The organism is Actinomadura napierensis (genome assembly GCF_039529375.1).
Classification (GTDB): domain Bacteria; phylum Actinomycetota; class Actinomycetes; order Streptosporangiales; family Streptosporangiaceae; genus Spirillospora; species Spirillospora napierensis.
In genome coordinates this window covers 55559-112475 of sequence record NZ_BAAAMR010000003.1, presented here as the reverse complement: position 1 = coordinate 112475, position 56917 = coordinate 55559, and the positions used below count along the sequence as shown (strand labels likewise).

Here is a 56917-nt window from a genome sequence, read left to right as displayed (position 1 = left end):
CCGGTGATCTCGCTGCGGAAGAATCCCGGCGCCACCGTGTTCACCCGGATCGAATGCCGGGCCCACTGCACCGCCAGCTCGGCGGTAAGGCCCGACAGGGCGGCCTTGCTCGCGGCATAGGACGCTTGCGGGATCCCCGGGATGCCGACCCGGCCGCTGATGGACGAGACGTTGACGATCGAGCCCCGTCCGACGGCGCGCATGTGCGGGAAGACGGCCTGCGCAAGCAGGAACGGTGCCACCAGGTTGAGGTCCAGGGTCCGGCGGACGGCGTCGAGCGGTTCGGACTCGGCGCGCTCTTCGGTGAACATGCCTCCGGCGGCGTTGACGAGGATCTCCGGCGGCCCGAAGCCGTCGGCCACCGCGGGCACGACCGACCCGGCCATGCCGGCATCGGACAGATCACAGGCGACGGCGAGGCCGCCGATCTCCTTGGCGAGGCCGTCGAGCCTGTCCCGGCGGCGGGCCACCACGGCCACCCGGGCACCGAGCTCCGCCAAGGCCCCGGCGACCGCGGCGCCGAGCCCGGAGGACGCCCCGGTCACGATCGCCACCCGGCCGTCGAGGCCGAACATCCTCCGTGCGGCCGCGTCGCTGTCCGGCGCCACGCGGACCTCCCTTCCTCACAGAACGTCGGCCGTCACAGGACTTCAGTCGCGGGACAGCGCGTGCCGGGCGACGAGCACAGCCAGCCCGGCGCGTTGCACCTTCCCCATGGCGTTCACCGGCAGCGCGTCGACCTGCGACCAGATCTCCGGAACCTTGTAGGAGGCGAGCTCGCGCCGGCACGCCTCGGTGAGCGCCCCGGCGTCGAGCCGCGCACCGGAGCTCTGCACCACGGCGGCCACCCGCTGCCCGAGGCGCTCGTCGGGCACCCCGCACACCGCCACGCGGACGACGTCAGGGTGCGTCATGATCACTCGTTCCACTTCGAGCGGGTAGACGTTCGCCCCGCCCCGGACGATGACCAGCTTCTTGCGGTCCAGCACGGTCAGCCATCCGTCGCCGTCGACCGTCCCGACGTCCCCGGTCGGCACGGGACCCGGCTCCGGGGGACGGACGCGGCCCCGCTCCCAGTACCCGAGCAGCGGCGTCCACGCACCGGCCCATGGCCCGCCGGCGGCACCGCTCAACCGCAGTTCACCGAGCTCGCCCGCGGGGAGGCGGCGGCCCTCGTCGTCGTAGGCGGCGACGTCGAGGTGGGGCAGCACCCGGCCGCTCGCGCCGGGCCGCCACTCCTCCCCCTGCGGGTCGATCGACACGACGGTCGGCGCCTCGGTCAGTCCGTATGTTGAGCGGGGCACCGGCCCATGCGTTTCGGCGAACGCCCGGCGCAGCGTGTCGGGTGTGTCGCCGCCGCCGCTCCACACCTCCCGCAGCGAACCGAGGTCGAGTTCAGGACGCGCGGCGAGGTCGTAGAGCTGAGCGGGGGCGGCGTTCCACACCGTGACGCGCCGCGCGGAGATCCAGTCGGCGACGCCCTCGGCGTCACGCCGGTCCATTACGACCGCGCACCCGCCAGCCTGCGCGGTGAGCAGGGTGGACAGGACCATGAGGTTGAGGATCGTCAGCGGGAAGCTGTCGCCCTTGCGCAGTTCCGGCCCCCACCCACGGGCGGCGACGAGGACCGCACCCGGCAGGAGCAGGTTGCGCTGGCTGTGCACGACCGCCTTGGGACGTCCGGATGTCCCGCTGGTGAACGCGATCCCGGCCGGGGCGTCGAGGTCCGGCTCGACCCGCGGGGCCGCCTCGTCCCCGGCCATGAGCTCCGCCCACCGGTCGGGGTCGACACGGTCCGGGACGTCCAAGCGGCAGCGCGGTCCGGCCAGGACGACCGCCGGGTCGCAGATGCCGTGCAGCTCCTCCTGCTCGCCCGCCGCGAGGGCTTCCCCGATCCCCGCCCAGACGGCGCCGATCCGCTGGGCCCCGTGGAAGGCCGCGACGATGTCCAGGTCGTTGGGCAGGCATGCGGCGACCCGGTCGCCAGGACGCACGCCGAGCGACCACAGCGCGCCGGCCGCACGCCGGGCCTGGTCGTCCAACTCCGCATATGACCAGGCACCGGACGCCGCCTCGACCGCCGTCGCCTGCGGGCGCGCAGCGAGCGGGGCGTCGAGCACCGCGGCGATGGAACGGGGGAGGTCGGCTCCGGTCTCCCTGCTGCTCATGACCCTTTGATATCACTATCCTTGCAAGGATTGATAGCATCGCGATGAGCGAGGCGCGACGATCCGGTGGGAGTGGCCGATGCCAGACGAGCGTGAACGCCATCCGGGACCGCTGTCGGGGGTCCGGGTAGTCGACCTCACGGCGATGGTCATGGGCGCGTACTGCACCCAGATCATGGCCGACATGGGCGCGGACGTGATCAAGGTCGAGCCTCCCGCCGGCGACAACACCCGCTACATCTCCGTCGGGCCGGAACCGGGAATGGGCGGCGTCTTCGCCAACGTGAACCGGGGCAAGCGCAGCGCGGTGCTGGATCTGCGTTCCGGCGAAGGCAAGGACGCCCTGCACGGGCTCATCGAGCAGGGCGACGTGTTCATCCATTCGATGCGCGCGAAGGCGATCGCCGACCTGGGATTCGGTTATGACGACGTGGCGGCCGTCAATCCGTCGATCGTCTACACCAACTGCTACGGGTACGGCCGCCGCGGCCCCGACGCCGACCGCACCGCTTACGACGACACGATCCAGGCGGAATGCGGGCTGCCGTTCGTCCAGGAGCAACTGACCGGGCAGTCCGGCTATGTCGGGACCATCATGGCCGACAAGGTGGCCGGGATGACGGCGCTGTACGCCACCATGATGGCGCTTTTCCACCGCGAGCGGACCGGCGAGGGCCAGGAGGTCGAGGTCGCCATGTTCGAGACCATGGCGTCCTTCATGCTGGTCGAGCACGCCAACGGCGCGATGTTCACCCCTCCCCTGGGCCCCGCGGTGTACCCGCGCGCCATTTCACGCAACAGGAAGCCCTACCGCACCAAAGACGGCCACATCTCCGCGCTGGTCTACAACGACAAGCAGTGGTCGGCGTTCGTGGCCGCCGTCAGGCCGGAATGGGCGGACGAGCGGTTCACCACCCTCGAACAGCGGGCACGGCAGATCGACACCGTCTATGCCCTGCTGGCGGAGACCTTCACCCGGCGAACGACCCGGGAATGGCTGGACCTGCTCTGGTCGCTGGACATCCCCGCCGCGCCGGTCCGCACGCTCGACGACCTCTTCGACGATCCGCACCTGAACGCCGTGGGCTTCTTCGAGACCGTGGACACCCCGAACGGGCCGATGCGCTTTCCCGGCACGCCGGCCTGGTTCTCGCGGACGCCGGGCCGGATCGCCGGTCCCGCGCCCCGGCTCGGCGCCCACACGGCGGAGGTAGTGGACGGAACCCGGCGGCTCGGCGGACTCGTCAACGGCGAGAAGAACTGAGATGAGAACCGAAATGACCGGCACCGCGGAAGCCTTCGGCGCACGCTCCTGGCTGTTCGCCCCGGGCGACAGCGAAAGAAAGACGGAAAAGGCGGCGGCCTCCCCCGCGGACATCGTCCTCCTCGATCTGGAGGACGCGGTGACGGAGGAGCGCAAGCCCACGGCCCGGACGATGGTCGCCGAATTCCTGCGAAGCCGCCCCGAGGACGGCAAGGACCGGCTGTGGGTGCGCATCAACCCCCTGGACGGCCCGCACGCACTGGCAGACCTGGCCGCGGTGATGCCCGCCCGTCCCGGTGGCGTCATGCTCCCCAAGTCACGCGGCCGCCAGGACGTCGAGCGGCTCGACCACTACCTGTCCGCGCTGGAGGTCTCCGCGGGCACCGCGCAGGGCTCCACCAAGGTCATCGCGCTGGTGACGGAGACGGCCGAGGCCATGTTCACCACCGGCACCTACAAGGGGGCTCCGCGGCTGGTCGCCATGACCTGGGGCGCCGAAGACCTCGCCGACGCCGTGGGCGCCGTCGAGAACCGCACCGCCGACGGCGAGTACGGCTTCACCTACGAACTGGCCAGGAGCCTGTGCCTCCTCGGCGCCTCCGCCGCCGGGGTGGCGCCCGTCGACACCATCCATGGCGACTTCCGCGATCCGGAGGGGCTGCGCAAGCGGGCCGAGAGGGTGCGCCGCGACGGATACCGCGGCATGCTCGCCATCCACCCCGCCCAGGTCGACGTGATCAACGCGGCCTTCACCCCCACGGAGGAGGAGCTGGCCGCCGCGCGGGAGATCGTCGATCTGTTCGCCGCCCACCCTGGCGCGGGCGCCCTCGGCCACCGGGGCGCCATGCTCGACCGCCCGCATCTCGCCCGCGCACGAGCCCTGCTGGCCTCGGCCGGACGCGCATGACGGTCGGCACCGATGCCGCAGGCCTGGACCTGAGCCGGTTCCTGCGTCCCGGCGACCACATCGTCATGGGCCAGGCGTGCGGCGAGCCGACCGCACTGGTCGAGGCCCTGATCGAACAGGGCCGCGGCATCGGCGGGCTGTCGGTCTTCATCGCCACGAGCTTCTCCGGCCTCTTCACCCCGGACGCGGTGGACGGTCTCGCCGTGTCCAGCATGGGGGCGATCGGCGCGCTGCGCGCGCTGACCAAGGAGCACCGGCTCAGCGTGATCCCCTGCCATGTCGGCCAGGTCGGCCCGATGATCGAGGCGGGGCTCATCCCGTGCGACGTCGCGTTCGTGCAGGTCAGCCCGGCGGATGCGGGCGGAGATCACAGCCTCGGCCTCATCGGCGACCACGTCCTGGCCGCCGTCCGCAAGGCACGCGTCGTCATCGCGGAGGTGAACGAGCAGGTGCCCTTCACCCACGGTGAAGTGCTCCCCGCGGCACGGATCGACTGCGCCGTGCACGTCTCACGTCCGCCGGTCGAGGTCCCCCCGGCGAAGATCGGCGAAACGGACCAGGCCATCGCCGAGCACGCCGCCGCCTACATCGAGGACGGCTCGGTCATCCAGACCGGGGTCGGCGCCGTCCCCGGCGCCCTGCTCCGCCTGCTCGGCGACCGCAGGGATCTCGGCGTCCATTCCGGAATGCTGGGCGACGGCCTCGTCGACCTCGTAGAGGCAGGGGTCGTCACCAACGCGCGCAAGCCCATCGACCGCGGGGTCTCGATCAACGGCGCCCTGATCGGGACCCGGCGCCTCTACGAGTTCGCTCACCGCAACCCGCGGATCCGCATGTGCGCCACGGACTACACCCATGATCCGGCGGTGCTCGCGCGGCTGGAGAGGTTGGTGACCCTCAACTCGGCGATGGAGGTCGACCTGACCGGGCAGGTGAACGCCGAGCAGAGCGGCCCGGCCTATCTGGGCGGCACCGGCGGGCAGGCGGACTTCGTGCGGGCGGGCGCGCGCTCGCCCGGCGGGCACGCGATCATCGCGCTGCCCGCCACGGCCAGGCGCGGCACGGTCAGCAGGATCACCGCCGCGCTGTCGGGCCCGGTCACCACGGCCCGCAGCGACGTGGACGTCATCGTCACCGAGTTCGGCGCGGCCGAGCTCAAGGGGCGGTCGCTCGCCGAGCGCGCCCGCCGCCTCGTCGCCATCGCCCACCCGGACTTCCAGGAGGACCTGGCGCGGGAGGCGCACGCCATCCAGCGCCGAGGATTCTGATGCGGTCCGTCATGGGGCGGCCTCGTCGGGGGCGTAGCCGAGGAGGCCCTTGGTCTCCAGGTAGTCGTGGAAGCCGAACTCGCCCCATTCGCGGCCGTTGCCGCTCTTGTTGTAGCCGCCGAAGGGGCAGCCGAAGTCGAAGCCGTCGTTGATGGAGACCCAGCCCGCCCGGATGCGGCGCGCGACGGCGCGGGCCTGGTCGAGGTCGGCGCCCGCCACGTTGCCGGCGAGGCCGTACTCGGTGTCGTTGGCGATCTCGACGGCGTGGTCCACGCCGTCGTAGCCGAGGATCGTCAAGACCGGGCCGAAGATCTCCTCGCGGGCGATGGTCATGTCGTTGGTGACGTCGGCGAAGACGGTGGGCCTGACGAAGTAGCCCTTCTCCAGCCCGTCCGGACGCCCGGTTCCGCCGGCGACCAGCGTGGCGCCCTCGTCGATGCCCTTCTGGATGAGCGACTGGACCTTCTCGAACTGGGCGCGCGAGACCACCGGGCCCATCGCGACGTCGCCGTTGGGGTCGCCCACCGTGACCCCGGCCGCGGCCTCGCGGGCGATGCCGATGGCCTCGTCCATGCGCGACCCGGGCACGAGCATGCGCGACAGCGCGCTGCAGGTCTGCCCGGAGTTGCCCATCATGTTCGCGACGCCCGCAGCGACGCTCTCGGCGAAGGCCGCATCGTCCAGGACGATGTTCGGGCTCTTGCCGCCCAGTTCCTGGGTCACCCGCTTGACTCCGGGCGCGGCGTTCCTGGCGACCTCGACGCCCGCGCGCACCGAGCCGGTGAAGGAGACCATGTCGACGCCGGGGTGGGAGGAGAGCGGCACGCCCACGCCGGGGCCGTCGCCCTGGAGGAGGTTGAACACCCCGGCGGGAACGCCCGCGGCGTCCAGGATCTCGGCGAAGATCTGTCCGGCGGACGGCGCGTTCTCCGACGGCTTGAGCACCATTGTGCAGCCGGTCGCCAGCGCGGGGAACACCTTCACCGCGATCTGGTTCAGGGGCCAGTTCCACGGCGTGATCATGGCGCAGACGCCGATCGGCTCCTTGACGATCAGGGTGGCGCCGCGCCGCTCCTCGAAGGGGAAGTCCTCGAGGACCTCGATCGCCTTGGTCAGATGGCCGGCGCCGAGCCCGACCTGGAAGCCGTTGGCCAGCGAGGCGGGGGCGCCCATCTCCTCGGTCAGCGCCGCGGCGAGGTCGCCGGACCGCTTCTGATAGGCGTCGAGGATGTTCCGCAGCACCTCGATCCGGTGCGGGACGCTGGTCTGTGACCAGGCGGGGAAGGCGCCGCGCGCGGCGGCGACCGCCCGGTCCACGTCGGTGGCGGAGGCGACCGCCACCGTGCCGCAGACCTGTTCGGTCGCGGGGTTCACCACCTCCAGCGTCCGCGATCGCGCCGGATCGGCCGGATCGGTCCACCGGCCGTCGATGTAGAACTTCACGCTCTCGCGCATGGCCGTCACTGCATCCCTTCCGCGTACCAGGTCCGGAACTCGGCGTAGCTCGGCATCTCCTCCGAGTTCGCCTTCGGGTCGACCGCCACGTGGACGACCGCGGGCCTCCCCGCGGCGAACGCGCGCTTGACGGCGGGGGCGATGTCCTCGTCGCGCTCGACGTACTCGCCGTGGCAGCCGAAGCCCTCGGCGACCTTGTCCAGGCGGGTGTCGGTGCTCCAGTGCACGCCCGTCTCCGACGAGCCCTGCCCGAAGGTGCGCTTGTAGACGCCCACCTCCAGGCCCCAGGCGTAGTCGACGGCCACGACGCAGACGAGCGGCAGGTTCAGCCGCGCGGCGGTCTCCAGTTCCGCGATCTGGAACAGGAAGGAGGAGTCGCCGGTGACCAGCATCACCGGGCGGTTCCCGCCGTCGGCGACCGAGGCGCCGACGGCGTAGGGCAGGCCGGTGCCGAGGTGGCCGAAGTTCTGGTTCCACATCACGTCGTGCGGCTTGGCCTGCGAGTACGTCCACTGGAAGATGGTCGTGGCGCCGCCGTCGCGCACCATGATCCCGTCGGCCGGGAACACCTTGGTCGCCTCGACGACCAGCCGCGCGGGATGCACCGGCGACATGCCGGTCGGAGCGGTCTCCGCCAGTTCGGCGAGGCGGGCGGCGTCGTCGGCGATCCAGCCCTCCAGCTCCTTCGACGGCTTGCGCGGCGCGTCCTTCAGGGCGTCGACCAGTTGCGGAACGATCGCGCGCAGGTCGCCGACCAGCGGGACGTCGATGGGGCGGTTCACGCCGATCGCGGCCGCGTCCTGCTCCACGAGGATCCACTTGCGGTTGGCCTCGTTGCCGAGCCAGTGCCGTCCGCGCCCGTAGTGGACGGGCTCGCCGAGCTCGGTGCCGATGGCGAGGCACAGGTCCGACTTCACGACGGCGTCGACGGCCGACGGGGAGAAGCCGTAGGGGAAGGTGCGGTCCTCCAGGCCCCTGATGTAGGAGGTCCCGCCGGACGTCTGGACGACGGGGCAGGCCATCGCGTCGGCGAGCGCCTTGACCGGCTCCGCGGCGCGGGCGGTGTGGACGCCGTGCCCGACCAGCAGGATCGGCTGCTCGGCGGCGCCGATCAGCCGGACGGCCTCGGCGACCGCGTCGGCGCCGGCCGTCTGGCCGACCAGCCGGTACCGCTCGGGCGGCAGCGGCGGCGGAACGTCGAGCTCCTCCTGGATCACGTGCGACGGGTACTCGATGTAGACGGGGCCGGGCGTCCCGCTGAGCGCCCTGCGCAGGCCCTCGCGGACGATCTCGTCGGTCTGGTCGGCGTACTCGATGCTGGCGGAGTACTTCACCGAGTTCTCGAACAGGCCGGCCTGCTGGACGAACTGGATCCGCCCGCGCCGGACGCGCTGCTCGGTGATGCGGGCGCGCTGCCCGCCGAGGAAGACGACCGGCGAGTTCTCGACCTTGGCGCACATGATCGCCCCGGCGAGGTTGGCCATGCCCGGCCCGAGCGTGCCGACGCACACCGCGGCCTTCCCCGTCATCCGCGACACCGCCTCCGCCATGAACCCGGCGGACTCCTCGTGGTGCGGCGCGACGACCTTCCACCCGCGCTCCTCGGCGAGGTGGAACATGTGCACGAAGTTCGGGTCGGGAATGCCGAAGATCGTGTCGATGCCCTCGGCCTCGAAGAGCTGCAGGATGCGTTCGTAGACCTTCACCGTCATGGCGTGCCGCCTTTCGTGGCCATCGCGAAGCTGTCGCGGATGTGGTCGGCGTGGGCCGACGGGACGACCGGCAGGATCCAGGGGTCGGCCGTGTCCCTGATGGCGGCCATGTGCTCGCCGACCTGCTCGATCGTCCAGGACGGCCGGTACACGCCCGGGGTCTCGCCGACGAAGGCCCGCGCCACGCGTCCGGCGATCGCCACCAGCATCTCCCCGGTGATCGAGCAGGACTCGTGCGCGAGCCAGCCGACGGCGGGCGCCGCCAGCTCAGGCTCCATCGGCGGGTAGGCCGAGGTGTCGATGCCGCCGGCCATCCGCGTCACCGCGGCGGGGATGATGACGTTGCACTTCACGCCGTGTTCCGCGCCTTCGAGCGCGACCACGTTGGACAGCCCGATCGCGCCCGCCTTGGCCATGGCGTAGTTGGCGACCTGCTGGTTGCCGTACAGGCCGCCGATGGACGAGGTCAGCACGACCCGGCCGTACCCCGCCTCGCGCATGAGGGGGAACGCGGCCCGGACGACGTGGAAGGCGCCCCGCAGGTGGACGTCCAGGACGGCGTCGAGGTCTTCGGGCGTCATCTCCGTCAGCGGCGCCGGACGGTGGTTCCCGGCGTTGTGGACGAGCACGTCGATCCGGCCGAAGTGGCCGAGCGCCGTCTCGACGATCGCCCGCCCGCCCGCGGCCGTCGCGACGGACGCGTGGCTGGCGACGGCCTCGCCTCCGGCCGCCTCGATCTCCCGGACGACCTCCTCCGCGGGGCCGGGGTCGGTACCGGCGCCGTTCATCGCGCCGCCCGGGTCGTTCACGACGACCTTGGCGCCCTTCGCGGCGAGCAGCAGGGCATAGGCCCGTCCCAGCCCCCGGCCGGCGCCGGTGATCACGGCCGCCCGGCCGTCGAACCGGAGGTCAGCCATGGACCATGCCCTCCATGTCGCCCGCATCGCGCCACGCCCGCAGCAGGTCCTCCATCGCGTAGAAGCCCGGCCAGTAGGGCTCCCCCAGGTGCGACCGGATCCTCTTCTCGCCTTCGCCGTTGTAGTAACCGGGCGTGCACTCCCGCTCGAAGTTGCTGTTGTCGATCGCGGTCTCCTTGACCGTCCGGCACCAGCCGGCCTGCGCGTCGGCGGCCGGTTCCACGGTCGCGGCGCCGCGCCCGAGCGTCCCGCCGACCAGGTAGGCGATGTGCCTGGCCTGCTGCTCGAACATCGCCGTGGTGCTCGCGGTGACGCCGCCCTGCAGGAACCCCGTGAAGAACAGGTTGGGGAAGCCGTGGGTGGTGATGCCGTGCAGGGTGCGGTAGCCGTCGGCCCACCGGTCGTACAGCGACACGCCGTCGCGGCCGGCGAACGGCCGGATGCCGAAGCGGCGGTCGAGGTCGGTGGTGATCTCGAAGCCGCTGGCGAAGACGACGCAGTCGACCTCGTGCTCGGCGCCCTGGGCGACGACGCCCTTGGCGGTCATGCGCTCGACGCCCTTGGTGGCCGACACGTCGACCAGGGTGACGTTGGGGCGGTTGAAGGTCGGCAGGTACTGGTCGTTGAAGCACGGCCGCTTGCACAGGAAGCGGTAGTAGGGCTTCAGGGCCTCGGCCGTCGTCCCGTCCTCGACGAGGGCGTCGACGCGCTGCCGCAACCGCTCCATCACCCGGTAGTCCACGAGCTCGCGCAGTTCCATGAACTTCGCTGGGTCGGCGATTGCGGCCCAGCCACCGGTCCGGTCCAGGTGCGCGGCCAGGTTGCGGCTGATCTCCGTCCAGCCGTCGCAGACCAGGTCCGGCTGGCCGGGGCCGAAGGCCTCGAACGCCGCGGTGTGGAAGTTGCGGCGCCGTTCCTCCTGCCAGCCGGGGCCCAGCGTCTTCGCCCACGCGGGGTCGGTCGGCACGTCGCCGCGCTCGTCGATGGTCGACGCCGTCCGCTGGAAGACGTACAGGTGCTCGGCGGCACGGGCGATGTGCGGGATCACCTGGACGCCGCTCGCCCCGGTGCCGATGACGGCGACCTTCTTGCCGGCGAGTCCGTGCAGCCCGCCGCTCATGTCGCCGCCGGTGTACGCGTAGTCCCAGCGCGCGGTATGGAAGGTGTGCCCCTGGAACTCGGTGATGCCGGGGATCCCGGGAAGCTTCGGACGGTTGAACGGCCCCTGGCACATGACGACGAAGCGGGCCCTGATGTCGTCCCCGCGGTTGGTGCCGATCCGCCAGCGTTTGCTCGTCCCGTCCCACTCCAGCGACTTGACCAGGGTGTGGAAGAGCGCGTTGTCGTAGAGGCCGAAGTGCTTGCCGATGCGCTGGCAGTGCTCGTAGACCTCGCTTCCGAAGGCGTACTTCTGCTTGGGCATGTAGCCGACTTCTTCGAGCAGCGGCAGGTAGCAGTAGCTGTCGGTGTCGCACTGGATGCCCGGGTAGCGGTTCCAGTACCAGGCGCCGCCGAAGTCGCCGGCCCACTCGACGACCCGCAGATCGGTGATGCCGGCCCGCTTGATCTCGGCCGCGGCGACGAGGCCCGCGAAGCCGCCGCCGAGGACCACCACGTCGATGTCCTCGGACATCGGCTCCCTGGGCTGGACCGGCAGGTACGGGTCGGACTCGTAGAACTCCGCGAACTCGCCCTCGGTCACCAGGTACTGGCCGCGCCCCTTGGGGTGCAGGCGCTTGTCGCGCTCGTACAGGTACTTGTCTCTCAGGGCGTCGCGGTCGACTTCAGGAGTCTGCGTCGGCGCGCACTCTTGCAGCATCCAAGGATTCCTCGGTTCGGGGGCGGTGACTCCGGGTCGTCCGCCGTCACGTCGATGGGGGGCCGTGTTCAGGCGAGGCCGCGCGGTGCGCCGGTGCCCATGTACTCGGCCAGGTTGTGGTGGAGGTTCACCACACTGCGTTCGCGGTACGGGTTGGGCTTGGGCCCGGAGAAGCCGCGCGACTTCATGCCCTGCTGGACCGCCGCCATGTTGGAGAAGTCCTGCGGCAGGACGGTGCGCCAGCCCGGGTCGTCCTGCGGCGTATGGATCCACTCGGTCTCCGGCTCCTCGCCGGGCGGGAACAGCTCGTAGACGGCGGCCTCGAAGACGCACTTGTCGGGGTCGTGCCCGTACGGACGGAACCGGTAGCAGAGCATGTTGTTCGGCGCGTGCCCGATCTGGAAGTTGGGGAAGATCTGCCACGCGGTCCCGGACCTCGCGGTGATCTCCGGCGGGACGGTCGGCCAGACCACGCCGCGCTCGGCGTCCCTCTTCCGCGCGGTGGCCAGCCAGTGCGCGAGCACCTCGTGGGCCGGGGTCTCCGCGGGCAGGTCCTTCACCAGCTCCTGCGCCGCCTCGACCAGCGTCCAGGTGGTGTTGGTGTTGGCGTTCTCCCAGGTGAAGTCCTGCAGCTCGGCCGTCGACACGCGAGGGTCGTCGCCGGTGCCGAGCCGCAGCTTGGCCTGGTTCTCGTCCATGTTCTTGGGGGCGTCGTAGCCGATGTTGCTGTGCCTGCCGTGCGACCTCGCCCAGCCGAGGAACCCGCCGAACTTCATGAACTCGGGGTGGGTGTAGGGGACGTGATAGGTCTCCATGAACGCCTCGAAGGCGACCTTCCAGTTGCAGTCGAAGACCAGCCAGCGCCGCCACCGGTAGCGCATGTCCTCCAGGTGGAAGGGGTCGAGCAGGGACGCCGCGGGTTCGAGGTAGTCACCCAGGGGCTCGCAGTCCGGATCCATGTTGATCCAGATCCAGCCGCCCCAGGTGTCGACCTCGACCCGCTTCAGGGCGATCCGCTCGTCGGTCAGCCCGCACGGCCAGTCCTCGCGCTCGGGGACGTGGGTGCAGTCGCCGTCGATGCCGTACCGCCAGCCGTGGAAGCCGCAGACGAACTGGCGGCCGTGGCCGCGGGCGTCGTGCGCGCCGGGCGGGGTGTCGACGAGCCGCCGGCCGCGGTGCGAGCAGACGTTGTGGTAGGCGCGGAACCGGTCCCGGGCGGTGCGCACCACGATGATCGAGTCGTCGGCGATGTCGTAGGTGAGCCAGTCGCCGACCTCGGGCAGCTCCTCGACCCGGGCGGCCTGCTGCCACACCCTGCTCCACAACCGGTCCCCCTCGGCGCGGGCGTACTCCTCGGAGACGTACGCCTCCACGCCGATCGTCATGGGCTCCGACAGGGGCTCGGCCGGGGCGGTTTCCGGGACGTTGTCGAGGGTCTCGCTCATGACTTTCTCCAACCCGCGTCGGGTATGCGTCGGGGAGATCGGGCAGGTGGCCGAGGCGAACGGCGTGCGGTCGGTGCGTGATAGCGGTCGGTGCGTGAAGGCGGCTAGTGCGTGATGGCGGCGCGGAAGCCTTCGTCCTTGAGGAAGAGGGACGTGTTGTCGGCGCCCAGATGGGTCCATTTGAGGTTGAGGCCGCCGTCGACCAGCAGCGTCTGCCCCGTGATGTAAGACGACAGGTCCGACAGCAGGAACAGGATCGCCCCCGCCTGCTCCTGCGGACGGCCGCGACGCCCCATGGCGATGGCGCGGCGGTCGCGCTCCTCGTCCTGGTCGACGTAGGTGCCCGAGGCCGGGGTCTCGGTCACGCCGGGCGCGACGGCGTTCACCCGGATGCCGTCCAGGGCGAGTTCGACGGCCATCGTGCGGGTCGCCGCCACCAGCGCGGCCTTGGCCGTGCCGTAGGCGATGTGGAACGGCGCGGTGTTCATGCCGCTGATCGACGACAGCGACACGATCGAGCCCGGACGGCCCTGCCCCTTCAGTTCGGCGGCGACCGCCTGGCTCATGAAGAACATCGTCTCCAGGTTCTGGTGGAAAAGGGCCCGCCAGTCGTCCCTGGTGACGCGCGTCGCCGGCATCCAGGTCGCGGGCGCGGCGCCACCGGCGATGTTGACCAGGCCGTGCAGGTCGCCGCCGGCCTTGGCGGCCTGCTCCATCACGGCCGCGACGCCGTCGTCGGCGGACACGTCGGCCGCGACCGGCACGACGGGCAGACCCTCCGCCAGCAGGGGCCCGATGTGCTCGTCGAGGTTCTCCTGCCGCCTGCTCACCGCGATCACGGTCGCCCCGGCGCGGGCCACCATGGCCGCCACCGCGGTGCCGATGCCGCCGCCGCCCGCGCCGGCGACGATGACGACGCGTCCGTCCAACCCGAGGAGATCGTGCTGCATGGCGGGGCTCACCCTTCCCTGTCGAGCTTGCGCAGTGCCAGGACGCTGCCGTCGGCATCGGCGGAGACGTAGAGGGTGCCGTCCGGCCCGGCGGTGAGGCCCGCGAACAGGCCCTGGGGTCCGCTGAACGGCGGCAGGCCCTTCAGCGGTTTGGGATCGACTCCCGGCGGCGGGCCGACCGGCAGGTCGCGCGCGATCGTGATCGGGGTCCTGCTGTGGAGGTCGACACTGATCAGCGCCTTCGCGCCCGCGTCGAGGATGAAGAGGGTCCCGCCGCGGACCGCGATGCCCTGCGGCGTGTCCAGCCCGTCCACCACGGTCTCGACGCCGGAGCCGGCAGCCGAGACCACGCGTCCGGCGCCGGACTCGGAGACCAGGCAGGTACCGTCGGGGCCGAACGCCACACCCATGGGCCGGTCCAGCCCCGCGGCCAGGGTCGTCACCTCGCCGCCCCGCACCGACACCACGCGGCCGGTGCCCAACTCGGCGGCCACCACGTCGCCGCCGGGCGCGACCGCCACACCGTAGAGCCGGTCGAACGGCTCGGTCTCCCCGGCCAGCACCCGGTGCTCGCCCCTCGCGGGCGTCCACCGCGCGATCTGGCCGTTGGAGGTGGTGACGACGAACGCGCCACCTCCGACGGCGGTCACCCCGCGGATGTAACCCGGCCAGCCCGGACTGAAGAGCATTCCCAGCACTTGGAGGCCGCTGCCGGGCGAGTACCTGTGGAAGTAGGTCCCGTCGGCGACGTACAGGACTCCGTCGCCATCGACGGTGAGGTCCAGCGGCCAGGTCAGCCCCTCCGGCAGCACCGCGCGGGTCCGGCCGCCGCCGAGGATCTCCGTGATCTGCCCGGTGAAGCCGGAGACGAACAGGCGGTCCCCCACGAAGGTCAGGTTGTCCAGGCCGGGTGCGATGGTGGCCAGGACGGTGCGCTCGCCGCTGCGGGGATCGATCCGGAGGACCTCCCCGCTGCCCACCTGGGTCGAGACGATGCGGCCCTGGGAGTCGAACTTCACCGCGTCCGGAACGCCCAGGTCCCCCGCCACACGCTCGGGTTCGCCGCCGTCCGGGTCGATCCGCCAGATGTCGTTGCCGCCCAGCGTCGGGTAGTACAGCTTGCCGTCCGGCCCGACCTCCATGGCGTTGGGCATGGGCAGGTTCTCCAGCAGCACCCGCGGCGCGCCGCCGTCCAGGTCGAGTTCCATCAGGCGCCCGCCGATCCGGCACTCGTTCACGAACAGCCGGCCCTGGTGGAAGGTGATGCCGTTCGCGCCCGGCAGGTCGTCCCGCACGACCCGCGTGGTGCCGTCGGCGCCCCGTGCGCTCACGCGCCCGTCGTAGTACTCGGTGATGTAGAGGTCGCCCAGCGGGCCGAAGTCGACGTCGTCGGGCGCGACGACGTCGCCGCCCTGGGCGCTGACGGTCTCCAGCTCGCCGGTGTCGACGTCGAGCGCGCTGATCTGGCTGCCGGCCACCTGCGCCACGTACACGCGGCCGTCCGGGCCGGTGCGCAGGCCGTTGGCGCCGAACAGGCGGCTCGGCGGCGTGAGCCTGTCCAGGCTCCACCCCTGGGCGAGGCCGACCGGGGCCGCGCCGGTGTACCGCGCCTCTGAACCCACCATGCTGACCCGACCTCCAGCAGCCGCGACGCGAGGATCACGCCTTATCGCAGTACGAGAACCGGACTCTCGTGTGTGGCGAATCTAACGACGAAGAAGGGTGAACGCAATAGTCTTGCAATCCTTGTAATGATGACGAGGTGATGCCTACGATGCGGGCCGGGCCGGTCCGTGGCAGGCGCGGCCATTCCCGCTGCGGCGCCCTCGGAGCCGGCGGGACGAGGAAGGGCGGGTCACCAGTGTTTTCGGCGATTCTCATCGAGAAGGGCGAGGCGGGCCATGCGGCCGCGCTCACCACCCTGGACGAGGCCGGGCTACCCGACGGCGACGTCACCGTCGAGGTCGCCTACTCGACGCTGAACTACAAGGACGCCCTGGCGATCACCGGCCGGTCGCCCGTGGTGCGCAGGTTCCCGATGGTCCCCGGCATCGATCTGGCGGGGGTCGTCACCGAGAGCGCCCATGGCGACTGGAAGGCTGGCGACCCCGTGGTCCTCAACGGCTGGGGTGTGGGCGAGAACCATTGGGGCGGCCTGGCCCAGCGCGCCCGCCTCAACGGGGACTGGCTCGTCCCGCTGCCCGCGAACTTCACGCCCCGGCAGGCCATGGCCATCGGTACGGCGGGCTACACGGCGAGCCTGTGCGTGAACGCCCTCGTGGACCATGGCGTGCGCCCCGACCAGGGCGAGGTCCTCGTCACCGGAGCGACCGGCGGCGTCGGCAGCGTCGCGATCGCCCTGCTGAGCAAGGCCGGCTTCGGCGTCGCCGCCGCGACCGGGACGGCGTCGGAAAGCGGCTACCTCCAGCGGCTCGGCGCCACCGGCGTTCTGGACCGCGCCGACCTGGCCGAAGCAGGCAAGCCGCTGCAGAAGGAGCGCTGGGCCGGCGTCATCGACTCCGTCGGCAGCCGCACGCTGGCGAACGCGTGCGCGCAGACCCGTTACGGCGGCACGGTCGTCGCCTGCGGCCTGGCCCAGGGCATGGACTTTCCCGCCACGGTCGCGCCGTTCATCCTGCGCGGCGTGTCGCTCATCGGCGTCGACAGCGTCATGGCGCCGGCCGCACCGCGCGCGGCCGCCTGGGAGCGCCTCTCCCGCGACCTGGACCCGGGAGCGATCGACGCGATCGCCCAAGAGATCGCTCTGGCGGACGCGATCACCGCGTCCGATCGGCTCCTCGAAGGACGGGTCCGCGGCCGCCTCGTCGTGGACGTCAACCGCTGACACTGCCATCCCCGATTCACCGACCCCGGCCTACCCCTCGGGAGCACCAGTGAGCACAGAGCCCGGCACGCCGGCACTCGACCTGTCCGACGTCGACCACCGCGTAGGCCTTCCGGTGGGCGGGGGCCAGCTGTGGGACCCGTGCAGTTCCTCCGACATCCGCCGCTGGGTGATGGCGATGGACTACCCCAACCCCCTGCACTGGGACGAGGAGTTCGCCCGCGCGTCCGCGTTCGGCGGCATCGTCGCTCCGCAGTCCATTGCGGTGGCCCTGGACTACGGGCACGGCGCGGCCCCCGCGTGCGTGGGGCACATCCCGGACAGCCACCTCATCTTCGGCGGCGAGGAATGGTGGTTCTACGGCTGCCGGGTCCGCCCCGGCGACAAGCTATTCCAGGAACGGCGCTTCCACGACTACAAGGTGACCGAGACCACGTTCGCCGGGCCCACGATGTTCTCGCGGGGGGACACCGTCCACACCAACCAGGACGGCACCCTCGTGGCGCGCGAACGGTCGACCGCGATCCGCTACCTCTACGAGGAGGCGCGCAAACGCGGCATGTACGAGAACCAGCTCGGCGAGATCAAGCGGTGGACGGCCGACGAACTCGCCCAGATCGACAAGGTGCGCCGAGCCTGGCTCGAATCGAACCGGATGGGCGTCTCACCCCGCTTCGAGGAGGTCGAGGTCGGCGACCGGCTGCCGCGCCGCGTCATCGGCCCGCACAGCATCGCGTCCTTCACCACCGAGTACCGGGCCTTCCTCTTCAACATCTGGGGCACCTTCCACTGGGTCGCGCCTCCCGGCGTCGAGGACCCCTGGGTCTACCAGGACCCGGGCTGGAGCGAGGACTTCCGCTTCGACGAGGAGGACGCCAAGATCGACCCGCGCAAGCGGGACGGGCTGTACATGGGCCCGTCGCGCGGCCATATCGACGCCGATCGGGCGAGCGAGGTCGGCATGGCGCGCGCCTACGGCTACGGCGCCACGATGGGCGCATGGTGCACCGACTATCTCGCCTACTGGGCCGGCAATGACGGCATGGTCCGCCATTCCAAGGCGGATTTCCGCGGGCCCGCGTTCGAAGGCGACGTCACGTATTTCGACGCCGAGGTCGTCGGCAAGCGGACCGAGTCGGAATGGGGCGTGCCGCTCGTCCAGGTGAAGCTGCGCCTCACCAATCAGGACGGCGGTGTGCTGGTCAGCTGCACGGCCGAACTCGAGCTGCCGTTCTAGCGCGGCCCGGAAGGCAGGCGATGAACGCCACGGCGAACACCGAATCCGCGCGATCCCTCTCGATCGCGGCGGGCCCGCCGCTGAGCGAGGAACCGGGGCTCGGCCCGCTCACCCTCCCCGGCTTCCTGCGTGAGGTGACGGAGCGGTACGGCGCGCGCGAGGCGCTCGTCCTGCGCGCGCCCGGCGGCGAAGCCACGCGCTGGACCTATGCCGACCTCTGGGAACGCGCGATGGAGGTCGCCCGCGCGCTGCGCGCGTGCGGCCTGGGCAAGGACGGGCGCGTCGGCGTCCTGATGACGAACCGCCCCGAATGGGTCGCGGCCGTCTTCGGCGTATCGCTCGCCGGCGGGGTCGCCGTCACGCTCAGCACCTTCTCCACGCCTCCCGAACTCGATCACCTGCTCCAGGTCTCGTGCGTCTCGGTGCTGCTCTTCGAGCGCACCGTGCTGAAGACCGACTTCGCCGCCGTCCTCACCGAACTCGAACCGGAGATCGGCAAGGCGGAGCCGGGCACGCTGCGGTCGACGCGCTACCCGTACCTGCGCCACCTGGCCATGGTCGGCGACGCCGCGCCGGACGAGACGATCGACACCTGGGACGCGTTCCTGGCCTGCGGCCTGCGGGAGCCGCGCGAACCCGTCGAAGCCGGCGCCGGAACGACACGTCCCAGCGACACCGCGGTGCTGTTCTTCTCGTCGGGCTCCACGAGCAAGCCGAAGGGCATCCTGAGCGCGCACCGCGGCGTCTGCATCCAGATGTGGCGCTTCCGGCGCATGTACCGGTTCGAGCCGGAGGACGACATCCGCGGCTGGACCGCCAACGGCTACTTCTGGTCCGGCAACTTCGCCATGGCGCTGGGCACGACCCTCGCCGCCGGCGGCGCGCTCGTCCTGCAGCCCACCTTCTCCCCCGCCGAGGCCCTCGACCTCATGGAGGCGGAGCGGGTGAACTTCCCGTTCGCCTGGCCCCACCAATGGGCGCAACTGGAAGCGGCCCCCAACTGGGCCGACGTGGATCTGAGAAGTATGCGTTTCGCGGACGCGGCCACCCCGATCGCACGGCACCCCACCGTCACCGCTCCCAAGTGGCACGAACCCGGCCGCGCCTACGGCAACACCGAGACCTTCACCATCAGCACCGGCTACCAGGCCGACACCCCACCGGAGGTGCACGCCGGCAGCAGCGGCAAGCCGCTGCCCGGCGTGACGTTGAAGATCGTGGATCCGCTCACCGGCACCGTCGTGCCGCGCGGCGAGCGCGGCGAGATCTGCGTCAAGGGCCCCACCCTGATGCTCGGCTACCTCGGCGCCCCGCTGGACGAGACCCTCGACGCCGAGGGGTTCTTCCACACCGGCGACGGCGGCTACCTGGACGGCACCGACCGCCTCTTCTGGGAGGGCCGGCTCACCGACATCATCAAGACCGGCGGCGCGAACGTCTCACCGCGCGAGGTGGACGAGGCCGCGGCCGCCCATCCCGCCGTCAAGCTGGCGCAGACCGTCGGCGTACCGCACGAGACCCTCGGCGAGATCGTGGTCACCTGCATCGTGCCCCATGACGGTACTTCCCTGACGGCCGAGGAGATCCGCGCATTTCTCCGGGAACGGCTCGCGAGCTACAAGGTCCCGCGCCATATCCTTTTCTTCCATCAGGATGAAATCGCCCTCACCGGCAGCGCCAAGATCAAGTCCAGCGATCTCCGCGCAATGGCCGCCGAACGAGTAGGAGGTTGACCCTTGAAGTTCGGCATCCTGTTCCGTCCGCAGGACCCGCCCGACGCGGCGAACATCGTCGGACGCTGGCAGGAGGTCCTCGCCGCCGCCAGGGTCGCTGAAGAGGCGGGCTTCGACGGGCTCTTCATTCCTGAGCACCACATGATGCCCGACGGGTATCCGCCCTCCCCGTGGGCGGCGCTGGGAGCGCTGGCGGCGATCACCGAGCGCGTCGAGATCGGCACGACGATCCATCTGCTGCCGTTCGAGCATCCGGTCCACGTCGCCGAGCACGCGGCGATGACCGACGTCATCGCCAACGGACGGCTCCGGCTGGGCTGCGGGCTCGGCAATTTCCCCTCCGAGTTCGAGCTGTACGGGATCGACCCGCGCTTCCAGGTGTCGCGCTTCGAGGAATGCATCGAGATCGTGCAGCGCCTGTGGGCCGGCGAGGAACTCGACTTCCACGGCAAGCACTTCGACGTCCAGGGCCGCATCACGCCTCTGCCGGTGGGGGCGCAATTGTGGCTCGGCGCGATGTCGGAGCCCGGCGTGCGCCGGGCGGCGCGCTTCGGCTGCCCGTGGCCGACCGATCCCCTGCACAACATCGGCGTCATGAAGGACTGGGCCGATACGTACCGCGCCGCCGGGCGGGAGTACGGCACGTCCGACAAGCTCGGCGTCCACCTCCTGCGCGACGGCTGGGTGGCCGATTCGCTGGACGAGGTCGAGCGCACCTGGTGGCCGCACATCCGCGCCGATCACTGGTTCTATTTCGAAAAGGTCCCCCGCTGGGTGGCCGAACGCGAACCCTTCCTCCAGGACGTCGCCGGCGAAGCGGACTTCCATTTCGACCGCCACCGGATCGATCGCCTGATCGTCGGCAACCCCGACGACTGCGTCGCCTCCATCCGCGCCTTCCAGGAGGCGATCGATCCCGAGTACCTGATCATGTCCTTCCGGATGGCTTCGGGACCGGGCCACGAGCAGGAACTGGACTGCATCCGCCGCTTCGGCCGCGAGGTCATCCCCGCCTTCCGGAGCACGTAGACGCGCATCTGACGGGCTCGCCGTCGCAGACGGGGCCGTGTCGCCGCGAGGTGACGCCCCGGCTCGCATGGAGGCGTGCCGGGGCGCGCTGGGTCGTTCGGGCCTGCGACGGGTTCAGACGTCCCGGGTCGTCAGGAGGCGCTTGATGAGCGGGACGGAGCCCGCGATGCGGACGGCGGCGATCGGAAGGGCCAGGGCGCCGACGCCGGTGACCATGGCCACGGGGAACATGCCGCCCACGCCGATGGCGATCGCGGCCCATCCGGACACGGCGCCGGAGCGCCACAGCGCGACGGCGAGGAGGATCGCGCCGGCGAAGTACAGCGGGAACAGGGCCAGCGGTGCCAGCGGCGGGCTGTCGAGCCGGGTGGCGAGCCGGTCGAGCCCGCCCTGGTCGGCGATGCCGTTCATCAGGACCAGCGGCATGCTCAGCATCGCGTTGGCGAGCATGGCCGTGAGGCCGAGGAACGAGCAGGCCAGCCCCGTCCCGGCGAGGCGCCGGGAGCGGCGGGCCGCGACGGCGAGCGCCGCGGCCGAGCCGAACATGAACGGGAACGACGCGGCGGCCAGGTTGAACGACAGCATCGCCTGGCCGTGCCGGGTGTCGATGACGTGGTGGTCGGGCAGGGCGCCGTTCCAGAGGTCGGGCAGGGTGGCCAGGGCCAGCGCGATGAGGGCGGGGCCGAGGACGAGGCTGATGGCGGCGAGCAGCGATCCCATCGGGCGTCCGGTGCGGGGTGCGGTGCCGGCGGTGGTGGCCGAGAGAGTGTTCATGCCTCGACGATGCGGTGCGCCGGGACGGCGGGTCATGGGTGGCCGCCCTCGTTCCCGCTCCGGGTTTTCCCTGACGGGACGGCAGGGTCCGCCCTCTTGCCCGGCCCTCGGGCGGAAGGGACCATCCAGGGGTGGCCACAGAGGACGGTCTCGCGGCGCCGGAGGGCTCGGCGGGCCGTGACGCGCTGCGCGCGGCCGGCTGGGTGATCGGGACGCTCGGGGCGCTGTCGGGACTGCTCGGGCCCGTGCTCGCCCGATCCTGGGATCCGACGTCGCTTGTAGGGATCTTTAGCGGGTCCGGCGCGTGCGCGCTCGGGGCGGTGATCCTCGACCGCCGTCCGGCGAACCGCTGCGCCTGGGGCTTCCTCGCGGGCGGGGTGCTGCTGGTGGCCTTCAGCCTCTGCTACAGCTGGGCGGCCGGGCAGGTGCGGGCCGGAGTCACCACGCCGCGGGTCGGCACGGCGGCCGCCGTCGCCGAGATCATCGGGACGCTGGCGGGCGGGTCGCTGCCGCTGTTCCAGTTCCTGTTCCCCGACGGCCGGCTGCCGTCGCCGCGGTGGCGTCCGGTGTTCGCGTGCTACCTGGCTGGCTGGCTCGCCGGTGCGGTGGCGGTCGCGGTCGCGCTGTGGCCGCACCGGCTGCCCGGCATCGTCGCCGACAACGGCCCGGTGCCCATCGCCGTCCCCGCCGAACTCGACGGCGCGCTGCGGGTGATCGGCGTCAGCGAGGCGTTCGCCGCGGTGTCCATGCTGCTGGGGGTGGTGGCGGTCGCGGTTCGGCTGCGCCGCGCCAGAGGCGCCGAACGCGCCCAGATCCTGCTCGGCCTGTGGGGCCTGGCGATGACGGCCCTGCTGATCGCCGCGACGGCGCTGCTGGCCGGGCTCGGGGCGGACGGCGCCGAGAACGCCACCTCTCTGGTGGCGCCCGTCCCGCTGCTGGCCGCCGTGACGGTCGCGATGCGCCGCCACCGGCTGTTCGACGTGGAACGCCTGGTCCGCCAGACCATCACCTACACCACGATCACCGTGCTGCTGGTCGGCCTGTACGCCGGGACCGCGATCGGACTGGGCACGCTGGCCGGGGCGCTGGGCCTCGGCACCGGGGCGGCGGTGGCCGCGGCGACCCTCGCGGTCGCCGGCGCGTTCCGTCCGTTGCTGCGGCTCGTCCGCGGCGTGGTCGACCGGCGTTTCGACCGCCGTACCTGGCTGGCGGTGCGGGCCGTGGAGGACTTCACCCGGCGGCTGCGGTCGAGCGAGGCGTCGCCCGACGATCTCGTGGCCGCCCTCCGCGACGCTCTCGACGACCCCACCGCCACCGTGGTCTACCTCGACGGTTCCCAGACGATCGACCTCGACGGCTCCCCCGCCGAGCCGGGACCGCCACGGGAAGCGCGGCTGCGCCGCGAGGTCCGAGCCGGCGGCGCCCCCGTCGCCGTCGTCGACCTCGACGGCCGCCTGGCCGATGAACCCCGCCTCGTGGAGGCCGCGCTGTCGGCCGCCGCCCTTCCGCTGGAGAACGCCGCGCTGCACGCCCGCGCCGCCGTCCGGCTGGCCGAGGTCGCCGCCTCGCGCACCCGGATCATCGAGGCCGACGACGTCAACCGGCGCCGCATCGAACGCGACCTGCACGACGGCGCGCAGCAGCGGCTGGTCGCGCTGGCGCTGCGGCTGCGGATGGCGGAGCGCGACCTCGGCGACCGCCGGGCCGCCGCGGTCCTGTCCGGCGCGGTCGCGGAACTGCGCGCGACCGTCGACGAGCTCCGCGAGCTCACCCGCGGCATCCTGCCGCCCGTCCTGACCGACGAGGGCCTGGCCGTCGCGCTGCGCGCCGCCGCCGCCCGCATGCCGGTGCCCGTCGCCCTGGACGTCACCTCCGACCGGCTGCCGCCGACCGTCGAGGCCACCGCCTGGTTCTTCGCCTGCGAGGGCATGACCAACGCGGCCAAGCACGCCGACGGCGCGGCGTTGGCGGTCCGCGTCCGACGCGCCGCGGCGACCGTCCGGATCGAGGTCAGCGACGCGGGCGGCGGCGGTGCGCGCCTCACCCCCGGCGGCGGCCTGCAAGGGGACCTGGACCCGGTCGCCGCCGTCGGCGTCCGCTTCGTCATGGACAGCCCGCCCGGCGGCGGCACCCGGCTGTGCGCGGAGCTGCCATGCGCATCGTGATCGCCGACGACAGCGTCCTGCTCCGCGAGGGGATCGCCCAGCTGCTCCGGCGCGAGGGCCTCACCGTCACGGCCGGCGTGGGCACCGCCGATGCCCTCCTGGCCGAGGTGGACCGCCACGACCCCGACGTGGCCGTCATCGACATCCGCATGCCGCCCACCCACACCGACGAGGGCCTCCAGGCCGCCGCGCGGCTGCGCCGGACCCACCCCTCCCTCGGGATCCTGCTGCTGTCCCAATGGGTGCACGCCGGACGCGCCCTCGACCTGTTCCGCGCCGGCGGCGCCGGACTCGGCTACCTGCTCAAGGACCGCGTCACCGAGGTCGACGACTTCCTGGACGCGATCCGGCGCATCTCCCGCGGCGGCTCCGTCCTCGACCCGGACGTCGTCGCCGCCCTCATCGCCGCCCCGGCCGAGACGACCCCGCTCCACCGCCTCACCGACCGGGAGCGCCAGGTCCTGTCCCTCATGGCAGAGGGCCGCTCCAACTCCGCCATCGCCGGCGGCCTCTACCTCGGCCGCAAGACCGTCGAAACCCACGTCAACGCCATCTTCACCAAACTGGGCCTGGAGCCCGCGCCCGACGACAACCGGCGGGTCCTGGCCGTCCTCACCTGGCTCCAGGCGCAATGACCTGTTCCCCACCCGGGGACGCCGTCGCCGCCGGTCCGGCCGCCCAGCTGGACAGCAGCTGGAGCGCGACCTCGCTCGCGCCGTCCGGAACCGGGGTCAGCGTGACCATGCGGCAGCGCGGATCACCGAGCATCTCGAAGTTCTCGTAGCTGAACGTGAGGACGCCGAGCGCCGGGTGGCGGAGGTCCTTCACACCGGACGTCCGCAACTCCACGTCACCGGCCGCCCAGAGTCCCTGGAACTCGGCGCTGCCCTCGCGGAGCTCGCCGATCAGGCCGGCCAGGTCGCGGTCGCCCGGATGGCGCGCCGACACGAGCCTCAGCTGAGCCGCCGTGACCGCGGCGATCTCGTCCCAGGCGACGTAGAAGTCGCGGGCGGCGGGATCGAGGAAGAGGTAGCGGGCGAGGTTGCGCCCTCCCCCGGAGGCGCGGCCGGCCAGCACGTCGCCGAACAGGCGGACGGCGAGCAGGTTGGCGGCCAGCACGTCGAAGCGGTCGTTGATGACCATGGCCGGGACGCGGTCCATCAGCGCGAGGAGCCGTTCCAGTTCGGGTCGCACCCCGTTCCCGGCCGGTTCCGCGGTGGTGCCGCGCCCGGGAGAACCGTTGAGGGGCGGGTTGGCGAGGGTCTCCATATGTGCCCGTTCGACTTCGTCGAGCGAGAGCGCCCGCGCGAGCGCGTTGAGCACTTCCGGCGACGGCCGATGCGAGCGGCCCTGCTCCAGGCGCTGGTAGTACTCCACGCTTATCCCGGCGAGCTGGGCCAGTTCCTCGCGCCGCAACCCCGGTACGCGGCGGCGCGTGCCGCCGGGCAGCCCAACGCTCTCCGGTGCCACGCGCGCCCGCCGTGACTTCAGGAAGCCTCCGAGTCCATCGCCCATGCCGTCAAGTATCCCGGCACAGCGGACGGTGAGGGTGGCCCTGCCGTTACCGGGATACGGTTTTCGATCCGGGTATTGACCGATCGATCGATCGATGTCCGGGATGGCGCATCGAGGAGGCCGGGATGAGCGGGAGCGCCGACGGGCCGCGGACGACGCACCCGCCAACGTCCGGCTGTCACAGGCGGCGCTGGAGAACGCCTGCGCCATCGTCGACCGTCCGGAGGAACAGCTCGCCGCCCTCATCGGCGTCCACATCATCATCCCGTCAAGCATCCGCAGATGGGCCAGTTGCTGCAGCAGGAACTGCATGCGCGCGACTGGTCCGACCATCCGGCGATCAGCGGCCAGCGCGTGCACACGAACCGGCTGTGGACCGGCGTCCTGACCCGCGGGGAGGCGGAGGGCGTCTTCACCTTCGGGTCGGTGTCACTGGCGCGGATCGCGCTGATGCGCTCGACCACGCTGGTGACCCAGTGGTACAAGGCCGGCGGCGTGCTCGGCCTCGACACGGTCACCGCCCAGTTCGCCGACCTGGCCCTCGGTACCGTCCGCGCCCACCGCGACGGCCGGCCGCTGCGCTTCGACGATCTCGAAGTCCCGTCGGTCGACCGGCTCGTCGAGGTGGTCGAGGAAGCTTCAGCCGCCCAGTTCTACCGCACGGCGTACGTCGCCCGCGTAAGCCTCGGGCTGTTCCCAGGCTGCGAAGTGGCCACCGGCGCGGTGTTCCACATAATCGCGAATGTTCAGGAACGCCTCGGCGTAGCTTCGCGGCTCCGGTTTGATGTCGCGCGGAAAGACGGAGAGCACGGTGGGCGTGTCGATCCGGTCGGGGAGGGCGACCGGTTCGGCATAGGTGGCGAAGGAGGTGCCGATCGTACCGGTGGCCCAGTAGGCGTTGACCCAGGTGAGAAGTTCGTCCGTAGTGAAGGCCGACTCGTCGGACCAGGACTCCAGCTTCTCGACGATCCACGCCGCGAGGCCGGCGGGCGAGTCGCCGAGGGCGACGGCGAGCGTGTTGGGACGCGTCGACTGCTCCGCGATGTACCCGCCCTCGGCCCGGAACCACTGCGCCGTCCGGCCGAGGTAGGCCGCCGCGTCCGGCGCGAGCTTCGCCGGGTCCGCCGCGAGCGCACGCTGCGGGGCCACGTTCGTAAGGTGCAGGGAGGCCACCCGCTCCGGGTGTTCGGCCGCGAGGAGTTCCGCGACGGTGCCGCCCACGTCGCCGCCGGACACCGTGTACCGCGAGTAACCGAGCCCATGCAGGGCTTCCGCGACAATCCCGGCGATCCGGTTGGCCGACATACCGGGCGTGGTGAGCGGGGCCGCGAAGGGGAAGCCGGGCAGCGCGGGAACCACCACGTGCATGTCCGCGAGCAAGGGCAGGACGCGCTCGAACCGCAGCACCGAGTCCGGCCAGCCGTGCAGCAGCACGACGACCGGGGCGCCGGGGTCCGCGGACCGCTGGTGGATCATGCGCAGGTTCGTGTCACCTGCCTGCACAGTCACCCAAGGGAACTCGCCGATACGGCGCTCGTGCACGCCCCAGTCGTACCCGTCCGCCCAGCGTTCTAGCAGTTCGTCGAGGCGGGCGGCGCCGATGCCGCGCGTCCCGTCGTCACTCCACGGGGTCGTGACGCGCCGCGTCCGCCGGAGCCGTTCCCGCATCTCGTCATCCATGTGCATCAGCGTACACATAATGTGTATGCTCGTACACATGACGTCGCGCAACGCGGCCGCCACCCGGCGGCGGATCCTGGAGCACGCGAAACGCCAGTTCGCCCAGCACGGGTACACGGCGATCACGGTCAAAGGCGTCGCCGACGCGGCGGGGGTGTCGCCCAACCTCATCACGCGCTACTTCGGCGGCAAGGACGGTCTCTTCCTGGCGGCGACCCGCGTGGAGATCCCGGTCTCCGACTCCTTCGACGGCGACCGCTCCGCGTTGGGCTCGCGCCTCGCGGCGAGCATCGTCCGACGCTGGTTCGGTGCCCCCGGAGAGGACCCGCTGCTCGTGCTGCAACGCGCGTCCGGCGAACGCCCGGAGGCGGCGGAGGCGCTGGCCGCCTTCCTCGACACGAACTCGCTGGAGCCGCTGCACCACTACCTGCGCGACAGCGGCCTGGACGACTCGGAGGCCCGCAGCCGGGCCGCGGCGATCGACGCCTTCGTGCTCGGCGTCTCGACCCGCCGCCGGGTCCTGCGCTCCGAACTCGGCGACCCCGCCGATCTCCAGGCCTGGCTGAGCACCACCATCCAACGCCTCGCCGACGGCTGATGCCCGGACCGTCCTCGCGCCGACCGAGCTCGGTGCCGTCAAGCCCGACCCCGCCGCCTTCATCGCCATCGCCAACGGCGGACGAGACGGTGCTCCGCATCGAAAAGCTCACCGGCCTCCCCGATAAGGTGACCACGAGTCACCCGGACCGAGGACGGCGTGGGGGCCTGAGTGGTGGACGGCGGTCGTGAGCCGCGCTTCGAGATCCGTTTCTGCGCCGCCGAGGGCGGGGTGCGGATCGCGTACGGCACGGTCGGCAACGGGCCCCTGCTGATCGTTCCTCCGGGCTGGATCAGCCATTTGGAATTGTTGTGGCAGGACCCGGCCGTCCGCGCGTTCTTGCTTCCCCTCGCCGCGCACCGAACGGTCGTGCTGTACGACAAGCCCGGCTGCGGACTGTCCGATGCGTGGCCATGCCGCCAGACGGTGGACACCAACGTGCAAGTGCTGCAGACGGTCGCCGACCATCTGCGGCAGGAGCGTTTCGACCTGCTGGGCATCTCGACGGCCGCGGCGGCGTCGCTGGCCTTCGCCGCACGGTATCCCGAGCGCGTCGGACGCCTGATCGTCTACGGCGGCTACGCCGACGGCCGTCAGGTCGCCTCCCCGCAGGTCCGGGAGGCCGTGCTCGGCCTGGTGCGCGCGCACTGGGGGCTCGGCTCGGACGTGCTGGCCGACATCTTCATGGCCGACGCCGCCGCCGACGCCAAGGCGCATTTCGCCCGGTTGCAGCAGGGCACGGCCACCGCGGAGTTCGCCTGCGAGCTGCTGGAGCAGTGCTACGAGGCGTGCGTGGAGGACCAGCTGGACAGGGTCGTGACACCGACGCTGGTGCTGCACCGACGCGGCGACCGGGCGATCCCGTACCGGCTCGGGCGTGACCTGGCCGCGCGGATCCCCGGCGCGCAACTGGTCACGCTCCCCGGCCGCAGCCACTTCGCCTGGGCCGGCGACTCCGCTTCGGTGGTCCGCGCCGTCCTGGAGTACCTGGGCGAGAACGCGGGCCCGCCGGAGCGGCACGGCCCGCCGTCCACGGACGATGTGCTCACTCCCCGGCAGCTCCAAGTCGCGGCCCTGGTCGCGGACGGGCTGAGCAACCGCCAGATCGGCCGGCGCCTGGGCATCAAGGAACGCTCCGCCGAAGGCCACGTCGAACGGATCCGCCAACGGCTCGACGTCCGCTCCCGCACCCAGATCGCCGCCTGGTGGGCCCGGCGCGACCGTTGAGGTAGCGGACACAGGTAGAGCCTGGCGTAATTCCCCGCCTGACAGGACGCCGTGCGCCGCCGGATCCTTCAGAGACCACAACCCATCGCCAGTACGGTCGACCTTCCTATTGGCGGCATCCTTAACGAGGAGCGGCACATGTCCGACACCACTACGTTGCCGGCACCGAGCCCCAACCCGGTACGCGGGCGCCTGAACTCGGTGTTCTTCGCGCTCATGGCCGGTTACATCAACCAGCGGCTCGCCGGCCACAAGCGGGAGATCTTTCCCCGCACCGGCGGCGTCGTCGCCGAGATCGGCGCCGGCAACGGCCCGAATCTGCGCTTCCTGCCGCCGAAGACGACCGTGCACGCCATTGAACCCAACCCGTACTTCCATCGGCGCTTGGAGCGTACGGCCGCCGTCCACGGCATCGACCTGACCATCCATTCGGTGCCGGGCGAGGCGATCGACCTGGACGACGCGAGTGTGGACACCGTGATCTGCACCTGGGTGCTCTGCACCGTCCAAGACCCGGCCCAGGTGCTCCGGGAGATCCACCGGATTCTGCGGCCCGGCGGCCGGTTGGCGTTCATCGAGCACGTCGCCGCGCCGCACGGCACCGTCCGGCGCATCCAGCGGCTGGTACGCCGGCCGTGGCAGTGGGCCTTCGAGGGCTGCCACACCGACCGCGACACCGCGGCCGCCATCCACGCGGCCGGATTCGTCTCGGTGAAGATCACCGAATTCCAGTTCCGTTCCAGCTTCGTCCCGGTCCGGACCCAGATCGCCGGCCTCGCCGTCCGCTAGGAGACTTCGCTGAACGTCCGGCGGTAGGCGCCGGGGGTGGTGCCGAGGCGCGCCCGGAAGCGGCGGCGTAGGTTGACCGCCGAGGCGAGGCCGACCCGGGTGGCGATGGCCTCCACCGGAAGGTCGGTCTGTTCCAGCAGTACCCGTGCCGCGTCGAGGCGCTGGCCGAGCAGCCACTGTCCCGGGCTGACGCCGAGCTGCCGGGTGAACTGCCGGGCGAGGGTGCGGCTCGACAGCCCGGCGCGTTCGGCGAGCCGGGCGACGGTCAGTCGGCTGTCGAGCTGGGAGGCGGCCCACTCCAGCAGTGGCGCCAACGACCCGTCCGCCTTGGCCGGGACGGGCTGGGCGACGTACTGCAGCTGGCTGCCCTCCCGGTGCGGCGGCAGCACCATGTTCCGGGCGATCCGGGCGGCGTATGCCGCGCCGTGGTCGCGGCGTACCAGGTGCAGGCACAGGTCGATGCCCGCACCTGATCCGGCACTGGTCGCCACGTCGCCGTGGTCCACGTACAGCACGTCCGGGTCTACCTGCACCTCGGGGAAGGCGGCGGCGAGCTGGGCGGTGCGGCGCCAGTGGGTGGTGGCACGGCGGCCGTCGAGCAGTCCGGCGTGGGCGAGGACGAACGCCCCCGTGCAGATGGAGACGATCCTCGTCCCGCGCCGGTGGGCGGCCCGCAGCGCCTCCGTGACGGCCGGCGGCACCGGTCTGCCAGGCGGCTGCCAGCCGGGGACGACCACGGTGTCCGCCTCCTGCAAGGCCGTCAGGTCCGCGTCGACGAGGATCGGGTAGCCGGCGGTTGTCTGCAGGGGGCCGGGGCTTTCCGCACAGATCCGGAAGTCGTAGTGGGTCGGCGCGTCCGGCGGGACGGTGCCGAAGACCTCGGCGGCGCAGGCGAGTTCGAAGGGTGACTGGGGCGGGCTGAGCAGGGCCACCACCCGATGACGGTCCATGGCAGAAACATACCCATAGATGTCTTTCTGGACTCTCGGCTGCGACGCGGGCACCGGGGCACCGTGGTCCCATGAGCGAAACCACTGAGACGGGCGTGCGGAGGACCGCGGTTCAGGTCGACGGCGAAACGGCCAGCTACCTGACCGCAGGACAGGACGGCCCGGTCGTGCTTCTGCTGCACGGAACGTATTGGAGCCGGGTGTGGCTGCCTGTGCTGGGCCGCCTCGCCGAGGCGGGGCTGCGGCCCCTTGCGGTCGATCTCCCCGGACTCGGGCGCTCCGGAGGCGAACTCACCCCGGAGACGGCCACGGTCCCGGCTCTTGCGGAGTGGGTGGCGCGATTCGCGTCCGCGCTGGAGCTTTCCGGGCCGATCGCCGTGGCGGGCCATGACATCGGCGGCGCCGTCGCGCAGCATCTGCTCGTCCACGATCGGCTGGACGTGCCCCGGCTGGCCTTGGTGAACTCGGTCCTCTACGACTCCTGGCCGGCACCCCATGTGGCCCGGTTCCGGGGCGCGGCGGCCACCGCCGACGAGGTTCTCGCCGCCCGCCGGCAGGCCGTGACGGCGGCGTTGGCCGGTGCCGCCACCGAAGAGCGGATCGCCGACTATGTGGACCCGTGGACCGATCCGCGGGTCCGCCGCTCCTGGCTGGCCATGGCAGGCGCAGCCGACAGCCGCTACACCCTTGAACTGGTTCCCGCGCTACAGCGGTCGACAAAGCCCAAGTTGCTGATCTGGGGCGAGGACGACGGCTTCGAGAAAGTGGAGTACGCCGAGAAGTTCGCCTCAGAGATCCCGCAGACCACGCTCATACGTATCCCTGACGCGGACCACATCCCGACCGAGAACGCCCCTGACCAGATCGCCCGCGCCCTCATCGATTTCTTCACGGCGTAGAGGCAGCAGGCCAAACAGGCGTCTTGGTGGACGCTCGGGGCGCCACCACCCAAAAGCTAGGAGATCAGTTCGTCCGCTTGGGCGTCTCCGTCCTGCCGGCGGTCGTAAGCCTCCTGCGCCGCGACGATTCCGGAACCGTGGCGTTCGAACCAGGTGCTGAGGCCCTGCAGCGACAGCCGGAGCCCCCGCCCGCTGTCGGTGAGCGGCTCATCGACTGGGAGCAGGGCACCCTGTCCCACTGGGGAGACCCCGACCAGCCGCTCGACCTGACCTCGGTCGCGGACAGACCTGCGCGTGGAGATCACCCGTCAGGCGGCCCTCACCGACAACCCGTTCGACTACGTGGCGCTGCAGTACCAGTGGCATGGTGAGCAATCGCTGACCGACTTCGTACGCGCTACCGCACCGGCGCTCTGACGCGCGGCGTCCGGTAGCGCCGAGGTCGGTCGGCTCAGGCCCGGGCGCCGCCGTCGACCCGCAGGACCGTGCCGGTCACGTAGGAGGAGCGGTCGCTGAGCAGCCAGGCGGCGGCCTGCGCGATCTCCAGCGGATCGGCCGCGCGGCGCAGCGGGGTGTGCGCGGTGAGCCGCTCCCGGAGGCCGGGTGATTCCTTCTCCCAGGTGCTGATCATCTCGGTCGCCGTGTTGCCGGGGGCGATCGCGTTGACACGGATCCCTTCCGGGCCGTAGGTGACGGCGGCCGACTCGGTGAGGCTGTTGACCGCCCGCTTCGTCGCGCCGTAGGCGGGCAGCTCGGGGTTGGCCATCAGGCTGCCGACGGAGGAGTTGTTGACGATGGCGCCCGTCCCGGCGGTGGTTCGGATGGCGGCGATCTCGGCGACCATGGCCAGCCAGACGCCCTTGAGGTTCACGTCGTAGATGGAGTCGAAGTCGGCCTCGGACATCTGGTCCATCGGGCCGGGCCGCTGAATCGCCGCGCCGTTGTTGAAGGCGATGTCGAGCCGGCCGTACAGGCTCACGGTGCGGTCCACGGCGGCGCGCACGCTGGTCGCATCGGCCAGGTCGCACACCGCGTACTCCGCGGTGCCGCCCGCCGCCCGGATCTCCTCGGTCACCGTCTTCAGCTGGGCCTCCGTCCGGGCCGCGAGAAGCACGCGGGCGCCCTCGCGGGCGAACAGCCGGGCCGCGGCGGCTCCGATGCCGCGTCCGGCACCGGTGACGAAGGCGACCTTGCCGGCCAGCAGGCCCAGGGCGGATGTGCTGGTGATGGGTGTGTTCTCCATGGCAGCAAGCCTGCACTCGTACATGTGGGCTATTCAGGTACCGCCAGTGCCTGGATGGGCTCGGCGCGCGGGCCACACTGGGAGTGTGGATCGACGAGAACTGGCCGACTTCCTGCGCAGCAGGCGCGAGCGGATCACCCCGGCCGACGTCGGGATGCCCGCCGGCCGGCGCCGCCGCACCCCGGGACTGCGCCGCGAGGAGGTGGCGCAGCTGGCGTACATCTCGACCGAGTACTACACGCGGCTGGAGCAGGCCCGGGCGCCGCACCCGTCGCACGAGGTGCTGGCCGGACTCGCGCGGGCCCTGCGCCTGTCGGACGCCGAGCGCGACCATCTCCACCACCTCGCCGGCACCCCGCCGCTCCCGACGGCCAGGCCCTCGCGCGAAGTACGGCAGAGCATCCTCGACCTGCTGCACCGGCTGCCGCAGGCCGCGGCGACCGTGACGTCCGCGACCTTCGAGATACTCGCCTGGAACGATCTGGCGGCGGCCCTCATGGAGGACTTCTCCGCCCTGCCGCGGCGCGACCGCAATCTCGTCCGCCGCGTCTTTCTCGGGCCGCACGCAAATGGGCACCGGCTGTATGGAGTGTCGGACGCGGACGCGTTCGCCCGCACCGCGACGCAGCGCCTGCGCGCCGCCGCCGCGCGCTACCCCGACGAACCGGAAGTGGCCGAGCTGGTGGCCGAACTGCTCGCCGGAAGCGAAGACTTCACCCGCCTATGGAATTCCCACGACGTGTCCGCCGAGCCCACCCTTTGCAAGACGTTCCAGCACCCGCTGGTCGGCCCGGTCACCGTCAACTGCGACGTCCTCGACATCACCGACCGCGACCAGCAGGTCGTGATCTACACCGCGGTCCCGGGCTCGCCCTCCGAGGAGGCGCTACGGCTGCTGTCGGTCATCGGCACGCAGCGCATGGACGTCAGCCATTGAGCCTCACTTCCGCGTCCCCTGGTCAAGAGGCCGCGATTCAGGTCGGAGATGCGACCCGCGATGAGCGAGATTCCCCGCCGGCGTCCCGGTAGGCCGTTGTTGTAGCGGCCTACCGGGACGGCGGTCAGGCAGGTCGGGCGACCACCTCGCCGCCTCGCGCGGGTGCGCGTCCGGCGCGCAGCGGGAAGGCGATGAAGACGGCCACGACGCACGGGACCACGCCGAGCAGCAGGTACGCCAGGCTGAAGCCGGGATCGGTGAAGACCTGCGGGACGTCGGAGACGACCGTGCCGCGCCCGGGCACCGTGGTGACCGTCTGGAAGGGGTGGGCCGCCAGGATGGAGGACAGCAGGGCGCTGGAGACGGCGATGCCGACCGAGCCGAAGACCGAGGCCATCGCCGTGACGATGCCCGTCTGCCTGGCGGAGACGGAGTCGATGAGGATGTTCGGGAAGGAGGCCAGGTGGAATCCGGTTCCCAAGCCGAACAGGACACCGATGGCGACCTGCAGCTGCCAGGTGGAGTGCCAGTTGATCCACAGCGCGCAGGCCGCGCCGGTCGAGACGACACCGATGATCAGCGGGATCCGGGCGCCGATCCGCCGGCAGAGCCAGCCGCACACCATGCCGAACACCATCGAGAACACGGCGGTCCAGATCGTGATGTGGACGGCCATGTCGAGGACCGAGTAGCCCGCCCCGTAGCTGATGTCGCCTCGGAAGCTCATCATTTCGGAGATGACGGGCACCGGGGTGTGGCTCTTGGCGGCCGCTCCCTCCACGATCTGCTGCTTGAGGTCGCTCTCCTTCGGCGTCTGGAACATGTACGGGACCAGGATGGAGATCTGCGCCTGCACCGAGGCGAGGAGGAAGGCCACGGCGTAGATGATCGATACGGCGGGCATGCGGAGGACGCTCAGGTCCAGCATCGGCGCGGCGGCCCTGCGCTCCCACGCGAAGAAGGCGGCGAGGATCACCAGGCCCGCGGCCAGGTAGGCCAGGGAGCCGGCGTCGCTCCAGCCCCAGCTGCTCCCCTCGCTGAGATAGATGAGCGTCACGCCGATGCCGACCCCGAACAGCACCGCGCCCACGACGTCGAAGCGCTGCCGTGCGCGCAGCGGTGACTCGGGGACGAGGAAGGCGACGAGCACGGCCAGCACGGCGGTGTAGATGGTGAGGAACCAGAAGACCGACCGCCAGCTGAAGTGGTCGGTCATCGCGCCGACCACGGGCGGACCGATGATCGCGGCCCCGCCGACCCCGCTGCCGATGACGGCCACGGCGATGGGGACCCACTTGCGGGGCATGATGTCGCGCAGGAGGCCGTAGTTCACCGCGACCATCCCCCACGACACCGCCTCGATGCCGCGTCCGGCCAGGAAGAGGGGCCAGCTGGACGTCAGCGCGCACAGCAGCGAACCGGCGACGAACAGCACGGCGCACGCCAGCAGCAGGACCTTCTTGCCGTACATGTCGGCGGTCTTGCCGATGATGGCGATGGTGGCGCCGCTGACGACGCCCTGGATGGTGAGGATCCAGGCGATGTTGTGACCGGAGTTCGGGAACGACTGGCCGATCTTCGGCATGACCGCGGAGACCATGAGCGACTGGAGCGGCACGATCTCGGTCAGCAGGACGAGCAGGGCGAGAACGGCGACCAGGCGCAGCCGCGAGGCACCGGTGAGCCGGCCGGCGTCCTCCTCGGCCGCCGAGGGCGGGCCGGGTTCGCGGCCCGTTTCCGAGGCGGCGATTTCTTCTGTCATGAACTTCCTCCGCTCCTGCGGGAGATGACCGCCGCGGGAATGCGGCGGCCTTCCGGGGGTGGGCAGCGTCGGGTCCGGCCCGTACCGGTTACCGGTGCGGCCGTTCGCCCGAGCGCTCGGGAGCAGTCACGTTGGAGAGCGCCACAACGAGATCGACGTTGCGGCCGGGAAACGCGGCGGTGTCCGCCGCGGCTTCGAGAACCTCGGTTCCCTGGTCGTCATGCGCGGTCCGGATGCCGGGACGCCCGGTGTCCCCGTCTCCGGATCCCCGCGGTCATATGGTAACTTCGATATCGACTTCGATATTGCTGGGCCGACGAATCCACGTCAAGACCCAGCGGACCACCACTTGAGCGTCGACCAGAGGCGTCTGAGCACACATTCGCCTGCCAGGGGCCGCCCCCGTCCGAGACGAACCACCGACCGGGCACGAGCCCGCAACCGCCCTGGAGGCCTCAATGGACATCGGTCTGCATCTCGGCTCCGTCAACCCGCGATGGTGGGCGGAGGTCGCCGAGGAGGCCGATCGGCTGGGATTCGAGTCCCTGTGGATCCCCGAGCACCTCGTCGTCCCGCTCAGCGCCGCTGGAAGCCCCCACCACGGTGCCGACCATCCGCCCATCCCGTCGGACATCCCGGCGTTCGACGTCTTCGGGGTGCTCGGCCATCTGGCCGCGAGGACGACGCGGATCCGCCTCGGTACCTGCGTGTACAACATCGGGCTGCGGCATCCGTTCGTGACGGCGCGCGGAGCGACGACCGTGGACGTGCTGTCGGGGGGACGACTGGCGCTCGGCATCGGCGCCAGCTGGCTGCGCGCGGAATGGGAGGCCGTGGGGCTGGACTTCGACCGGCGCGGGGCACGGGTGGACGAGGCGATCACCGTGTGCCGGCGCCTGTGGAGCGAGAAGGTCGTGGAGCACCACGGTGAGTTCTTCGACTTCGAGCCGGTCGCGTTCGAGCCCAAGCCCGTGCAGGAGGGCGGCCCCGACCTGCACATCGGCGGCGACGGGGCGGCAGCGCTGCGCCGCGCGGCCACCGTCGGCGCGGGATGGATGCCGATGAACCATTCCCTGGAGGAGCTGCCCCGCTCTCTGGCCCGCTTGCGGGAGCTGGCCGACCAGGCCGGAAGGCGGGCCCCGATCGAGGTCACCCTTCCCGCCGCGGGCGTCGTCTCAAGCCGGGAGGACGTCGAGCGCCACATCGAGGCCGGGGTCACCCGCCTGATCGTGACGCCGTGGGCCAGTTCGCGGGAGGCGTTCGACGGGATGCGGCGCTTCGCCGACGAGGTGCTCACCCCCTTGCAGGCCCTGTCCTAGGCGCAGGAGGGCCCGCCGGCCGGCGGGCCCTCACAGCCGTCACACGGTCGCGCTCTCGACCCGCGCGACCAGTTCCCGGCGGAGGATCTTGCCCGTGGGCGAGGTCGGGAACTCGTCGACCGCGATCACCTGATCGGGCGTCTTGGAGCCGCGAAGCCGTTCGCGGACCCAGGCGCGCAGCTCGGTCTCGTTCAGGGTCCGTCCCGGGCGGGCGATGACGAACGCGCCGATGCGATGGCCCCACTCGGCGTCCGGGATTCCGGCCACCACGCAGTCGAGCACGGCGGGATGGGCGTTGACCACGTCCTCGATCTCGGCGGGGGCGATGTTCTCCCCACCGCGGATGATCGTGTCGTCCGCGCGCCCGCGCACGAACAGGTAGCCGGCCTCGTCGAGGTAGCCGCGGTCACGGGTCGGGAACCATCCGTCGGCGCGCACCGTCCGGCCGGCCTCCAGGTACTCCCCGGCGACCTGACCGCCGCGCACGACGATGTCCCCGACGACGTGCGGGGCGACCGGGCGGCCGTCCTCGTCGTGGATCTCGATCTCCACGCTGGGCAGCGGTCTCCCGACCGACCCGAGCCGGGCGCGGACGCCAGGATCGGCGCTCGACGCCGCCTCGCGGTGGTCCTCCGGCCCGAGGACGGCGATGGACGAGGCTGTCTCCGTCAGGCCGTAGGCGTTGACGAAGCCGGTCTCGGGGAAGAGCCGCAACGCCTTCTCGACCACTTCACCGGGGACCTTCGCACCGCCGTAGGAGAGCGACCGCAGGCAGGACGGCCCCGGGCCGCCCCGGGCCTCCAGTTCGGCGATGATCCGCACCAGCATCGTCGGCACCACCATGGCGTGCGTGACCCGCTCTCGCTCGGCCAGGTCGAGCCACGCTTCGGGCGTGAACCTGTCGAGGTAAACGATCCGGCGTCCGCAGTAGAGGTTCGACAGCGCGTTGGCGACCGCCGCGACGTGGTACGGCGGCACGCACACCAGCGTGGCGTCGTCCTCCCCCGCGGTTCCGTACTCGACCGACCCGAAGATGTAGGCGGCCAGGTTGGCGTGGCGGAGCACCGCGCTCTTCGGCGCGGCGGTCGTACCGCTCGTCATCAGCAGCACCGCCACCGACTCGGCGTCGATCTCCCCCGCGGTCAGCGGAGCCGCCTCCGTGAGCGGCAGGGAGAGGAAGTCCTCCACGCTGATGGTCGCGGCGTCCTGGACCCGCTGCGGGTCGTCGGTCACCACGAGCGGGTCGTCCTGCCGATCCAGCACGTCGGCGAGCTGGCGGTCGCCGTAGCGGTAGTTGAGCGGCAGGAACGGCACCCCCGCCAGCGTGGCGGCGAACAGCGCGACGGGGAAGGCGGGGCCGTTCGGCCCCAGGTACAGCAGCCGGTCGGCGCCCGCCGAGGCGATGCGCGCCGCTCCGGCGGACGCCCTCTCCCGGAGCGCCGCGGCGGTCATGCCTTCCGCCCGGTCGCCGATCAGGACCCGACCGTCGGAACCGTCGGCGACCATGTCCAGGATGATCGCGAGGTTCACCGCGAGCCCCGCTTGATCTGGTTGAACGGCATCCCGCGGTCCGCGGCCTGCTCCCGCGGCATCCCCAGCAGCCGCTCGCTGATGAGGTTCCGCGCCATCTCCGAGCTGCCGCCGCCGAGGCTCCCGGCCTGACGGCAGAGGTAGTGGAGCCCGACGTCCTGGAAGGCGTTCCCCTCGGAGGCCACGGCCGCCGACGCGCCGGCGGCCCGGACCAGGGCGTCGGTGTGCGCCTCGCTCTCCTCCGCGTGGAACAGCCGCGGCACCGACGCCGCCGTCGGAGGAAGGTGTCCTCCCTCGATCCCCGCGGAGACGCGCTCGACCAGCTGCTCGTGGACGGTCGACATCACGATCGCCTCGCCGACCGTCCGCCGCACATCCGGGTCGGCGGCGCGGCCGGTCCGCCGGATCATGTCGATGATGTCGGGGCGCGGCCTGGTCGGCGGCTGGCCGTAGCCGCTGGTGTGGATCGAGCCGCCCCCGACGGCGGTGCGCTCGTGGTAGAGCTGCCGGGACGCCACCGTCCAGCCGTCGTTGACGCGGCCGACGACGTGCTCCGGCCCGAGGACGACGTTGTCGAAGAACTCCTCGCAGAACTCGTCCGTGCCGTCCGACATCCGGATGCGGTTCATCGTCAGCCCCGGCGCCCGCGTCGGCATGAGGAACATCGTCAGCCCGTCGTGCTTCGGCTTCTCGGGATCAGTGCGCGCGAGGCAGAGGCCGTAGTCGGCGCCGTAGGCGAAGGTGCTCCAGATCTTGGCACCGTTGATCACCCAGTTCTCCCCGTCCCGCTCGGCCCGGGTGATCAAGCCGGCGAGGTCCGAACCGCCGCTCGGCTCGGAGAGGAACTGGCACAGCACCTCCTCGCCCCGGATCGCCGCCCCGATGTGCTCGCGCTTCTGGTCCTCGCTGCCGACGTCCAGCAGCGTCGCGCAGCAGATGCTGAACGACGGGATGTTCAGCACGATCGGCATCTCGTAGCCCTCGGCCTCCTCGCTGAAGGCCTGCTGGTACGGGTGCGGAAGACCGAGGCCGCCGTACTCCTCGGGGAAGCAGATTCCCGCGAAGCCTCCGGCGTGGAGCTTCTGCTGCAGTTCACGGGCACGGTCCCAGTGGGCGGGGTCGTCCCCGCTCAGCCGCGCCGCGTCCGTGTCCAGACGCGGCATGTTGTCCGCGAGCCAGGCGCGCGCGCGGGCGCGGAACGACTCGATGCTCTCGGTGGTGTCGGTCATGGGTTCCGCCTTTCCGACGTCAGAGCCCGGCAAGGCCGGCAACGCGCCGGCGGTGCTCGTCGGGGGTGCCGTACAGCGAGTGGTCCGCCGTCGCGCGGCGCAGGAACAGATGCAGGTCGTGCTCCCAGGTGACCCCGATCCCGCCGTGGATCTGGACGCAGTCCTGGAGGATGGTCAGCGACCGGTCCCCGACGAAGGCCTTGGCGACGCTGACCAGCTTCGCCGCTTCGGCGGCCTCCTCCTGCACAGCCGCGGCGGCCGCGGACGTGGTGGCCTGGCACGCCTCGATCCACGTCCGCATGTCCGCGAAGCGGTGTTTCAGCGCCTGGTAGGAGGCGATCGGCCGGCCGAAGGCGTACCGGTCGAAGGCCCACCGCAGCGTCGCGTCGAACATGCGGACCAGTCCCCCGCAGACCTCCGCGCACTGGACGACCAGCGCCACCTGGAGCTGCCGATCCACCGCCCGGACATCTCCGGGCCGCCCGACCAGCGCGGATTCCGCGACCTCCACACCGTCGAACCGCACCGCGCCGAACTTGCGGGCCAGATCGAGGCTCCACTGCGGTTCGACAGTCACCCCGTCAGCTGCCGCCGGGACGAGGAACTGCGCCGTGCCGTCGGGCGTGGCGGCGGTCACCAGCAGCAGATCCGCCTGCCCCGCCGCCTCGACGCGGTCCTTGGTCCCGTCCAGCCGGAAGCCGCCGCCATCGAGCGGCGATGCGGTCACCGCCGGAGCGAGCGGATCCCACTGCCCTTCCGGCTCGTACACCGCCCACGAGGCGATGCTCTCGCCCGTCACGACGGCCTCGATCTTCGCAGTGTGGTCGGGCCCGGTGCCGTGCGCCGCCACAAGGCCGGCGAGCACCACGTTGGTCGGAAGCAGGGCTCCCGGAGCGAGCCCCGTGCCCAGTTCCTCGGCGAGCAGCGCCAGGTCGCGCACTCCGTTCCCGGAAATGCTGCCGCCGCCCAACTCCTCCGGGACGAGCAGCGCCGTCCAGCCCAGCTCCGCGGCCCGCGCCCACCAGTCCCGGTCGAACCCGACCATCTCCTCACCGGTGCGGCGGATGCGGTCGAGCGGATATTCCTTGTCCAGAAAGTCCCTGGCCGTCGCCAGGAACAGTTTCTGATCCGAGGAGAGCTCGAACTCCATGACACGATCCTTTCCGAAAGACTGCCCGCCCGGAGAGGGAAAGGCGCCGGCCATCGATCGTCGGTTTCGTCGGCCTGGCCCTTCTCGCGGTCAGGGGACCGCGAACGGCGCGGTCGTCGCCGACCGCGCCGCCGCGTCAGATGCCGGAAGGCATACGGCCTTCCACTGTCATACCGGAGTGAGCACCACCACGGGAATATGGCGGTCGGTGCGCGTCTGGTAGACGTCGTAATTGGGCCACTGACCGGCCATGATCCCCCACAGCCGGGGCCGTTCGTCCGCGGACGCCGTACGTGCCGCCACCTGGATGCGCTCCGCCCGCACCTGGATCTCGGCCTTCGGGTCGGCCTCCAGATTCCGGTACCACTCCGGATGCTCCGGAGAACCGCCCTTGGACGCGATGACGAGGTAGTCCTCGGCGTCGCGCCCGAAGATGAGGGCGGACGTCCGGGGCTGACCGCTCTTACGGCCCGTCGTTGTCAGCAGAAGCGTCGGCACACCGTTCCACAGATAACCGACCTCGCCATCGGTCTCCCGGTAACGGCGGACGTGCTCGGCCCCGACAAGTGCGATGTCGGGCGCCTTGTAGCCGGGTTCCTTGTCGCTCATCAGCGCCTCTCTATCCGAAGACCACGGGGATTTCGGTGACACCGCGTTCGTACATGCCGATGTAATGGGGCGCCTCGGCCTCCGGATCCAGCCGGAGGTCCGGGAGCCGGTCGAGCAGGGCCCCGATCCCGGTGCTGATCTCGGCTCGGGCCACGTGCATGCCGAGGCAGATGTGCGCCCCGCCGCCGAACGCGAACGACGCCCTCATCGGCCGGGTGATGTCGAACTCGTCCGGCCGGTCCCATCGGGCCGGGTCCCGGTTCGCCGCGCCCAGGCACAGGTGCAGGACCGAGCCCTCGGGGAGGCGCGTGCCCTCCAGTTCGACGTCGCGGGTCACGTACCGCGAGAACATCGGGTCGGTCGGCATCCAGCGCAGCGCCTCCTCGATCGCCGGACGCAGCTTCGACCGGTCGTCCCTGATCTGCCGCAGCAGTTCGGGGCGCTGGAGCAGGGCGGTGAGGGTGATGCCCATCTGCTTCCACGTCGTGCCCGATCCCGCCAGCAACAGCAGCAGCGCGAAAGAGTAGATCTCCGCGTCGCTCAGCCTGTGCGTGCCGCCGTCCTCGTCCTTGAGCTCGGCCTCGACCAGCACGCTGATCAGGTCGTCCTGGGGCACCTCGCGGCGGGCGGCGACGACCGGCCGCAGCATCTCGACGATCTCCAGCGGACGGCCCAGCGCCTCGCGCATGTCGAGCGCCTGCTCGACCGGTATGCCGAAGCTGCCGGTGATCGTCAGCACCGGGATGGCCGCGCAGAAGTCGACGTTCAGCTCGGCGCGGCCCTCACCGGCGAACCCGTCGATCAGCGAGTGGACCGTCTGCTCGATCCAGTTGGTGATCCACCAGCGTGCCCTGGCGGGCACGAAGGAGGGCTGCACCAGCGCGCGGTAGCGCCGGTGCTGGTCGCCGCCCATCGACAGCATGCTGTTGGTCACGTCGGTGCCGCCGGTGGGATCGACGGCCGCCGGCGAGGAGGCGAACACCTCCGGGTTGCGGTAGGCCTGATCCAGGGCCGCATGGCTGAAGGCCGAGTAGTGCGGCCGGTCGGGCTCCGGCAGCCCCTGGAAGAAGGCCGAACCCGGGTAGCCCGTCAGCTCATGGACGGTGCCCTCGTGCACCGGACCGCTCTCCCGCAGCTTCCGCCACACCGGGTACGGGTCGGCGGTGAAGTCGCCGCCCGCGCGGGCGTTGTAGCTGCTGCGCAGGTCGAACAGCGCCCGGATCCGCTCGCGGTCCAGGACCTCGCTCTCGGTCATCCCGTCACCTCGCCACGTATCCGCCGTCGACCGGGAGGAGGACGCCCGTGATGTTGGCCGCCCGGTCCGAGACCAGGTAGACGGCGGCCTCGGCGCAGTCCTCGGCGGTGATCGGGCGGCCCAGCGGATGCGAGGCACCGACCTGCCGGGCCGCCTCCTCCTGCGCGGCGGCGTCGCCGTTGCGGAGGCCTCCCGCCGCCATGAAGTTGGTGTACGGCATCCCCGCCGGGCAGATCGCGTTCACCCGGATGCCGAACGGCGCGCCCTCGATCGCGACCGCACGGGTCAGCTGGTGCACGGCGCCCTTGGTGGCGCCGTACACCGAGCCGCCCCAGCCGACGAGACCCGCCACGGAGCCCGTGTTGAGGATGACGCCGCCGTCCGCCTGCTCCTTGAACCGGAGGACGGCGTGCTTGCATCCGAGGAAGACCCCGCGCAGGTTGACCGAGGTCAGCCGCTCGAAGTCCTCCACCGTGTGGTCCTCCAGCCGGGCGCCGAGCCGCGGCGTGGGGATGCCGACGTTGTTGAACAGGACGTCCAACCGGCCGAAGTTCTCCACCGCGGCGCCGAGCATCGCGACGACGTCGTCCTCCACGGAGACGTCGGCCCTGACCGCCACGGCCGTCCCGCCCGCCTCCGCGATCAGCTTCGCCGTCTCCTCGACCCGTTCGAGGCTGATGTCGGCGCAGACCAGGCGGGCACCCTCCTCGGCGAAGCGCAGGGCCGAGGCGCGGCCGACGCCCGATCCCGCACCGGTGACCACCGCGCTCTTTCCGTCAAGCAACATCCGCTTCACGCTCCGTCCTCATCCGGCAGCAACCTCAGGGCGCCCGTCGGGCACGCCTCGACGGCGGTCTCGACCACGTCGGCCGGGTCGCCCGCGGGGTCGCGGACGATCGCCTTGGCCTGGTCGTCGTGGGCGAAGGTGCCCGGCGCGTACACCAGGCACATCCCGCTGCCGAGGCACAATTCGCGGTCCACGGCGACGCGGGCCCCCATCCTCAGGCCTCCGCCCTGACGGGGGGCTCGGCGGGGGTGAACCGGTAGAGCCGCTCGGCGTTGCCGCGCAGGATCTTGTACTGCGTCTCCTCCGGCAGGCCCCGCATGGTCCTCCGCGCGACCTCGATGCTGTTCGGCCAGGTGGTGTCGGAGTGGGGGTAGTCGGTCTCGCACATGATGTTGTCCTCGGGGATCGCGCCGAGGCCGATGCTGGCGATGGCGTGCTCGTCCTCGATGACGCAGCCGAAGACGTGGTCGCGGAAGTCGGCCCGCAGGTCCAGGTTGTCGAGGTCGACGGTGTCGCCGCTGCCGGCGTGGTCCATGAAGGTCGTGCCGCGCTTGACCCACGCGCGCTGCTTGTCCAGCACCTGCTCGGCCCGCTCCAGGAAGTAGGGCATCCAGCCCGCCTCGCCTTCCGAGAGCGCGATCTTCAGCTTCGGGTACCGCTGGAACAGCCCGCTGAACAGGAACGACAGCATCGTCCCGGAGGTGCGGGTCGCGCCCCAGGTGAGGTTGGCCATGAACGGCGCGTTCGAGCAGATCTGCGGCAGCTGCGAGGACGACCCGACGTGCATCGACACGACCATCTCCAGGTCGTTGGCCGCCGCCATGACCGGCTCCCAGTAGCCGTCCTTGTCGTGGATGGTCGGCAGCCCGAGCGGCTCGGGGTTCTCGGAGAACGCGAACGTCGTGGCGCCCTTGCCGGCGCAGCGCTCCATCTCCCTGGCGGCCAGGTTCGGGTCCCACAGCGGGATGAGGATGAGCGGGATGTAGCGGCCGGGCGCGCTCCCGCACCACTCCTCGATCATCCAGTCGTTGTAGGCCTGCAGGCACGTGAACGCGAACTCGCGGTCACTGGCCTCGTAGAACAGCTGACCGCAGAACCGGGTGACGGACGGGAAGCACAGCGAGGCCAGGACGCCCGCCCGGTCCAGGTCCTTGAGGCGGGCCTTGGAGTCGTAGCAACCCGGCGCCATCTCGCTGTAGGGCACCGGGTCGGGGCTGAACTCCTCCTTCGACTTGCCCACCACGGCGCTGAGGCCGGAGCTCGGCATCCGCTTGCCGTCGTAGACCCAGTAGTCCATTCCGTTGTCGTCGGTCTCCATGTGCGGAGCGCGGTCGCGGTCCTTGCTCGCGACGCGGTCGACCCACACGTGGGGCGGCTCCAGCACGTGGTCGTCGACCGAGATCAGCCAGTCCAGGTTGAGGTTGGAGGCCATTTCCGTCCCTTTCTCGTCTGCGAACCCGGCAGGGTCCGCGGCACTTCCTGCGAAGTCGTCGGGGTGTTGCGGATGCGCGCTCGCGGCGGTCTCAGCGGAGGCCGCCGATGGCCAGGTGCTTCACTTCCTGGAAGGCGCGGATGCCGTCGGGTCCGCGCTCGCGGCCGAGCCCGCTCTGCTTGTAGCCGCCGCTCGGCGCATAGGCGCTGAAGACCGACGCGTTGACGTTGACGGCGCCGGTCCGCAGGCGGCGGGCCACGGCCGTGGCCGCGGCGACGTCGGCGCCGTAGACCTGGCCGGACAGGCCGTAGTCGCTGTCGTTGGCCATGCGCACGGCGTCGTCGACGTCGCGGTACCCGATGACGCCGATGACCGGCCCGAAGATCTCCTCCCGCGCGGCCGGGTTGGCGTTGTCGGGCAGATCGAGGACCGTCGGCTCGAAGAAGTAGCCGCGGTCCAGGCCGGCGGGGCGCTTGCCCCCGAACGCCACCCGGCCGCCGTTCTCCTCCGCCAGAGCGACGTACCGCTCGCAGCGTTCGCGTTGCGCGGCGCTGATGACCGGCCCCATGAGAGCGGTGCGGTCGGTGGGAGGACCCACCTTGATCTCCGCATAGGCCCGCGACACCGCCTCGACGACCTCCTGCTTGCGGTCCTGCGGCACGAGCATGCGCGTCGCGGCGACGCACGCCTGGCCCGCCGTCGCGGCCACGACCGCCATGGCCCCGGCGGCGGCCCTCTCGACGGCGTCGGGCAGGTAGATCTGCGCCGACTTCCCGCCGAGCTCCAGGGCCACCCGCTTCACCGTCGGCGCGGCCTGGGCGAGGATGCTGCGCCCGACCGCGGTGGAGCCGGTGAAGGACACCATGTCCACGGCGGGATGGCTGGTGAGCAGCTCCGCGCCGGCGGCGCCCGGCTCCACCACCACGCTCAGGACGCCCTGCGGCAGCCCGGCCACCTCGGCCGCGGCGCCGAACATCAGCGAGGAGATCGGCGTCAGCGGGCTGGGCCGCAGGACCACCGAGTTGCCCGCCATCAGCGCCGGAATGATCTTCTGCACGCCCATGATGAGGGCCGCGTTGTACGGCGTGATGGCCGCCACCACGCCGACCGGCTCGTGGCGGCGGATGCTCAGCGTCGCCCCGCTCCGGACGAGTTCGTCGACGGGTACCGGGTTGGACTCCTCATGCCGCATCGACAGGTAGAGGTCGATCGTGTTCCGCGCGAGCATCAGAGAGGCGCCGAACTGCGTCCCCTCCGCGAAGAAGACCGGCTGCCCCGCCTCGGCGACGATCGTGGAGACGAGCGCCTCCCGGGTGTCCTCGATGTGGTCGAGGAACGTGTGCAGCATGTCGGCCCGCTCCCAGGCCGGCATGTCCGCCCAGACCCCGCTGTCGAAACTGCGGCGCGCTTCGGTGATCGCCCGCTCGACCTCGCCGGCGGGCAGGGCGGACACGTCCCCCACGGGCGACTCGTCCGCCGGGTTCTCCACGGTGAAGGTGTCGTCGCCGTCGACCCATTTGCCGGCCACGTACGAGCACCAATGAGGAATGGCTGCCACGGACTGGTCCTCTCTTTCACACTGACGGTCAGAAGGGTTCGGCGCTGTAGACGACGGCGCCGCCATAGTGCGGCGAGGACTGGCAGGCGACGCCGACGGTCGCCTTCGGCCGCTGCCGCTCGCCGGCGCGGCCGGCGAGCTGGAGGTAGCACTCGAGCATCTGCGGGATGCCGTGCATACGGCCGTTGCCCAGCGCCCCGCCGCCCGAGAGAACGGGCAGGCCGCCGGGGTTGTCGCTGTCGATCCGCCCGTCCTGGACGAACCGGTGGGCCTCCCCCGTGGGGCAGAACCCGAGGACCTCGAGCCAGAACCAGATGAACGGCGAGAAGCCGTCGTAGAGCTGCGGCAGGTCCACCTCGTCCGGGCCCACTCCGGCGTGCTCCCACAGCCGGCGGGCGGTCTCGGCGCCGCCGTCGATGATGTCGTCGAGCGGCCAGTGCAACGGCAGGCGCCGTGGGGCCGGGGCACTGTGCGCGTAGCCGCTGACGTACACCGGCTTGTGCGGCAGATCGCGGGCACGCTCGGCGGACGTGAGCACGAAGGCCGCGACACCGTCGACGGGAATGTCGCAGTCGTAACGGCAGACCGGGTCGACGAGCGTGGGCGCCGCCAGATACTCCTCAGAGGTCAGCGGCTTTCCGTGCCAGTACGACCACGGGATACGGGCGCCGTTCTTGCGCGCCTCCACCAGCACGGCCGCCATCGATTCCCGGGTGGCTCCGTAGCGCTGGAGGTACTCGTTGTACGGCAGTGCGATCATTGCCAGCGGTCCAAAGTAGCCCGCCGGCGCGGTCCATTGCTGCGGGCCTTCGATGCTCTGCATGGAGTTGCCGTGGTAGCTGCCCCGGGGGTTGTGCAGAGCCCGGTAGAAGAGCACGTAATCGGCGGCACCGCTCGCCACGGTGTTGACCGCCAGGGCCATGGCACCCGAGACCTGGCCGATCCCTTGGAAACCGGCGACATATCGCGGGTCGGCTCCCAGATGTTCGGCCATCCAGCCGGCCGTCACCGTGCTGACCCCGTCCTGCACGGCATGCGAGCCGGCCGTCGGGAACAGCGACGCGGCGACGATGCCGTCCACGTCCTTCAGGTCCAGCCCGGCGTCGGCGATCGCCTGGCGGGCCGTGTCGACGGCCAGGGCGCCCAACGGCCGCTCGGCATGTCTCTGCACCGGGCTCTGGGCGTGGCCGACGAGGGCGACCTTGTTGCTCGCCGCGAACCTTCCGCTCACTCGTCCGCCTCCGCATCGCGCGCGGCGCCGAGTTCGAAGGCGGGCACGGCGACCCCGGGAGCGACGTCCTCGAACGCAACGTCCACGGGCGCCCCGACGCGCACGGGCGCTTCGGGGCCGTCGAGGAGCCGGCCGATCACCCGCAGCCCCGGCTGTTCGGCCAGCTCGATGTCGACCAGCATGAACGGAAGGTCCGCCTCGAAGCCCGGCAGGAAGGACTGGCGGACGATCGTCCACGACCTGACGACGCCGTGGCCGCTGACCGGCACGAAGGCGAACTCCGGATCGGTGCTGCCGCAATGGGGGCACGTCTGGCCGGGCGGGATCGTCAGCGACTCGCATCGGGAACAGCGGGCGAGGGCGAGGACATGGCGCGCCGCCGCCGCCCAATAGGGGCTGGAGCTCTCGTCCGGTACCGGGACCGGGCGTCCTGTGGCCTGGTTCGTCATCGTCACGGGATGGCTCCGGCGTCCTTCAGCGCGGCGATGTCCTCCCAGGTGCGTCCCAGCTCCAGGAGCACCGTCTCGGTGTGCTCGCCGTGCTCGGGCGCGCGGCGCAGGTCCGGCGGCCGCTCGTCGAACTGCACGGGGACCGTCGGCAGCGAGTACGTCACCTCGCCGTCGGCCACCTGGCCGATGTAGCCGTTCGCCAGCACCTGCGGGTCGTCCAGCAGTTCCTCCACGGCCTGGACGGGAGCCCACGGCGCGTCGATCCCGGCGAGCAGGTCCTTCCACTCCTCGAAGGTCCGCCTGCCGAACTCCGCCTCAAGCTCCGCGACGCATGCTTTGCGGTTCTCTCTTCGGGCGGCGAGATCGGCGAAGCGCGGATCGTCGATCAGTTCCTCACGGCCGACCAGGCGGCAGAACTCGGCCCAGTAGCGGTCTCCCTGGAGGAAGACGAGCTGGATGTGCCGCCCGTCCTTCGTCATGTAGGTGCCGACCAAGGGATTGGGAGAGGCCTCCTTCCCCGCGGCGGCTCGCGGCCTCTGGCCCTGCAGCGCGGACAGCAGGTCGGACGACAGCGTCCACATCGCCGTTGCCAGCAGCGAAACGTCCACCACCGATCCCTTACCGATCCGCTCGCGGCGGAGAAGCGCCGCGGAAATGCCGAACGCCAGAGCCATGGCGCCGTTGCGGTCGCCCATCGCTCCGCGCTGACCGATCGGGTCCTCGCGGTCGGGGGGTGTCAGGACGTGCGCCATGCCGCCGCGCGCCCAGAACGCCGACGAGTCGTACCCTGGGAGGTCTGCGTCGGGGCCCCGCGACCCGTACCCGTTGCCCCGCGCGTACACGAGCCGGGGAAAGCGCTCGGTCAGCGTCTCGGCATCGAGTCCCAGACGTGTCAGCGCTCCCGGCCGGAAATTGGTGAGGAACACGTCCGCCGTCTCCAGGAGCCGGTCGAGGACGGCCCGTCCTTCCTCCTGCCGCAGATCGAGCGCGACCGACCGCTTGCCGCGGTTGGCGAGCGCCATCGAGAGGTTGATTCCGCCGCTGTCGGTTCCGATGCCCTGAGTGGCGAGACCTCGATAGGGGTCGCCCTCGATGCGCTCGATCCGGATGACGTCCGCTCCCCAGTCGGCCAGCAGCGCGCCTGCGACGGGAACGAACACCCACTGCGCCAATTCGACGACGCGCAGGCCTTCGAACGCTCCTTCGTCCACCAGAGACCTTCCTTTCCGTTGCATGCGGCAGGGCGGCGAAGTCCTCGCCATGGGGAGCCGGAATCACGGCGGCGACGGCGGATCAGCCGTGGGCGAGAACCGGCAAGGGCGACTCCGGACGATCCGGAGCAGGGAAACGGCACAGGTCCGTTGATCGGTGGCCGCACGGGGTCTTGCCGGCTCGCCGGCGAGGCGGATCGCCCGGCCTCCGTGCGCGGCTGCTCCGGCGGCGCGACCCCCGCGGTCCGTTACGGGTGGTCCAGAATTTCGGGGTGGAAGTGGGGTGGGTATGCTAGTATTTGAGCACCTATGATTAAATGATAGCAATCGCCCCCTCGCTTTGCTAGAGGATGTCGACGTCGGAAAGAGAAAAAATGCCGGTCAATCCGTCTCCAGCCGTCCTCAGGGCCGGCCAGCTCCTCTGGCACATGGCCCGGCGGCCGTCCGAGGCGTACTCGGTCTCCGAGCTCGCCCGCATCGCGGGCATTCCGCGCGCCACATGCGATTCCGTCCTGCAGGCTCTCGCCGAGCAGGGTCTGGTCGTGCGCCGCGAGCCTGAACTCCGCTACCAGCTGGGCGGATTCTGCGTCGCGCTCGGCGACGCGGCGCGGGAGGCGAACCCGGTCCTCAGCGCGGCGAGCGTCGAGGCGGAGGAACTCGCGCGGAAGCTGAACGCCTGTGTCGCGGTCTCCGCACCCGTGGCGGACGAGACCCGGGTGATGGCCGTGTTCGACTGGGGCCCGCCACTCGGATCGCGCCCGCGCCGGGGGCAGTCCATGCCGCTCGTCCCTCCTTTCGGTGCCGTGTTCGTGGCGTGGGACGACGCCGAGGCGCGGGTGTGGCTGGGGCGTGCCGACGAGAACCTCGAGGACACCCAGCGCGACCAATGGCGCAAGGCCCTCGACACCATCCGGCGCCGCGGCTATGTCATCTCGCTGATCGGCGACCGCACCGGGGACCACGGGCCCGACTTCGAAACCCTGCTCACCACGCCGGACGCCGAGGCCGCCCTGCGCCAGCGGGACGAACTGGTCGGCCTCATGCAGCACACCGAGTACTTCGCCGACGAGATCGACGACGCCGCGGCCGTGCGGTTGTCGCAGATCTCCGCGCCCGTCTTCGACGCGACCGGCCGCGCCGCGGCCTCCCTCATGCTGCTCGGGCCCCAGCACGGGCTCGCCGGCCGGGAGGTGAACGCCCTCGGGCGGCAGGTGGCCGATGCGGCCCGGCGCGCCAGCAAGGCCGCCGGCAATGGCAACGGCGCCTGACACGGCGGGTGTCCGACGGGACGGATGCGGCGCGTGGCCGCCCTATCCGTTCGAGAGGGGTTCGGCGCGCACGGCGGGCAGGACGTCCTCGAGCAGGCTGCGGACGATGCTGTCGGCGCCCTCGGGATCGGCCGCCGGCATGAGAACGAGGTGCCGTACGCCGGCGGACACGAAGTCCCGCAACCTCCGGGTCACCTCCGCCGGCGTGCCCGCCGCGGCGACACGGTCGATCATGGCGCTGAGGTCCCGGTCGTAGGCACCGCCGAGGGCGCGAGCCGCCGCGCGGCGGGCAGCGGCACCGTCCTTACCGACGTTGACGAAGACGAACGCGTACCACTCGAAGTCACCGAGCTCGCGTCCGGCTTCGGCGGCGAAGGCCCGGATCGTCCTCACCGACGCGGCATAGCGGTCGGGTGAATAGAGGTAGGGCATCCACCCGTCGCCGATCAGTGCCGCCCGGCGCATCGCCGGGATCTTGCGTCCTCCGATGACGATGGGCGGTCCGTTCGGCTGGGCAGGCCCGGGGTGGATCCGCACGTTCTCCATCGGGTAGAGAGGACCGCCGTGCGTGATCTCCTCCGCCGTCCACAGCCGCCGCAGCAGCGGGACGGCCTCGTCCAGCCGCCGGCCGCGCTCGTGCAGCGGAACCTGGCAGGCGCGGAACTCCTGCGGGTACTCGCCACCGGCGCCGACCCCGAGGACCAGGCGGCCTCCGGCGGCCCGGTCGAGATCCGCGACCTGCTTCGCGATGATCGCCGGTTGGTAGAGCGGCAGCAGCAGGACCGCGGTGCCGAGGCGCACCCGCTCGGTCACCGCGGACAGGCGCGCCAGCGTCATCATCGCTTCGGTCGAGGGGTTGCGCGACGCGATGTGGCCGCCGGTCCACAGCGAGTCGATCGGCTGCTGTTCGAGCCGGGCCGCCCGTGTGGGGTCACTGCCGACGACGAACCCGACCTTCACACCCGTGCTAGGCGCGGTCACGTTCCTCATGTGCCGAAGGTCCTGGTCGTCGCCAAAGCGACGAGGCGGTCTCCGTTGCCGTGGTCTCGCAATTCCACCTGTCCCAGGCCATCGCGCGCACGGGCATCGGCGACCACGGGTCCGGTGCGTGCGGGCTGGAGGTAGCGCAGGCCGAGCGAGCACAGGGTCGCGCCGGGGGCCAGCGACAACGCCGCCTCCTCCGCGGCCAGGGCGATCAGCCCGCCGTTGACCGTGCGGGAGGCGTTGAGGCCGTCCTCGGAACGCGGGAGGACGGCCACGCCCGGACCGCGGCGCACACATCCGACGCGCTCGGCGAAGGGCCTGTCCAAGCGCCGGCTCTGCGCCGGAAGGTCGATGCTGAGCGTGGGCGGCAGCTTCAGCTCCGGATCCGGCGCCAGCATGAAGGAGCCGTTCGCGATCGCCAGCGGCTCGCCCCCGTCCGAGGTGAATTCGACCCCGGCGACGAAGACCGAGCGGCCCGCCTTGCGCGTTCTCGCGATTCCCCGGACGATCCCCGCCGCGGGCGCCGGGCGGTACAGCTGCACATCGAGCTCCAGCGTCACCGGCACACGAGGCGCGGTGACCCGGGCCGCCAGCAGGCCGATCAGCGTGTCCGCCCAGACGGCGAGGATGGACGTCCGCAGCCACCCGACGTCCGGCACATGCATCTCCGGGGTTATCGCGGCACTACCGTGCAGATCCTCGCCGACGCCCCTGGTCTCGAAACCGAGTTCGCTGAGGACGTGCCGCGAAGCCTCCTGGCCGGCGCCGACGTTCAAAGCCGCTCCAGCACATCCGCCGGGGCGTGGTTGGCCCATCCCGTGCCCGGCCAGTTGAACCAGCCGGACGACGCGAAGGTGCCGCCGTCGGGGTGGAGCGTGGTCCCGGTGACGTAGGACGAGAGCCCAGAGGCGAGGAACACCGCGCAGCCCGAGATGTCGCTGATCTGACCGGTCCGGCCCATAGGGATGGCGATCCGCGTCCCGGCAGGCCCGAACGCGGTCTCGCCGCCGGCCTTCTCCCCGCCGACCTTCAGGAGGTTGGGCGTGGGCGCGTAGTCGGGCGCGATGTTGTTCACCCGTATGCCGTCCGGCGCGACCTCGACGGCGAGCGTGCGGGCGAACTGCTCCACCGCGGCCTTGGCGGCGGTGTAGACGGCGTAGCCGGGCGCGGCCCGGTGCGCCTCGATGGTCGTGACGTTGATGATGCTCCCGCCCCGGCCGCCGGCCCGCATCCGCGGAACGGCCATGGAGCAGGCGTCCAGGACGTGGAGAAGGTTGGTCCGGATGATCGCGTTCCAGCCATTGGGAGTCGTTTCCGTGAAGGGCGCCCGGAACGTTCCTCCGACCACGTTGACGAGCGTGTCGAGCCGGCCCCAGCGCTGGTCCACGGCGGTGAACAGCGCCGCCAGGGCGTCGGTGTCGCGCGCGTCGCCCTGGTGGACGATCGCCTCCTGCCCCCGCTCGTCGCATGCCGTCCGCAGCCGCTCCACGGCTTCACCGTCGATGTCGATCACGGCCGTGCGGACACCGTTGGCGGCCAGGTCCGCGACGATGCCCTCCCCCAGCCCGCCCGCCCCGCCGGTGATCAGCGCGACGGTGCCGCCGAGCCCGCCTCGTTCCTCGAACCAGCCCACGCTCACTCCCTCGCCTCGGCGCGGTCAGACCGGGATGAGCCGCGACAGGCCGCCGCCCATGATCTCGGCCTCGATGCCCGGACGGTAACAAACCTCGATGTCGATGTCGACATTGAGGTAACGTCCGAGAGAGGACTCGGATCACGCTGTATGCCGGTCGGGGATGTCACGCTACAGTAACATCGAAGTCGACGTCGATATTGTCGACGTCCCCGTCCGTCCAGGTGGGCGACCCTCGGTCCGCCCACCCCGGTGCGTGGCAACGCGCGAGGAGCGCACATGCAGACGCTGAACCACCCCCAGCAGCCGGCCCCAGCCGACCTCGACGACGTCCTGTCCCCGGAATGGCTCACACAGGCGCTCGGTGCCCGTTACCCGGGCATTCGCGTCACCAGGGTGACGCCCGGGCCCGTCGTCAGCCGGATATCGACCAACGCCCGCTTCCACATCGAGTGCGAGGGCGGCGTGCCCGGAGGCCTGTCGCCGGACCTGTGCGCCAAGGGGTACTTCTCGGAGGTCGGCTGGTCGGCCCGCGAGACGGGAACGTTCGAGGTCGCCTTCTACCGCGATCTGGCGGGGCCCACGGGCGTTCGCACGCTGCGCAGCGTGTACGCGGCCATCGATCCCGGGACCCGGCACGGCGTGGTCATCACCGAGGACACCGTCGCGCGAGGCGCCACGTTCCTCGACGGCACGAGCGAGTACACGCCCGCACTGGCCGCCGAGAGCCTCGGGGAACTCGCCAAGCTCCACGCCTCGACGTGGGGCGACCCGGCGGTCCGCGCCGCGGACTGGCTGACGCCTCGTCTGGAGGCCTGCCTCGCGCAACGCGGCGTCAAAGAGATCCGGGCCAACTTCGAGAGCGACATCGGAGCGGGTGTACCGGCGGAGGTCCGCGACCCGGAGCTGCTGGTCAAGGCGTACCGGGCGCTGGTTTCCCTGTCATCCGCCGCGACGCCGTGGTCGGTCGTCCACGGCGACTCCCACGTCGGCAACCTCTATCTCGACAGTGACGGGCGGCCGTCGTTCGTGGACTGGCAGCTGGTGCAGCGCGGTCCCTGGTACCTGGACGTGGGGTACCACATCGCCTCCGCGCTGACGGTCGAGGACCGCCGGCGGACAGAGGACGACCTGCTGCGCCACTATCTGGACGGCCTGCGCGCCGGCGGAGTCGAGGCCCCGGCCTGGGACGAGGCTCGGCTCGGCGTCCGCCGCGGCATCATTCACGGCTTCTATCTGTGGGGCATCACCCAGAAGGTCGACCCGACCATCACCCGGGTCCTCCAGCACCGGCTCGGTACCGCGGCCGCCGATCACGACGCGTTCGCGGCAGTGACCGGTTGACGCAGGACAGGCGCGATCAACCTCGACATCGAGTTCGGTTATTGTGAGCCCTCGGAGGCCGCACTGGCGACCGGGGAACGAGGCGCGCTCGGGAGCCCACCACGTCACCTGCCACCGAAAGGTTCACGAATGACCGCGACCAGTAACCGCCGTGCCGCGATGTCCAATGCCAGCCAGGGGCGGCGCGGAGGCGAGGGACGGGAGAAGCGCCGCGGCACCGGGCGCACCGTCCGCGGGCGCCAGACGCGGGCGCAGCTGCTCGAGTCCGCCAAGAAGATCTTCGAGCGCGACGGCTTCCTCCACGCGCGCATCGCCGACATCTGCGATGCCGCCGGGGTCTCCCACGGCTCCTTCTATACCTATTTCGTGTCGAAGGAAGAGATCTTCAAGGAGGTCGCCGACTCGGTCGAGGTCGACCTGCTCACGCTCGGCCCGGCCCCCGACGACGCGGACCCGATCGAGCGCATCCGCACGGCGAACGAGCACTATCTGGCCGCCTACCGCGCGAACGCCAAGCTCATGCGGGTGATCCAGCAGGTGTCGACCATCGACGCCGAGGTCCGCGCGACCCGTCTCCAGCGCCAGGAGGCCTTCGCCCGGGCCATCGAGCGCCGCATCCGCCAGCTGCAGGAGGCCGAGGTCGCCGACCCGGAGGTCGACGCCGTCTACGCCGCCCAGGCGCTCGGCGGCATGGTCGCCTCCTTCGCCGACTACCTCTTCAACACCGACAACGCCTTCGGCTTCGACCTCGCCACCGCGACCGACCAGCTCACCCGCATCTGGATCAACGCGGTCGGCATACGTCCCGGCGTCGCGGGCCGCGCCGCGCCGGCCGGCTGAGCGAGCGGGTCCGGCGGCCGGAGCGCCTCCGTCAGACATCGAAGGTGCCGGCGGTCACCACGCCCGTGAGGCGGCCGCCGTTGCCGGAGTCGCGCAACTCCGCTCGGGCGATCCCGCCGCGCAGCCGCGCGGTCGCGACCACGGGCCCGACCCGCGCGGCCTGGAGGTAGATCAGGCTGAGCGAGCGGAGCGTGCCGCCGGGCGCCAGGGACAGCACCGCCTCCTCGGCGGCCAGAGCGATGAGCCCGCCGTTGACGGAGCCGGCGGCGTTCAGGCCGTCCTCGCTGCGGGGAAGGACGGCCGTTCCCGCGCCGCGGCGTTCGCAGCCGGCGCGCTCGGCGAACGGCACGGCCAGCTCCTCGCCCGTCGCGGGCATGTCGAGGCTGTGCGTCGGCGGCAGCCGCAGGCCGGGGTCCGGTGCCGTCATGAACAGGCCGTTCGCGATGGCCAGCGGTTCGCCGTCCACGGTGAACTCGACGTCCGCGACGAAGGTCGAGCGGCCGGCCTTGACCGTCCTCGCGACCCCCAGGAGGTCTCCGGCCGCGGGGGCCGGCCGGTACAGGTGCACGTCGAGTTCGAGCGTCACCGGCACGCGCGGGGCGATGACCCGGGTCGCGAGCAGGCCGGCCAGCATGTCCGCCCAGGTCGCGAGGATGGACGTCCGCAGGCGGGCGGCCCCCGGCACGTGCATCTCCGGGGTGATCGAAGCGGCGCCGTGCAGTTCCTCACCGACCCGCCTGGTCGAGAAGCCGAGTTCGTTGAGGAGGTGCCGCGGGGTCTCCTCCGCCGGGGCGAGGCTGGGGTTCACTCAGGTGTCTCCTTGCGTGCTCACAGGACCGCTCCTGGCCGTCGGGCTCCTCCCCACATAGTTTGATATTTGCAATACTATGGATTCACTGATCCGGATCGCAACCGGGGGGCCGCGGACGGCCCATGCCGGACGCGGGTGAAGGAGTGCGGGCATGACCGAGGCGACACTGCAGCAGATGATCGGCATCTTCGACGTGGAGGCGGTCGACGACGGACCCGACGGACCGCGCCGGTTCCGCGGGGACAGCTTCGACGAGGGGCGCCAGGTGGTCGAGGGCAGCCAGATGCTCGCCCAGGCGGTCGTGGCCGTGAGCAAGGCCCTGCCCGGCCGGACCGTCCGCACCGCGCACGGCCTGTTCGTCTCCGTGGCCGACCCGGCGCTCCCCCTCGAGTTCACCGTCACGCCGGTCCAGGCCGGCCGCTCCTTCGCCAGCGCCACGGTCGCCGTCGCGCAGAACGACCGGATCCGCTCGACCGTCACCCTGCTGCTGGACCGGCCGCAGCCGGACGTCATCAGGCACGATCGGTGGACGGGCGAGCCGGCCGGGGGCCCCGGCGCGGCGAACCCCGCCCGGATGCCGATGCAGGGCAGGGAGGTGCGCCTCGAAGGCGTCCGCGATCTCAACGATCCCGAGGAGGTCGGGCCGCCCGTCGTGGACGCCTGGCTGCGCTACGACGCCGTGCCCGAGCGCGACGACCTCCGCCGCGCGCTGCTGGCCCAGTTCACCGGGCCGCTGTCCATCTCCACCTCGATGCGCCCGCACACCGGGGTCGGCACGTCCCAGGCGCACCACAGCCTCTCGACCGCACCCATGGGCATCGGGGTGGCGTTCCACGAGCCCCTCGGCTGGGACGGCTGGATCCGCTACCACCACGAGAGCACCTATGCGGGCGCGGGCATGAGTCATGTGCGCGGCCAGGTGCTTACCGAGGACGGGCGCCTCATCGCCTCGTTCACCCAGGACGCCATGATCCGGGTCCTCTCGGTCG

52 protein-coding genes and 1 pseudogene (2 of these 53 cut by a window edge) are annotated in these 56917 nt (G+C 71.4%); 21 read left to right on the top strand and 32 right to left on the bottom strand.

The genetic code is table 11. The features are described from left to right. Together ABD296_RS03275 and ABD296_RS03270 are read right to left on the bottom strand one after the other, a co-directional pair. Positions 1–608 carry the 5' portion of an SDR family NAD(P)-dependent oxidoreductase gene (locus ABD296_RS03275; RefSeq protein ID WP_344261229.1) on the bottom strand. The gene continues 172 nt to the left of window position 1, outside the view, so 608 of the gene's 780 nt are visible here — the first part of the coding sequence; it begins with the start codon at positions 606–608; its stop codon lies off the left edge, out of view. Positions 609–650: 42 nt separating this feature from the next. Next, positions 651–2168, bottom strand: coding sequence for a class I adenylate-forming enzyme family protein (locus ABD296_RS03270; protein ID WP_344261227.1), 1518 nt, complete (start codon positions 2166–2168; stop codon positions 651–653). Between the two features lie 79 nt (positions 2169–2247). Here ABD296_RS03270 and ABD296_RS03265 point away from each other — a divergent pair, with 79 nt between their 5' ends. From ABD296_RS03265 to ABD296_RS03255, 3 genes are read left to right on the top strand one after another with little or no spacing between them, the layout of a single operon-like run. After that, positions 2248–3432: a CaiB/BaiF CoA transferase family protein gene (locus tag ABD296_RS03265; RefSeq protein ID WP_344261225.1), complete on the top strand. Its 1185-nt coding sequence runs from the start codon at positions 2248–2250 to the stop codon at positions 3430–3432. Position 3433: 1 nt separating this feature from the next. After that, on the top strand, positions 3434–4339 hold the full coding sequence (locus ABD296_RS03260; protein ID WP_344261223.1) for an HpcH/HpaI aldolase/citrate lyase family protein: 906 nt from the start codon (positions 3434–3436) through the stop codon (positions 4337–4339). Beyond that, complete coding sequence (locus ABD296_RS03255) at positions 4336–5607, top strand: acetyl-CoA hydrolase/transferase family protein (RefSeq protein WP_344261221.1); 1272 nt, start codon at positions 4336–4338, stop codon at positions 5605–5607. The genes ABD296_RS03260 and ABD296_RS03255 overlap by 4 nt, the downstream gene beginning before the upstream one ends. 9 nt (positions 5608–5616) lie before the next feature. Here the strand turns inward: ABD296_RS03255 and ABD296_RS03250 are convergent, their stop codons facing one another. The 7 genes from ABD296_RS03250 to ABD296_RS03220 form a co-directional block, all read right to left on the bottom strand. Then, a complete protein-coding gene (locus tag ABD296_RS03250; protein ID WP_344261219.1) occupies positions 5617–7062 on the bottom strand; it encodes an aldehyde dehydrogenase family protein in 1446 nt (481 codons plus the stop codon). A 5-nt stretch (positions 7063–7067) separates the two neighbouring features. After that, on the bottom strand, positions 7068–8774 hold the full coding sequence (locus ABD296_RS03245) for a thiamine pyrophosphate-binding protein (protein ID WP_344261217.1): 1707 nt from the start codon (positions 8772–8774) through the stop codon (positions 7068–7070). Continuing rightward, entirely contained in the window at positions 8771–9691 is a 921-nt protein-coding gene (locus ABD296_RS03240; protein ID WP_344261214.1) for an SDR family NAD(P)-dependent oxidoreductase, read from the bottom strand. The genes ABD296_RS03245 and ABD296_RS03240 overlap by 4 nt, the downstream gene beginning before the upstream one ends. After that, positions 9684–11510 (bottom strand): flavin-containing monooxygenase, encoded by a 1827-nt coding sequence (locus tag ABD296_RS03235; protein ID WP_344261212.1) that lies wholly within the window; start codon positions 11508–11510, stop codon positions 9684–9686. Before ABD296_RS03235 ends, ABD296_RS03240 begins: the two co-directional genes overlap by 8 nt. 68 nt (positions 11511–11578) lie before the next feature. Further along, positions 11579–12955, bottom strand: coding sequence for an aromatic ring-hydroxylating oxygenase subunit alpha (locus tag ABD296_RS03230; protein WP_344261210.1), 1377 nt, complete (start codon positions 12953–12955; stop codon positions 11579–11581). 104 nt (positions 12956–13059) lie between these two features. Further along, on the bottom strand, positions 13060–13905 hold the full coding sequence (locus ABD296_RS03225) for an SDR family NAD(P)-dependent oxidoreductase (RefSeq protein ID WP_344261208.1): 846 nt from the start codon (positions 13903–13905) through the stop codon (positions 13060–13062). Positions 13906–13913: 8 nt separating this feature from the next. Next, positions 13914–15530, bottom strand: coding sequence for an SMP-30/gluconolactonase/LRE family protein (locus ABD296_RS03220; RefSeq protein WP_344261206.1), 1617 nt, complete (start codon positions 15528–15530; stop codon positions 13914–13916). 236 nt (positions 15531–15766) lie between these two features. Here ABD296_RS03220 and acuI point away from each other — a divergent pair, with 236 nt between their 5' ends. Genes acuI through ABD296_RS03200 form a run of 4 tightly spaced genes read left to right on the top strand, consistent with a single transcriptional unit; the run spans position 15767 to position 20749 of the window. Further along, positions 15767–16750 (top strand): acrylyl-CoA reductase (NADPH), encoded by a 984-nt coding sequence (acuI, locus tag ABD296_RS03215; RefSeq protein WP_344261204.1) that lies wholly within the window; start codon positions 15767–15769, stop codon positions 16748–16750. Between the two features lie 49 nt (positions 16751–16799). Continuing rightward, entirely contained in the window at positions 16800–17987 is a 1188-nt protein-coding gene (locus tag ABD296_RS03210) for a MaoC family dehydratase (protein ID WP_344261202.1), read from the top strand. A 20-nt stretch (positions 17988–18007) separates the two neighbouring features. Then, the gene (locus ABD296_RS03205; RefSeq protein ID WP_344261200.1) at positions 18008–19720 is read left to right on the top strand and encodes a class I adenylate-forming enzyme family protein; all 1713 of its coding nucleotides are present in this window, start codon (positions 18008–18010) and stop codon (positions 19718–19720) included. A gap of 3 nt (positions 19721–19723) precedes the next feature. Continuing rightward, positions 19724–20749, top strand: coding sequence for an LLM class flavin-dependent oxidoreductase (locus ABD296_RS03200; RefSeq protein ID WP_344261198.1), 1026 nt, complete (start codon positions 19724–19726; stop codon positions 20747–20749). A gap of 114 nt (positions 20750–20863) precedes the next feature. Here the strand turns inward: ABD296_RS03200 and ABD296_RS03195 are convergent, their stop codons facing one another. Then, the gene (locus tag ABD296_RS03195) at positions 20864–21523 is read right to left on the bottom strand and encodes a hypothetical protein (RefSeq protein WP_344261196.1); all 660 of its coding nucleotides are present in this window, start codon (positions 21521–21523) and stop codon (positions 20864–20866) included. 131 nt (positions 21524–21654) lie between these two features. On the opposite strand from ABD296_RS03195, the gene ABD296_RS03190 reads away from it, so the two are divergent. Both ABD296_RS03190 and ABD296_RS03185 read left to right on the top strand, forming a co-directional pair. After that, the gene (locus ABD296_RS03190; protein WP_344261194.1) at positions 21655–23688 is read left to right on the top strand and encodes a sensor histidine kinase; all 2034 of its coding nucleotides are present in this window, start codon (positions 21655–21657) and stop codon (positions 23686–23688) included. After that, positions 23676–24323 (top strand): response regulator transcription factor, encoded by a 648-nt coding sequence (locus ABD296_RS03185; protein WP_344261192.1) that lies wholly within the window; start codon positions 23676–23678, stop codon positions 24321–24323. The genes ABD296_RS03190 and ABD296_RS03185 overlap by 13 nt, the downstream gene beginning before the upstream one ends. Here the strand turns inward: ABD296_RS03185 and ABD296_RS03180 are convergent. Then, the gene (locus ABD296_RS03180; RefSeq protein WP_344261190.1) at positions 24301–25203 is read right to left on the bottom strand and encodes a helix-turn-helix domain-containing protein; all 903 of its coding nucleotides are present in this window, start codon (positions 25201–25203) and stop codon (positions 24301–24303) included. The two genes, ABD296_RS03185 and ABD296_RS03180, sit on opposite strands and share 23 nt — an antisense overlap. Before the next feature lie 282 nt (positions 25204–25485). On the opposite strand from ABD296_RS03180, the pseudogene ABD296_RS50475 reads away from it, so the two are divergent. After that, a pseudogene (locus tag ABD296_RS50475) lies at positions 25486–25740 on the top strand (hypothetical protein); the annotation flags it as partial. Between the two features lie 102 nt (positions 25741–25842). On the opposite strand, the gene ABD296_RS03175 reads toward ABD296_RS50475, so the two are convergent. Continuing rightward, complete coding sequence (locus tag ABD296_RS03175; protein ID WP_344261188.1) at positions 25843–26883, bottom strand: epoxide hydrolase family protein; 1041 nt, start codon at positions 26881–26883, stop codon at positions 25843–25845. Between the two features lie 37 nt (positions 26884–26920). Between ABD296_RS03175 and ABD296_RS03170 the strand changes: the two genes are divergently transcribed. From ABD296_RS03170 to ABD296_RS03160, 3 genes are all read left to right on the top strand, one after another. Continuing rightward, a complete protein-coding gene (locus ABD296_RS03170; protein ID WP_344261186.1) occupies positions 26921–27481 on the top strand; it encodes a TetR/AcrR family transcriptional regulator in 561 nt (186 codons plus the stop codon). A gap of 174 nt (positions 27482–27655) precedes the next feature. Further along, a complete protein-coding gene (locus ABD296_RS03165) occupies positions 27656–28708 on the top strand; it encodes an alpha/beta fold hydrolase (RefSeq protein WP_344261184.1) in 1053 nt (350 codons plus the stop codon). A 138-nt stretch (positions 28709–28846) separates the two neighbouring features. Further along, positions 28847–29497: a class I SAM-dependent methyltransferase gene (locus ABD296_RS03160; protein ID WP_344261182.1), complete on the top strand. Its 651-nt coding sequence runs from the start codon at positions 28847–28849 to the stop codon at positions 29495–29497. Here ABD296_RS03160 and ABD296_RS03155 read toward each other — a convergent pair. Beyond that, complete coding sequence (locus ABD296_RS03155; RefSeq protein ID WP_344261180.1) at positions 29494–30447, bottom strand: helix-turn-helix domain-containing protein; 954 nt, start codon at positions 30445–30447, stop codon at positions 29494–29496. The genes ABD296_RS03160 and ABD296_RS03155 overlap by 4 nt on opposite strands. 71 nt (positions 30448–30518) lie before the next feature. Between ABD296_RS03155 and ABD296_RS03150 the strand changes: the two genes are divergently transcribed. Next, positions 30519–31346, top strand: a complete 828-nt coding sequence (locus ABD296_RS03150) for an alpha/beta fold hydrolase (RefSeq protein ID WP_344261178.1) — start codon at positions 30519–30521, stop codon at positions 31344–31346. 56 nt (positions 31347–31402) lie between these two features. Here ABD296_RS03150 and ABD296_RS03145 read toward each other — a convergent pair whose 3' ends face one another. Next, complete coding sequence (locus tag ABD296_RS03145) at positions 31403–31585, bottom strand: hypothetical protein (RefSeq protein WP_344261176.1); 183 nt, start codon at positions 31583–31585, stop codon at positions 31403–31405. Positions 31586–31640: 55 nt separating this feature from the next. On the opposite strand from ABD296_RS03145, the gene ABD296_RS03140 reads away from it, so the two are divergent. Continuing rightward, on the top strand, positions 31641–31763 hold the full coding sequence (locus ABD296_RS03140; protein WP_344261174.1) for a hypothetical protein: 123 nt from the start codon (positions 31641–31643) through the stop codon (positions 31761–31763). A 34-nt stretch (positions 31764–31797) separates the two neighbouring features. Here the strand turns inward: ABD296_RS03140 and ABD296_RS03135 are convergent, their stop codons facing one another. Then, positions 31798–32589, bottom strand: a complete 792-nt coding sequence (locus ABD296_RS03135) for an SDR family NAD(P)-dependent oxidoreductase (RefSeq protein ID WP_344261172.1) — start codon at positions 32587–32589, stop codon at positions 31798–31800. Between the two features lie 85 nt (positions 32590–32674). Here ABD296_RS03135 and ABD296_RS03130 point away from each other — a divergent pair, with 85 nt between their 5' ends. Beyond that, complete coding sequence (locus ABD296_RS03130) at positions 32675–33526, top strand: helix-turn-helix transcriptional regulator (RefSeq protein WP_344261170.1); 852 nt, start codon at positions 32675–32677, stop codon at positions 33524–33526. 124 nt (positions 33527–33650) lie between these two features. Here ABD296_RS03130 and ABD296_RS03125 read toward each other — a convergent pair whose 3' ends face one another. Beyond that, a complete protein-coding gene (locus ABD296_RS03125) occupies positions 33651–35288 on the bottom strand; it encodes an MFS transporter (protein WP_344261168.1) in 1638 nt (545 codons plus the stop codon). Positions 35289–35746: 458 nt separating this feature from the next. Between ABD296_RS03125 and ABD296_RS03120 the strand changes: the two genes are divergently transcribed. Next, positions 35747–36607: an LLM class F420-dependent oxidoreductase gene (locus ABD296_RS03120; protein WP_344261166.1), complete on the top strand. Its 861-nt coding sequence runs from the start codon at positions 35747–35749 to the stop codon at positions 36605–36607. A 39-nt stretch (positions 36608–36646) separates the two neighbouring features. Here the strand turns inward: ABD296_RS03120 and ABD296_RS03115 are convergent, their stop codons facing one another. The 12 genes from ABD296_RS03115 to ABD296_RS03060 form a co-directional block, all read right to left on the bottom strand. After that, positions 36647–38137 (bottom strand): class I adenylate-forming enzyme family protein, encoded by a 1491-nt coding sequence (locus ABD296_RS03115; RefSeq protein WP_344261164.1) that lies wholly within the window; start codon positions 38135–38137, stop codon positions 36647–36649. Next, positions 38134–39366 carry an acyl-CoA dehydrogenase family protein gene (locus tag ABD296_RS03110; RefSeq protein WP_344261162.1) on the bottom strand — a complete coding sequence of 411 codons (1233 nt, stop codon included), beginning with the start codon at positions 39364–39366 and terminating at the stop codon, positions 38134–38136. Before ABD296_RS03110 ends, ABD296_RS03115 begins: the two co-directional genes overlap by 4 nt. A gap of 19 nt (positions 39367–39385) precedes the next feature. Then, entirely contained in the window at positions 39386–40516 is a 1131-nt protein-coding gene (locus ABD296_RS03105; RefSeq protein ID WP_344261160.1) for an acyl-CoA dehydrogenase family protein, read from the bottom strand. 168 nt (positions 40517–40684) lie between these two features. Beyond that, on the bottom strand, positions 40685–41125 hold the full coding sequence (locus tag ABD296_RS03100; RefSeq protein ID WP_344261158.1) for a nitroreductase family deazaflavin-dependent oxidoreductase: 441 nt from the start codon (positions 41123–41125) through the stop codon (positions 40685–40687). A gap of 10 nt (positions 41126–41135) precedes the next feature. Next, the gene (locus tag ABD296_RS03095; protein ID WP_344261156.1) at positions 41136–42380 is read right to left on the bottom strand and encodes a cytochrome P450; all 1245 of its coding nucleotides are present in this window, start codon (positions 42378–42380) and stop codon (positions 41136–41138) included. Positions 42381–42384: 4 nt separating this feature from the next. After that, positions 42385–43167, bottom strand: a complete 783-nt coding sequence (locus ABD296_RS03090; RefSeq protein WP_344261154.1) for an SDR family NAD(P)-dependent oxidoreductase — start codon at positions 43165–43167, stop codon at positions 42385–42387. Between the two features lie 5 nt (positions 43168–43172). Then, a complete protein-coding gene (locus ABD296_RS03085) occupies positions 43173–43379 on the bottom strand; it encodes a ferredoxin (protein ID WP_344261152.1) in 207 nt (68 codons plus the stop codon). A gap of 2 nt (positions 43380–43381) precedes the next feature. Next, positions 43382–44599, bottom strand: a complete 1218-nt coding sequence (locus ABD296_RS03080) for an amidohydrolase family protein (protein WP_344261149.1) — start codon at positions 44597–44599, stop codon at positions 43382–43384. A 91-nt stretch (positions 44600–44690) separates the two neighbouring features. Continuing rightward, positions 44691–46157, bottom strand: coding sequence for an aldehyde dehydrogenase family protein (locus tag ABD296_RS03075; protein WP_344261146.1), 1467 nt, complete (start codon positions 46155–46157; stop codon positions 44691–44693). 28 nt (positions 46158–46185) lie between these two features. Then, the gene (locus ABD296_RS03070) at positions 46186–47388 is read right to left on the bottom strand and encodes a thiolase family protein (RefSeq protein ID WP_344261143.1); all 1203 of its coding nucleotides are present in this window, start codon (positions 47386–47388) and stop codon (positions 46186–46188) included. After that, a complete protein-coding gene (locus ABD296_RS03065) occupies positions 47385–47837 on the bottom strand; it encodes a Zn-ribbon domain-containing OB-fold protein (protein ID WP_344261407.1) in 453 nt (150 codons plus the stop codon). Before ABD296_RS03065 ends, ABD296_RS03070 begins: the two co-directional genes overlap by 4 nt. Before the next feature lie 2 nt (positions 47838–47839). Continuing rightward, positions 47840–49048 carry a CaiB/BaiF CoA transferase family protein gene (locus tag ABD296_RS03060; protein WP_344261140.1) on the bottom strand — a complete coding sequence of 403 codons (1209 nt, stop codon included), beginning with the start codon at positions 49046–49048 and terminating at the stop codon, positions 47840–47842. A gap of 374 nt (positions 49049–49422) precedes the next feature. On the opposite strand from ABD296_RS03060, the gene ABD296_RS03055 reads away from it, so the two are divergent. Then, on the top strand, positions 49423–50316 hold the full coding sequence (locus tag ABD296_RS03055; RefSeq protein ID WP_344261137.1) for a helix-turn-helix domain-containing protein: 894 nt from the start codon (positions 49423–49425) through the stop codon (positions 50314–50316). Between the two features lie 42 nt (positions 50317–50358). On the opposite strand, the gene ABD296_RS03050 is transcribed toward ABD296_RS03055, so the two are convergent. From ABD296_RS03050 to ABD296_RS03040, 3 genes are read right to left on the bottom strand one after another with little or no spacing between them, the layout of a single operon-like run. Then, positions 50359–51306, bottom strand: coding sequence for an LLM class flavin-dependent oxidoreductase (locus tag ABD296_RS03050; RefSeq protein WP_344261134.1), 948 nt, complete (start codon positions 51304–51306; stop codon positions 50359–50361). After that, the gene (locus ABD296_RS03045) at positions 51303–52076 is read right to left on the bottom strand and encodes a PaaI family thioesterase (protein ID WP_344261131.1); all 774 of its coding nucleotides are present in this window, start codon (positions 52074–52076) and stop codon (positions 51303–51305) included. The genes ABD296_RS03050 and ABD296_RS03045 overlap by 4 nt, the downstream gene beginning before the upstream one ends. After that, positions 52073–52933: an SDR family NAD(P)-dependent oxidoreductase gene (locus ABD296_RS03040; protein ID WP_344261128.1), complete on the bottom strand. Its 861-nt coding sequence runs from the start codon at positions 52931–52933 to the stop codon at positions 52073–52075. Before ABD296_RS03040 ends, ABD296_RS03045 begins: the two co-directional genes overlap by 4 nt. A gap of 279 nt (positions 52934–53212) precedes the next feature. Here ABD296_RS03040 and ABD296_RS03035 point away from each other — a divergent pair, with 279 nt between their 5' ends. Both ABD296_RS03035 and ABD296_RS03030 read left to right on the top strand, forming a co-directional pair. Beyond that, positions 53213–54277, top strand: a complete 1065-nt coding sequence (locus ABD296_RS03035) for an aminoglycoside phosphotransferase family protein (protein WP_344261124.1) — start codon at positions 53213–53215, stop codon at positions 54275–54277. A gap of 129 nt (positions 54278–54406) precedes the next feature. Beyond that, positions 54407–55117: a TetR/AcrR family transcriptional regulator gene (locus ABD296_RS03030; RefSeq protein ID WP_344261121.1), complete on the top strand. Its 711-nt coding sequence runs from the start codon at positions 54407–54409 to the stop codon at positions 55115–55117. 31 nt (positions 55118–55148) lie between these two features. On the opposite strand, the gene ABD296_RS03025 is transcribed toward ABD296_RS03030, so the two are convergent. After that, positions 55149–55925, bottom strand: a complete 777-nt coding sequence (locus ABD296_RS03025; protein ID WP_344261118.1) for a PaaI family thioesterase — start codon at positions 55923–55925, stop codon at positions 55149–55151. Positions 55926–56079: 154 nt separating this feature from the next. Here ABD296_RS03025 and ABD296_RS03020 point away from each other — a divergent pair, with 154 nt between their 5' ends. Then, positions 56080–56917, top strand: the 5' portion of a protein-coding gene (locus tag ABD296_RS03020; protein ID WP_344261115.1) for an acyl-CoA thioesterase. It continues 41 nt past the right edge of the window; only the first 838 of its 879 coding nucleotides appear in the window; the start codon lies at positions 56080–56082; its stop codon lies off the right edge, out of view.

Bases quoted from the DNA above. Each gene is read 5' to 3' on its own strand.
- ABD296_RS03270 (WP_344261227.1), bottom strand. From the start codon at position 2,168: ATGAGCAGCAGGGAGACCGGAGCCGACCTCCCCCGTTCCATCGCCGCG.
- ABD296_RS03265 (WP_344261225.1), top strand. From the start codon at position 2,248: ATGCCAGACGAGCGTGAACGCCATCCGGGACCGCTGTCGGGGGTCCGG.
- ABD296_RS03260 (WP_344261223.1), top strand. From the start codon at position 3,434: ATGAGAACCGAAATGACCGGCACCGCGGAAGCCTTCGGCGCACGCTCC.
- ABD296_RS03255 (WP_344261221.1), top strand. From the start codon at position 4,336: ATGACGGTCGGCACCGATGCCGCAGGCCTGGACCTGAGCCGGTTCCTG.
- ABD296_RS03250 (WP_344261219.1), bottom strand. From the start codon at position 7,062: ATGCGCGAGAGCGTGAAGTTCTACATCGACGGCCGGTGGACCGATCCG.
- ABD296_RS03245 (WP_344261217.1), bottom strand. From the start codon at position 8,774: ATGACGGTGAAGGTCTACGAACGCATCCTGCAGCTCTTCGAGGCCGAG.
- ABD296_RS03240 (WP_344261214.1), bottom strand. From the start codon at position 9,691: ATGGCTGACCTCCGGTTCGACGGCCGGGCGGCCGTGATCACCGGCGCC.
- ABD296_RS03235 (WP_344261212.1), bottom strand. From the start codon at position 11,510: ATGCTGCAAGAGTGCGCGCCGACGCAGACTCCTGAAGTCGACCGCGAC.
- ABD296_RS03230 (WP_344261210.1), bottom strand. From the start codon at position 12,955: ATGAGCGAGACCCTCGACAACGTCCCGGAAACCGCCCCGGCCGAGCCC.
- ABD296_RS03225 (WP_344261208.1), bottom strand. From the start codon at position 13,905: ATGCAGCACGATCTCCTCGGGTTGGACGGACGCGTCGTCATCGTCGCC.
- ABD296_RS03220 (WP_344261206.1), bottom strand. From the start codon at position 15,530: ATGGTGGGTTCAGAGGCGCGGTACACCGGCGCGGCCCCGGTCGGCCTC.
- ABD296_RS03205 (WP_344261200.1), top strand. From the start codon at position 18,008: ATGAACGCCACGGCGAACACCGAATCCGCGCGATCCCTCTCGATCGCG.
- ABD296_RS03195 (WP_344261196.1), bottom strand. From the start codon at position 21,523: ATGAACACTCTCTCGGCCACCACCGCCGGCACCGCACCCCGCACCGGA.
- ABD296_RS03185 (WP_344261192.1), top strand. From the start codon at position 23,676: ATGCGCATCGTGATCGCCGACGACAGCGTCCTGCTCCGCGAGGGGATC.
- ABD296_RS03180 (WP_344261190.1), bottom strand. From the start codon at position 25,203: ATGGGCGATGGACTCGGAGGCTTCCTGAAGTCACGGCGGGCGCGCGTG.
- ABD296_RS03175 (WP_344261188.1), bottom strand. From the start codon at position 26,883: ATGGATGACGAGATGCGGGAACGGCTCCGGCGGACGCGGCGCGTCACG.
- ABD296_RS03170 (WP_344261186.1), top strand. From the start codon at position 26,921: ATGACGTCGCGCAACGCGGCCGCCACCCGGCGGCGGATCCTGGAGCAC.
- ABD296_RS03160 (WP_344261182.1), top strand. From the start codon at position 28,847: ATGTCCGACACCACTACGTTGCCGGCACCGAGCCCCAACCCGGTACGC.
- ABD296_RS03155 (WP_344261180.1), bottom strand. From the start codon at position 30,447: ATGGACCGTCATCGGGTGGTGGCCCTGCTCAGCCCGCCCCAGTCACCC.
- ABD296_RS03150 (WP_344261178.1), top strand. From the start codon at position 30,519: ATGAGCGAAACCACTGAGACGGGCGTGCGGAGGACCGCGGTTCAGGTC.
- ABD296_RS03135 (WP_344261172.1), bottom strand. From the start codon at position 32,589: ATGGAGAACACACCCATCACCAGCACATCCGCCCTGGGCCTGCTGGCC.
- ABD296_RS03125 (WP_344261168.1), bottom strand. From the start codon at position 35,288: ATGACAGAAGAAATCGCCGCCTCGGAAACGGGCCGCGAACCCGGCCCG.
- ABD296_RS03120 (WP_344261166.1), top strand. From the start codon at position 35,747: ATGGACATCGGTCTGCATCTCGGCTCCGTCAACCCGCGATGGTGGGCG.
- ABD296_RS03110 (WP_344261162.1), bottom strand. From the start codon at position 39,366: ATGACCGACACCACCGAGAGCATCGAGTCGTTCCGCGCCCGCGCGCGC.
- ABD296_RS03105 (WP_344261160.1), bottom strand. From the start codon at position 40,516: ATGGAGTTCGAGCTCTCCTCGGATCAGAAACTGTTCCTGGCGACGGCC.
- ABD296_RS03100 (WP_344261158.1), bottom strand. From the start codon at position 41,125: ATGAGCGACAAGGAACCCGGCTACAAGGCGCCCGACATCGCACTTGTC.
- ABD296_RS03095 (WP_344261156.1), bottom strand. From the start codon at position 42,380: ATGACCGAGAGCGAGGTCCTGGACCGCGAGCGGATCCGGGCGCTGTTC.
- ABD296_RS03090 (WP_344261154.1), bottom strand. From the start codon at position 43,167: ATGTTGCTTGACGGAAAGAGCGCGGTGGTCACCGGTGCGGGATCGGGC.
- ABD296_RS03085 (WP_344261152.1), bottom strand. From the start codon at position 43,379: ATGGGGGCCCGCGTCGCCGTGGACCGCGAATTGTGCCTCGGCAGCGGG.
- ABD296_RS03080 (WP_344261149.1), bottom strand. From the start codon at position 44,599: ATGGCCTCCAACCTCAACCTGGACTGGCTGATCTCGGTCGACGACCAC.
- ABD296_RS03065 (WP_344261407.1), bottom strand. From the start codon at position 47,837: ATGACGAACCAGGCCACAGGACGCCCGGTCCCGGTACCGGACGAGAGC.
- ABD296_RS03055 (WP_344261137.1), top strand. From the start codon at position 49,423: ATGCCGGTCAATCCGTCTCCAGCCGTCCTCAGGGCCGGCCAGCTCCTC.
- ABD296_RS03050 (WP_344261134.1), bottom strand. From the start codon at position 51,306: ATGAGGAACGTGACCGCGCCTAGCACGGGTGTGAAGGTCGGGTTCGTC.
- ABD296_RS03035 (WP_344261124.1), top strand. From the start codon at position 53,213: ATGCAGACGCTGAACCACCCCCAGCAGCCGGCCCCAGCCGACCTCGAC.
- ABD296_RS03030 (WP_344261121.1), top strand. From the start codon at position 54,407: ATGACCGCGACCAGTAACCGCCGTGCCGCGATGTCCAATGCCAGCCAG.